This is a genomic window from Corallococcus sp. CA047B, assembly GCF_003612065.1.
GTDB classification, from domain to species: domain Bacteria; phylum Myxococcota; class Myxococcia; order Myxococcales; family Myxococcaceae; genus Corallococcus; species Corallococcus praedator.
Genome location: NZ_RAWD01000035.1, coordinates 1 through 42,943, shown reverse-complemented (window position 1 = coordinate 42,943; position 42,943 = coordinate 1). Strand labels below are relative to the sequence as shown.

At 69.7% G+C, this 42,943-nt stretch carries 31 protein-coding genes and 1 pseudogene; 9 read left to right on the top strand and 23 right to left on the bottom strand.

Annotated features, from left to right (window positions below; translation table 11 throughout):
• The 6 genes and pseudogenes from D7X74_RS45230 to aspD all read right to left on the bottom strand — a co-directional run.
• Nucleotides 1-749 (bottom strand): annotated as a pseudogene (locus D7X74_RS45230) (DUF853 domain-containing protein); the annotation flags it as partial.
• 17 nt (nt 750-766) lie between these two features.
• Nucleotides 767-1,960: a hypothetical protein gene (locus D7X74_RS08965; RefSeq protein WP_120532510.1), complete on the bottom strand. Its 1,194-nt coding sequence runs from the start codon at nt 1,958-1,960 to the stop codon at nt 767-769.
• 2 nt (nt 1,961-1,962) lie between these two features.
• Entirely contained in the window at nt 1,963-2,685 is a 723-nt protein-coding gene (locus D7X74_RS08960; RefSeq protein ID WP_120532507.1) for an ImmA/IrrE family metallo-endopeptidase, read from the bottom strand.
• Nucleotides 2,682-3,062, bottom strand: coding sequence for a hypothetical protein (locus tag D7X74_RS08955; protein ID WP_120532506.1), 381 nt, complete (start codon nt 3,060-3,062; stop codon nt 2,682-2,684). The genes D7X74_RS08960 and D7X74_RS08955 overlap by 4 nt, the downstream gene beginning before the upstream one ends.
• Nucleotides 3,049-3,651: an RNA polymerase sigma factor gene (locus D7X74_RS08950; RefSeq protein WP_120532505.1), complete on the bottom strand. Its 603-nt coding sequence runs from the start codon at nt 3,649-3,651 to the stop codon at nt 3,049-3,051. The genes D7X74_RS08955 and D7X74_RS08950 overlap by 14 nt, the downstream gene beginning before the upstream one ends.
• A 383-nt stretch (nt 3,652-4,034) precedes the next feature.
• A complete protein-coding gene (gene aspD, locus D7X74_RS08945; protein ID WP_120532504.1) occupies nt 4,035-5,717 on the bottom strand; it encodes an aspartate 4-decarboxylase in 1,683 nt (560 codons plus the stop codon).
• Between the two features lie 237 nt (nt 5,718-5,954).
• Here aspD and D7X74_RS08940 point away from each other — a divergent pair, with 237 nt between their 5' ends.
• The 3 genes from D7X74_RS08940 (at nt 5,955) to D7X74_RS08930 (ending at nt 8,244) form a co-directional block, all read left to right on the top strand.
• Nucleotides 5,955-6,749: a GNAT family N-acetyltransferase gene (locus D7X74_RS08940; RefSeq protein WP_120532503.1), complete on the top strand. Its 795-nt coding sequence runs from the start codon at nt 5,955-5,957 to the stop codon at nt 6,747-6,749.
• A gap of 87 nt (nt 6,750-6,836) precedes the next feature.
• Nucleotides 6,837-7,529: an iron-containing redox enzyme family protein gene (locus D7X74_RS08935; RefSeq protein WP_120532502.1), complete on the top strand. Its 693-nt coding sequence runs from the start codon at nt 6,837-6,839 to the stop codon at nt 7,527-7,529.
• Between the two features lie 118 nt (nt 7,530-7,647).
• Nucleotides 7,648-8,244 carry a hypothetical protein gene (locus D7X74_RS08930; RefSeq protein ID WP_233602031.1) on the top strand — a complete coding sequence of 199 codons (597 nt, stop codon included), beginning with the start codon at nt 7,648-7,650 and terminating at the stop codon, nt 8,242-8,244.
• Nucleotides 8,245-8,311: 67 nt separating this feature from the next.
• Here the strand turns inward: D7X74_RS08930 and D7X74_RS08925 are convergent, their stop codons facing one another.
• The 10 genes from D7X74_RS08925 to D7X74_RS08880 all read right to left on the bottom strand — a co-directional run bounded on the left by D7X74_RS08925 (nt 8,312) and on the right by D7X74_RS08880 (nt 29,291).
• Entirely contained in the window at nt 8,312-9,394 is a 1,083-nt protein-coding gene (locus tag D7X74_RS08925) for a helix-turn-helix transcriptional regulator (protein WP_120532500.1), read from the bottom strand.
• 128 nt (nt 9,395-9,522) lie between these two features.
• A complete protein-coding gene (locus tag D7X74_RS08920; protein ID WP_120532499.1) occupies nt 9,523-9,966 on the bottom strand; it encodes a hypothetical protein in 444 nt (147 codons plus the stop codon).
• 125 nt (nt 9,967-10,091) lie between these two features.
• On the bottom strand, nt 10,092-10,934 hold the full coding sequence (locus D7X74_RS08915) for an alpha/beta fold hydrolase (RefSeq protein ID WP_120532498.1): 843 nt from the start codon (nt 10,932-10,934) through the stop codon (nt 10,092-10,094).
• Nucleotides 10,931-11,713 (bottom strand): alpha/beta fold hydrolase, encoded by a 783-nt coding sequence (locus tag D7X74_RS08910; RefSeq protein WP_120532497.1) that lies wholly within the window; start codon nt 11,711-11,713, stop codon nt 10,931-10,933. The genes D7X74_RS08915 and D7X74_RS08910 overlap by 4 nt, the downstream gene beginning before the upstream one ends.
• Before the next feature lie 28 nt (nt 11,714-11,741).
• Nucleotides 11,742-18,197 carry a non-ribosomal peptide synthetase gene (locus D7X74_RS08905; protein ID WP_120532496.1) on the bottom strand — a complete coding sequence of 2,152 codons (6,456 nt, stop codon included), beginning with the start codon at nt 18,195-18,197 and terminating at the stop codon, nt 11,742-11,744.
• Nucleotides 18,194-24,940, bottom strand: a complete 6,747-nt coding sequence (locus D7X74_RS08900) for a polyketide synthase (protein ID WP_120532495.1) — start codon at nt 24,938-24,940, stop codon at nt 18,194-18,196. The genes D7X74_RS08905 and D7X74_RS08900 overlap by 4 nt, the downstream gene beginning before the upstream one ends.
• 165 nt (nt 24,941-25,105) lie before the next feature.
• Nucleotides 25,106-25,984 carry an alpha/beta hydrolase gene (locus tag D7X74_RS08895; protein WP_120532494.1) on the bottom strand — a complete coding sequence of 293 codons (879 nt, stop codon included), beginning with the start codon at nt 25,982-25,984 and terminating at the stop codon, nt 25,106-25,108.
• Nucleotides 25,981-27,738, bottom strand: coding sequence for a DUF885 family protein (locus tag D7X74_RS08890; protein WP_120532493.1), 1,758 nt, complete (start codon nt 27,736-27,738; stop codon nt 25,981-25,983). Before D7X74_RS08890 ends, D7X74_RS08895 begins: the two co-directional genes overlap by 4 nt.
• Nucleotides 27,739-27,777: 39 nt before the next feature.
• Nucleotides 27,778-28,365, bottom strand: a complete 588-nt coding sequence (locus D7X74_RS08885) for an NYN domain-containing protein (RefSeq protein ID WP_120532492.1) — start codon at nt 28,363-28,365, stop codon at nt 27,778-27,780.
• Between the two features lie 41 nt (nt 28,366-28,406).
• Nucleotides 28,407-29,291 carry a LysR family transcriptional regulator gene (locus D7X74_RS08880; RefSeq protein ID WP_120532491.1) on the bottom strand — a complete coding sequence of 295 codons (885 nt, stop codon included), beginning with the start codon at nt 29,289-29,291 and terminating at the stop codon, nt 28,407-28,409.
• A gap of 106 nt (nt 29,292-29,397) precedes the next feature.
• On the opposite strand from D7X74_RS08880, the gene D7X74_RS08875 reads away from it, so the two are divergent.
• A complete protein-coding gene (locus D7X74_RS08875) occupies nt 29,398-30,324 on the top strand; it encodes an MBL fold metallo-hydrolase (RefSeq protein ID WP_120532490.1) in 927 nt (308 codons plus the stop codon).
• A 3-nt stretch (nt 30,325-30,327) separates the two neighbouring features.
• Here D7X74_RS08875 and D7X74_RS08870 read toward each other — a convergent pair whose 3' ends face one another.
• Entirely contained in the window at nt 30,328-31,287 is a 960-nt protein-coding gene (locus tag D7X74_RS08870) for a GlxA family transcriptional regulator (protein ID WP_120532489.1), read from the bottom strand.
• Nucleotides 31,288-31,412: 125 nt separating this feature from the next.
• Between D7X74_RS08870 and D7X74_RS08865 the strand changes: the two genes are divergently transcribed.
• Complete coding sequence (locus D7X74_RS08865) at nt 31,413-31,811, top strand: hypothetical protein (RefSeq protein WP_233602032.1); 399 nt, start codon at nt 31,413-31,415, stop codon at nt 31,809-31,811.
• Nucleotides 31,808-32,110, top strand: a complete 303-nt coding sequence (locus D7X74_RS08860; RefSeq protein WP_120532488.1) for a DUF3817 domain-containing protein — start codon at nt 31,808-31,810, stop codon at nt 32,108-32,110. Before D7X74_RS08865 ends, D7X74_RS08860 begins: the two co-directional genes overlap by 4 nt.
• Nucleotides 32,111-32,117: 7 nt before the next feature.
• On the opposite strand, the gene D7X74_RS08855 is transcribed toward D7X74_RS08860, so the two are convergent.
• Nucleotides 32,118-33,494 (bottom strand): hypothetical protein, encoded by a 1,377-nt coding sequence (locus D7X74_RS08855; RefSeq protein ID WP_147446511.1) that lies wholly within the window; start codon nt 33,492-33,494, stop codon nt 32,118-32,120.
• Nucleotides 33,495-33,568: 74 nt separating this feature from the next.
• Nucleotides 33,569-34,531 carry a LysR family transcriptional regulator gene (locus tag D7X74_RS08850; protein WP_120532486.1) on the bottom strand — a complete coding sequence of 321 codons (963 nt, stop codon included), beginning with the start codon at nt 34,529-34,531 and terminating at the stop codon, nt 33,569-33,571.
• Nucleotides 34,532-34,625: 94 nt separating this feature from the next.
• Here D7X74_RS08850 and D7X74_RS08845 point away from each other — a divergent pair, with 94 nt between their 5' ends.
• Nucleotides 34,626-35,510 (top strand): NAD-dependent epimerase/dehydratase family protein, encoded by an 885-nt coding sequence (locus D7X74_RS08845; protein ID WP_120532485.1) that lies wholly within the window; start codon nt 34,626-34,628, stop codon nt 35,508-35,510.
• Between the two features lie 44 nt (nt 35,511-35,554).
• Nucleotides 35,555-36,793, top strand: a complete 1,239-nt coding sequence (locus D7X74_RS08840) for a hypothetical protein (protein ID WP_120532484.1) — start codon at nt 35,555-35,557, stop codon at nt 36,791-36,793.
• A 62-nt stretch (nt 36,794-36,855) separates the two neighbouring features.
• Here D7X74_RS08840 and D7X74_RS08835 read toward each other — a convergent pair whose 3' ends face one another.
• The 3 genes from D7X74_RS08835 to D7X74_RS08825 form a co-directional block, all read right to left on the bottom strand.
• Nucleotides 36,856-38,388, bottom strand: a complete 1,533-nt coding sequence (locus D7X74_RS08835; RefSeq protein ID WP_120532483.1) for a DUF1501 domain-containing protein — start codon at nt 38,386-38,388, stop codon at nt 36,856-36,858.
• Nucleotides 38,389-38,392: 4 nt separating this feature from the next.
• On the bottom strand, nt 38,393-40,063 hold the full coding sequence (locus D7X74_RS08830; RefSeq protein WP_120532482.1) for a DUF1800 family protein: 1,671 nt from the start codon (nt 40,061-40,063) through the stop codon (nt 38,393-38,395).
• Nucleotides 40,064-40,229: 166 nt separating this feature from the next.
• Complete coding sequence (locus D7X74_RS08825) at nt 40,230-40,865, bottom strand: TetR/AcrR family transcriptional regulator (RefSeq protein WP_120532481.1); 636 nt, start codon at nt 40,863-40,865, stop codon at nt 40,230-40,232.
• A gap of 106 nt (nt 40,866-40,971) precedes the next feature.
• Between D7X74_RS08825 and D7X74_RS08820 the strand changes: the two genes are divergently transcribed.
• On the top strand, nt 40,972-41,961 hold the full coding sequence (locus D7X74_RS08820; RefSeq protein WP_120532508.1) for an NAD-dependent epimerase/dehydratase family protein: 990 nt from the start codon (nt 40,972-40,974) through the stop codon (nt 41,959-41,961).
• 30 nt (nt 41,962-41,991) lie between these two features.
• Here D7X74_RS08820 and D7X74_RS08815 read toward each other — a convergent pair.
• Nucleotides 41,992-42,943 (bottom strand): chloride channel protein (locus D7X74_RS08815; RefSeq protein ID WP_147446510.1); only part of this gene is annotated, 952 nt, incomplete at its 5' end.

Below are 42,943 nucleotides of genomic sequence, written 5' to 3'. Positions count from 1 at the left end.
CCCGACAGCTCCTCGCCCAGCAATTCCACCTCCGCGCGCCCGTGGTATTCGAACGTGTAGGTGAGCTTCTTGCCATGCGTCACCACGCCAATGGCCATGGTGGAGTTCGCCGGCACAGCGTTGGGCTCCGCGAAGGGGCCTCGCACCACGACCCCCAGATAGGAACGCTTGTCCTCCCGCGACTTGATGCGCACGAGCGTCTGGGACGCAAGCCGATGCAGCTCCTCCTTCGTGGACAGGACCGTGATGAGGTTGTCGTTGCTCGCGGAGGTGTCGAAGTGGGTAAACCCCACCGCGTGCTCCAACTCGGGATTGATCTGGGTCGTCGCCGCCTTCTTGCGGAGGGCTTCCAGCTCGTTCCGGGCCGCTTCGGGCATAGGGATGGCGACTTCGCTCTTCACGATTGCGGGACCTGGCGGACCCGCAGGGGCAGGGGGACGACCCGCTGGCGCGGCGGGAGGCCGCGCGCCGTTGGGCGGAACCGTTGGCTTGGAGGGGGCGCCCGGGGCAGCAGTCGGTGGTGGCGGCCGTGCCCCCGGTGCACCCGGTGGGGCCGCGCCAGGGCCGTTGGGTCTCTGGGGAGGTGCTCCCGCTGGAGGCGCTCCCACGGGCCGGGCCGATGGTGCCGTACGCTGCGGGCCAGCACTTGCGTTGGGCGCCGGAGTCGCACTGCCAGCGACCGTCGGGTGGGCCACTCCGTTGCGTGGCGCGGCCGGTCCCTGGGTTGTGTTCTTGGTGTTGTCAGACATGGTGGTGATTCCCCCCACTAGCGGTGCGGCTTGCGTCCGTTGAAGTACTGAAGGCTTCTGTCCGCCTGTGCGTAGGCGTCGTGGATAAGGCCCTGGAAAGAGTCTGCGCCAAAGGCATTGCGACAGTGCGTCTCCGCGACATCCAGCAGCATGGGAAACCCCAACTCCGGGCGCACGATGCTGTCCGCGATGGCGACCGCCGCGGCCACGTGTACGTGGTCGACATGCGCATAGAAGATGTGCGGCGGTGCGCTGTTGGAGGCACGGAACAACCCCATCACCACCTTGGGGCAATACTTTTTCACGAAGTGGGTCGCCTGCCCGAGGCCCTCAGTGTCGTACTTCCACACCCGGAGGATGTCGTCGCCGAAGCGCTCCAGGGTTTCGAGGATGGCGAACTCACCCGCGTCGAGGGCGTGCCCCAGAGTGAGGAGACCCCGGTTGTCCATCTCCGACGGAACAAAGACGAACCTGGACTGCTCCTCCATGAGACGGGTAAGCATCTTCAGGGAGAAGTCCAGCAGCCCCGCATAGCCAGAGCCCGTGATCAGCTCATAGGCAAAGGGATTGCCGTGGCCCATGCGCCACTCCGTCTCCAACTTCTCCACGAGGATGGCGCGTTCGGCGTATGTGCGGATGCCTCGCCGTGCCAGTCGGGACAGGCTGTCCGGGCCGTTGCGACCGGGATGCGAGCGGTCCTCCCGCATGTTGATGTAGGCCTCCGCCTCCGCGTACGGATTCTCCACATCGATGGCCACTTCCCGGCGGAAGAGCCGCTGCGAGAACATTCCTGAGGTTCCTCTGTAACTAACCGCGCCAATGCCAATCTGGGTGATGTCCAGGGGCAGGGTCTCATGGGAGACCGAGATGCCATTGACGCCTCCCACCTGACCCGCGAACAGCAGGCCGTCGTGGACTGCAGCCAATTGCTCGGCGCTCACCTGATACACGCCCGCGCCAATCGACGCGTGAGGGCCGTTCTTCAACTTCGGCAGGAGATCCCGACGGATGGTGGACCGGAGTTCGTCCTCCTTCCGCATGGCGCCACCGATTTCGGCTTGGTAGCGCTCCATGATGGCCTGGATGTCGAATCCTTCAGCCCAGGTTTCCAGATTGAGCGTTCGACCCAACTCTTCTCGAAATGAGGCCTGGAAGTCATCGTCCCCCGACAGTTCGTCGTCGTCGTCATCCGGCGGAATGCTGCCGCTCATGATCACCCTTGTTCGTCACCGAGTAATGAAGCGATGGAGAAGCGGGGCCGGCCTTCCTCGCGCCGCAGCGCCCGTGCATAGCTCTGTGCCTCGACCGCAGGCAGTCCGAAGAAGCGCTCGAGCCGCGCTTCTCCTTCCTCCGCCGGGCCGTCCTTCAACACCTCGCGGGCGAGCTTCGTCGGCGCAAGCCATTCCAACGCCAGCCGGTCCGCGCGCTGCTCTGCCCTGGCCACCCGTCCGGTCGCGACGGCCCCGGACTCACTCCGGTCCATGAGATGGACCTGCACTCCGATGGGCACCCCATTCAGCGCTGCCGCCAGGGATTCCTCGCGCGTGGCCGAGCGCTTCTGGTCCAGGACGTCCCGGATGTCTTCACCAAAGAAGTCCAGGGCCCGGCGCCGGGGCTGGAGATGATCCAGAACGAAGTGCCCCAACTCATGTGCCAGGGTGAAGCGCTGAACGTTGGGGGGTTCGTTCTTGTCGAAGAAGAGGATGCCCTTGCCCGCGAAGGCCACCATGCACCCGTACATGGAGCGATAGGCGATCTCCTGGTCCCTTCCACGCTGGGCCAGCCACTGACGCACGCGTTCCGACGTCAGCCCCCGGAGCCCCACCGGTGTGACGGGCAGGGCCAGGAGTGCGTCGGACGCGAGGTCGCGGGGAAAGGACTCCGGCGGAGGCAGGCCGCTTACACGAAGGGCCTCACTCAACCAGGGGAGGGTCATGGCTTGCGGCCGCCGTCCCGGGGACGATCCTTCGCGGCGAGCAGGAGAGGCCCCCTGTCCCTGCTGGTTTCTCCGTTCGAGGCGTCCGTGTCCAGGGCGTCCATGACCTCGACCCGGCGGAGCACCGAGACCAGGGCGGAGGGCGTCACGTCGAACCGCCGGCAGATGTCCTTCACCTGTTCGATGAACGCGTCGCCTTCGGGCCGGCGGCACAGGGCGAGCAGGTTCAAGGTATCCAGTGTGCAACCGAGCTCTTCAGCGAGCGCCTCCGCGGTGCAGTCTTCCAGCACCTGGTAGGTGCCGAACACGTTGCCGAGCATGCCGGGCTCCACCGTGCTGCGCTCCGCCGCTCGCTTCAGCCAATCAGGATTCTTCATCGGGGTCCTCCTTGCAGAGGCTCTTCAGACGCTTCATCAGCCGGTCGTAATGGCGCTTCACGACCTGCCGCATCTGGTCCTGGGGGAGGTGCGTCAGGCCCAGGACCTCCGCCCATGACTCCGTGGAGCGTGAGTCCGTGATGATGAGCCGGATGCAGGCCTGGTCCCGGTCGTCCAGGCCCAAGGCTTCAATCTTCCGCACCAGTCTCTCCACCAGCTGCTTCATTTCCACGTACTCCTCCAAGGAGACATTCGGAGGTGGCGGTTCGACTTCGACCTGCACCCGCATTTTTTCTTCCCGCTGGGCTCTCGCGGAGGAGGAGCGGTAGCGGTCCCAGGCCTTGTAGCGGGCAATCTGGACCAGGTAGGCACTCATGCTGCCCTTGCCCGGGTCGAACTTGTCGGGTTCCTTCAGGTAGGCGAACAGCGCGTCGATGGCGGAGTCATGGGCGTCATCGTCCGAGCACTTCGTCTGCCGTTTCAGCATCCGGAACAGCGGGTCCATGAACGTCAGGAAGAGGTCCACGGAAGCCGTCGGTTCCTTGCCCAGAATTCGCTCGTGAAGGTCCCACTCCTTCTCGCGTTTCATCCCCCACTCCTCACCGGCATGCGTTTGCCCGCTTTCAGGTTTGGCTACGGTCCCGTCTGGACTTTCGCTACAGCCCTGTTGAGTTCGACGGCGGAGCGTCTGGGCCCGAGCCGGGAGGTTGGCGAAGTGGAGGATCGGTGTCTGTACCCCAGAGGGGGTAGTGCCCGACGGGACAATGGGTCCGCGGCGATCCCCTGGATCGACAAGGACCCTGGCCTCCGTGTTGGAGATCAGGGTCCCTGGATTCGCCGGTATCACCGGAATGAGATGTCTCAGTATTCGTCGAACAATCGCTGGATACGCTCCGACCTTCAGGTCTTCGTCAGCGCCCGCTGCAACAACACGTGGGATCAGGGTGGGTTGAATCCACCCTTCCTTCCCGCTCAGTGCAGCTCTGGAGGAAGCACGCCCCCGGCCTTCATCCACTCATCAATGGTCCTTCGCACCTCGTCCTGGAGGTCCCTCCCGATGCGCGCGTACGCGTCGTCCTCCAGGTTCGCCAGGGACACCCGGGCCGACCAGGGCGGGCCGCCGAAGCCGCTGCCATTGAGCAGCACCACGCCGTGGCGCCGCGCCAGCGTGAAGATGATGTCCAGCGGGTCGTGGTGCTCCTCGACGAAACGCACGAAGTCCTCGCCAATGTGCTCCCGGCACCAGGCCTCCAGGTCGAGCGTCTGGTAGTAGGCCGTGCGCAGCGGGTCCTCTGGCAGGGGGACGCCCAGGCCCTCGAAGAGGGCCTTCAGCCGGTCCTGGCAGATGCGCTGACAGCGCTTCTTGTAGAAGTCGCCCGGGTCCAGGAGCGAGAACAGCGAGAAGAGCGTCATCTGGAGCTGCTGCGGCAGCGACAGGCCCGCGGTGTGGTTCAGCGCCACCGCGCGGCTGTCCGCCACCATCCGGTCGATGAACTTCAGCTTCCCCGGGTTCAACGTGATGGAGCCATACCGCTCCTCCATCCGCGCCCGCCGCGCCGGGGGCTGACGCGCGAGCGCCTCGTCGAGGATGTTGTCCTCGTGCAGCGCCACGACGCCCAACCGCCAGCCCGTGCAGCCGAAGTGCTTGGAGTAGGAGTAGACGAGCAGCGTGTTGCGCGGCAGGTCCGCCGCCAGGGAGCGGAAGCCGTTGACGAAGGTGCCGTAGACGTCGTCGGTGAGGATGAGCAGGTCCGGCCGGCGCGTGCGCACCAGCTCCACCAACCGGTCGACGGACTCCTGCTGGATGGCCACCGCGCCCGGGTTGGAGGGATTGACGACGAAGAACGCCTTGATGCGCGGGTCCTCCAGCTTGCGCAGCTCCGCGTCCGGGTATTGCCACGTTCGGACGCCGTCCTTCGTCTGGGCGCTCTGCTGGATGTCCACCGTGTGGAGCGAGAACTCCTCCAGGTGGGGAATCCCCAGGTACGGCGTGAAGATGGGCGCGCCCAGGGCGATGGTGTCTCCCTTCTGGAGCAGGCCGTTCACCATCAGCGAGCGGAAGATGTAGGTCATCGCGGCGGTGCCACCTTCGACCGCGAAGAGGTCGAAGCGCCCGGGCGGCGGACGGTCCGCGAACAGCTCCCGCGCCAGGTACTCCTGCACGATGCGCTCCGCGTGCACGAGCATCCGGTCGGGCACCGGGTAGTTGTCTCCGATGACGGCGTCGGTGAGCTCCCAGACGAAGCGGTCCGGGTTGAAGCGGAGCGTGGACTCGCCGTAATCCAACGCGTCGCGCAGCAGTTGCACGGCGGCGTCATCGTCGCTCGCGTTCAGGAAGTCATGCAGGCGGCGCGCGATGCCCGGGGACCTGGGCATGCCCGAAAGCCCCACGCCGGGCTCATTCCAGACGCGCCGGCTCTCCGCGAGCGCGAACTGACCCAGCAGGAAGAAGGCCTCGCGGGGCGTGGTGGCGATCCAGTTGGGATTGCCCCGCCCCGCATTGAGCATCACCGCCGCGCGGGTCTTCACGGCCTCGTCGGCGACCTGGATGAGCTCGTCCTTCAGCTCGAATGGACTGAGTCTGCGCAGCTCGCTGTCGGACGGGGACTCCTGTTCTCCCGCGGACACGCTGTCCTGGGACGTGTGCTCGGTCATGTCGCCCTCCTTCCGCCTCCGTCCAACGGTGACTCGCCCCCGGGACGCAGGCCATGTGCCTGGAGGGCAGGGGGAGCGGCACCAGCGGGCGTTGCCCTGGTGGCGCGCTGGACGCGGCGGGTGGGCCTGTCTCGATGAAAAAACACGACCGGTGAGCGCACTCAGGCAGGCGGCGACGAAAGAAGGGGCAAGGTCGGACAGACAGTCCGCCGCAGACCGCCGGAGTGGATACCCGCCATGCCCTCTTTGAATTGCCGTGTCGCTGATACCCAGCGCGAGCTGGATGACGCGCTCCGCGTCCGCTGGGAAGTGTTCGGGGTGGAGCTGCGGATGCTGGGGGACAAGAAGCCGCAGGCGCCGCGTGAGGCCAACTGCTTCGACACGCTGCCGACCACCGCGCACGTCGTCGTCTACTCGGGCGAGGAGGCGGTGGCGACCGCGCGCCTGCTGCTGCCCAACGCCGAGGTGGCGGCTTCGGCGGGCAGCCTGCTGGGGCTCGACATCGAGCGGAAGCTGGACCTGTCGGAGATCGCCGCGCCGGGGCGGGTGTTCGCGGAGACGACGCGCTACTGCGTGCGCCGCGACTGGCGCAACTCCGCGGTGCTGCGCCTCCAGGCGTGCCTCTACCGCGAGAGCCGTCGGCGGGGCGTCACCCATTGGATCGCCGCCGCGAACATGGAGACCGACAGCGTCGAGGAGGCGAGTCTCATCTACCGCGCCGCCGCGCGCCGGGGCTGGGTGAGCGACCGCTTCCACGTGCGGACCCGCGAGTTTCCCCCGCCGCCGCGCGAGCCCGTGGCGATGCGACTTGGCCCCACGGAGCTCGAGCGCGCCAGGCACGGCGCGTTGGACGGACTGAAGATGCCGCCGGTGCTGTCGCTCTTCGCGGACAAGATGGGCGCGCGCTTCATCGGGCCGCCCCACTACGACACGGCGTTCCACCGGTTCACGGTGCCGCTCGTCGCCGCCCTGGATGAGATTCCGCGCCGCACGCTGAGCCTCTTCGACTCGCTGGACGCTGACGCCGCCTGAAGCCGGGCCGGTTCGCTCCTTTCTTCCCCTTCACCCTTCAACCCACCCAACACCGGACCCTCGCGGGGCCCGGAGCAGGAGACGTGTATGTGCAAGCAGCCGAAGCAGGATGAGACGCTGAAAGCGACGGACTGGATGGCTTCCCTGCGGCATGAGGCGCGGATGCTCGTGCGGGAGCTGGATGCGAAGCCCGGCGCCCGGCGCCTCTTCGAGGGCCGCATCCGCCAGGACGACTACGTCCACTACCTGGTGCAGACGTACCAGTACGTGCGCTGGAGCACGGGGTTCCTCCAGGACTCGGGTGAGCGCATGAAGAAGGAGGGCCAGCACACCGCGCTCGCGGACCTGCTGATCCAGAAGGCCGGGGAGGAGAGCGGCCATGAGAGGTGGCTGCTGGCGGACCTGAAGAACCTGGGGTGGTCGGCGGAGCGGGTGGAGAGTGAGCCGGCCTGCTCCGCGGTGCGTGCCTACGTGGAGTGGAACCGCTTCACCACGCTGTCGGGCGTGCCCACCGCGTTCCTGGGCACGGCCTACGTGCTGGAATACCTCTCCGTGGAGCGCGCCCCGGGGGCGGTGGACCGGCTCATCGCGGACAGCGGCATCCCGAACATCCACAAGGCCGTCACCTTCCTGCGCGGCCACGGCAACGCGGACGGCGACCACGTGGCCGAGCTGGAGGCGGTGCTGAGCCAGCTCACGTCCCCGGAGGAGCAGGCCGCGCTGCTCCTGTCGGCCCGCACCACGCGCGCCCTGTTTCCGAGCTTCTTCCGGGAACCCTGACGGCGCCATCCCCCGGAAGAGGTAAAGACAGTCAACGCCCGTCTGGACATCCTGCGCCCCGAACATCGACCTCGTGGGGCGTCACACAAGCATGAAGACTCATCGGATGTTGGCAGTGGTGGCTGGACTGGTTTTCGCGGGCTGTGGCGGTGACGAGGACCCGGGGGACAACACTCCCCCGGTGACGTGCTCTGCGTCGAATTGCACGGGCTGCTGTTTCAACAACACCTGCCAGACGGGGAACACCGCTTCCGCGTGTGGCAAGGCCGGGGCCACGTGCAAGGTCTGCAACGCGGCCCAGGTGTGCAAGACGGACCAGAGCTGTGGCGTGGATCCGGCGGGTGTCTGGTTCGTCCAGCCGGTGTCCGCGCAAATCACGGCCAGCAACAATGGCACGGCATGGGATGCGGACGGCTCTGCTCCGGATGTCTTCGTGGAGATGCTCTGTCCGGGGTCGACCGTGGGCACCTTCACTCCGGAGGTGCAGAGCTACACGCCCGCCTGGACCTCGGGGGGATGCACCGCGACAGCCGGCCGTCTGCTCGCGGAGCCGTGGGCATTCCGCGTCTGGGACAGTGATGTCAGCGTCAACGACACCATCACCGGAGTCCTCCTGTACCAGTTCAAGGAGGAGAACTTCTCCGCGGGCAGTGTCACGCTCCAGCCTGCCGGGGGGATGACGTCGATCACCCTGGGCGTGCGGAAGCAGCCGTAAGGCGTTGTCTCGTGATGAGAAGGGGCCCGGGGCAAACAGCCTCCGGGCCCTTGTTTCGTCCCGCCGCTCACCCTGGCTTCTGCCTCCAGGCCGCGTGGTAGAGCAGGTCCGTGCGGCTCTCCATGCCCAGCTTGGGGAAGATGTTGCGCAGGTGGGTCTTCACCGTGTTGAGCGTCAGCCCCAACTCGTGGGCGATGGTCTCGTTCGCCCAGTTGCTGAGCACGCCCTGGACGACGTCCGCCTCCCGCTTGGAGATCTTCTGCCGCCACTGCTCCGGCATGGGGATCGCCCGGGAGTGCTCCTGGAACACCAGCGCCCAGGGCCTGCTGCCCCGCTGCTCGGGCAACTCCACGAACGTCACCTTCAGGTCGCGCTGCTGCCCCGAGCGCACCCACGTGTCCACGCCCAGTTTCCGCTCCGCGCCCGGGGCCCTGAGCTTGCGCAGGTGCTCCCTCACGTCCGACGGAAGTTGGGCGTCGTGGCCCTTCATCTCCGGATACCAGCGCTTCAGCAGCTCCGTCGCGCCCGGCGTCCTCAACCGCTCGTGCTCCGGTGGATCCAGCACGACGCACTCGGCGCCCTGGTAGCGGAAGAGCGCGTCCAGCAGGTCGCCGCGCATCGCCTCGCTTCCGAACATCCGGCAGTTGCGCACGGTGTTCACCAGGTAGGGCGTCAGCCAGTCGAGGAGCGCCTGCTCGTGCGCGGAGAAGGGCTGGGTGTGCTCCCGGTACAGCGTGAAGCCTCCGTGCCAGTCCTGCCGCAAGTCCAACAGCACCGCCATCACGTGCTCCAGCGGCAGCCCCAGCTCCCGGCAGCGCAGGTACAGGAGGCTGCGCTTCAACTCCCGGCGCGACAGCATGTCCGAATCCCGCAGCGCCACGTTGGGTCGCTTCATCACCGCCTCGCGCACGAAGTCCACCGCCGCCAGCTCCGGGTAGTGCGCGAAGAGGACCCCGGGGGCCCCCAGGCCCAACCACTCATAGTCGCCGGGGCGCTCCGGCCGTGACACGCACAGCGCCGCGTAGTCGGCGGGCAGCAACTGCGTGATGGTGCCCTGCGCGCGCGCCAGCACCTCCGTCAGGTCCAGGGAACTGGAGAGCGCCTGGGTCAATTCGGAGATGAGCGCCTGCTCGCGCGCGTTGAGGTTCATCGGGCCTCCCAGCCGGTACATGCAATGACATACCGGTGGGAGCCGCCTGGGTCTGTAACCCGCAAGGGGTATGGACGGGCCCCGGAGTGGGAAGCCCGTCCATGCCTGTCATTGCGGGGCGCGTGAAGCTAGTTGCCCGCGCTGCCCTGGGCGGGCGGCGTGCCCGTGGTGGGGCTGGCGGAGCTGCCCATCTGCTTGTTCTTGTCCCAGGCCGGCGGCGTCACTTCCATCTGCGCGCCCTTGTTGCCCGGGGTGCCGGTGTTCGGGACGCTCGGCTGTAGGACGGACCCTTCGCCCGTGGTGTTGCTGCCCTGCTCCGGGGTGCCGGAGCCGCCCACACCCTCGTCGATGCGGTCCGGATCCGCGACGCTGTCCGCGCCGTCGTCATCCGGCTGGAGGACGCCCGAGCTACCGGAGCCTCCCGTGGCCCGGTCCCAGCGCTCCGCGCTGTCCTGTGGCGCGTCGGTGCTCGGCTGCTCCAACGGCGGGGTGGTGTGGTCGGTGTGGCTCTGCGCGAACGCCTGTCCGGAGACGGCGAGGGTGGCCAGTGCTGCAAACAGGGGGAGCTTCATCGGTGACGCTCCTTCGGAAGAACGGGTTGGTTCTCCCAAGGTGGCGACCGTTGGGTGGGAAACAAGCGCTTGACGCACACCCGGCCCCGGGCCGCATTCCCGCTGGCAGGGCGGGCAGGCAGCCTTCAGCCGGCGAGCGCCTTGGGCGGCACGATGCCCACCGCCCACGCGGTGAGCTTGCGCAGCAGCGCCGCGCGGTCCTCCGGGACGGAGAAGAGGTGGTCCGCGCGCGGATAGAAGGCGTACGTGACGCGGTTCTCCAGCTTCAGCGGGGAGAACATCTCGTAGAACTGGCGCTCGTAGTTGAAGGAGAGCCCCATGCCTCCGGAGAACACGAAGCAGAGGCTCACGCCCCGCTCCAGCAGCTTCGCGTAGTCCTCCGTCAGTCGCGCCTGCTCCGGGTACTCGCGCGTGTAGACCTCGTCCGCCTCGCCGGCTTCACGCAACTGGGAGGGCAGCTTTCGCTTGCGCAGGAAGCGGGTCCAGCGGCGGGGGCTCAGGTAGCGCAACTGGAAGCGCAGGTGGTAGCCCACCGTGCGGTACGTGTAGCCGTCGATGAAGGCCGCGCCCACCACGCGCGGATCCTGCACCGTCACCGAGTGCACGCTGTCCACGCCGGAGCACAGGCCGACGAGCGCGAAGTGGCGCTGGCCCTTCTTCTGCTCCAGGTAGTCGAGCGCGGCGCGCGTCTCCTCCCGGGCTCGCGCGAACTCGTCCGGCCCGCCCTCGCGGCGCGGGCGGCTGTCGCCCAGGCCGGACAGGTCGAATCTCAGCGTGGTGAAGCCGCGCGCCGCCAGTTGCCGCGCCAGCTCCACCCACAGCCGGTACGGCCCCACGTGGTGGTTCAATCCCACGTTGGAGAGCACCACCGCGGGCGCTCCCGGCAGCACCTTCGCCGGATCCGGCTCCGTCAGCACGCCCACGAGGCTCTGCTCGGGGCCGAAGGAACAGATGCGTTCGCGGATCACGCGGCCTCCTTCAGGAGCGAGGTGATGGTCTGCAGGACGCGGTTGGACAGGAGCGCGGACTCCTGACCGCCTCCCGCGCCCGCCTCTTCCTGCACGAGGTGGTTCTGGAAGGGCAGGCCGCTCGCCTCCAGGCGCATTTGGAGGCGCTGGTACTCCGGCTTGGGCCCGGCGGCCACCAGGTGCGTGCGCGTCGAGGGCCACGCGGGCATCGCGGCCAGGTCCAGCGCGAGGATGTCGTCGCGCAGGGCCCGGGGGAAGGCGAAGCCGAGCAGCTCCTCGCGCACCTCCAGCGGACTGTCCAACTGGGGGAACAGGGTGCGGGTGGCGCGGCGGGCCTGGAGCAGCTCCAGCTCCTTCAGGTAGGCGGCCCCCTCCACCAGCGGCTCCCAGAGCACGAGCCCCGCGGTGGACAGGCCCTCCGCCGCGGCGCGCACGGCGAGCGCCGCGCCCAGGCGCATGCCCACGAGCGCCACGCGCTGCACGCCCGTCATGTCCTGAAGTTCGGCGACGGCGAGCCGGATGTCCTGGATCCAGGAGGCCACGCGGCCCTCGTGGACCTCTCCGGCGGAGTCTCCGGTGCCGTAGTAGTCGAAGCGGAAGACGTGGAAGCCTTCCCGCGCGAGCATCCCGGCCAGTTTCCGGAAGGCCCAATGCGTCAGCATGTACTCCTGGGCGGCCGGATAGCAGAGCACCACCCCGGTGGCGCGTTCAGCGCCCTGGGCGGGGTGGTGGATGCCGAAGAGCTGTCTTTCGGAGCTGCCGAAGAAGCAGGGCGTCACGGTGGGACCATTCTCCTCGAAGGGTCGCTCAGTCCGAGCGCCCCGGAAGTTTCCCCTTCAGCTTATTGAACAAGCGTTGCGCCAGGGGAACAGAAGTCTCCGGGGTGGCAATCTTTGTCGGGGTGGCCGGCTGCGTCGGGCGGGCCACCGGCGCCACGGGCGTGAACTGGGACGCCACCTGCTCCAGGGTGTTGAGCAGCAGGGTGCGCGGGTGCAGGACCTGTCCCAGCTCCTTCTGCACGCGCATCACCACCTGGAACGACAGCAGCGAGTGGCCGCCGATGTTGAAGAAGTTGTCGTGCACGCCCACCTGCGCGATGCCGAGCACCTCCCGCCAGATGCGCGCCAGCTGCTTCTCCATCTCCGTGCGGGGCGCGACGAAGGCGTCCTCGGTGGGACGCGCGGCGCCGGCCGGGGGCGGCAGGGCCTTGCGGTCCACCTTGCCGTTGGGCGTGAGCGGCAGCGCTTCCAGCTCCACGAAGTGCTGCGGGACCATGTACTGCGGAAGCTGCGAGCGCAGGTGCTTGCGCAGCTCCGTGTCCGTGTACGCCTGTCCCGGCTTCGACACGAGGTACGCGACGAGGCGGCGGTCACCGGGCCGGTCCTCGCGCACGAGGGCGACGGCCTGGGCCAGCGAGGGGTGCGAGGCGAGCGCCGCCTCGACTTCACCCAGCTCGATGCGGAAGCCACGCAGCTTCACCTGCGAGTCATTGCGTCCCAGGTACTCGACGGTGCCGTCGGCCAGCCAGCGAGCGAGGTCGCCGGTGCGGTACATGCGCTCGCCCTGGCGGAAGGGATTGGGCAGGAAGCGCTCCTGCGTCAGCTCCGGGCGGTGGAGGTAGCCCAGGGTGACGCCGTCGCCGCCGATGTAGAGCTCGCCGGCGACGCCGACGGGCACGGGGGCCAGGTGGGCGTCGAGCAGGTAGAGCTGGGTGTTGGCGATGGGGCGGCCGATGCGGATGGAGGAGAGGGGAGGCTGCACGCGCCAGGTGGTGGACCAGACGGTGGTCTCGGTGGGGCCGTACATGTTCCAGAGGCTGCCGACGCGGGCGAGCAGGGCCTCGGCCAGTTCGCGAGGCAGGGCCTCACCGCCGCAGAGGGCCTTGAAGCCCGGGCGGGGCTGCCAGCCGGCCTCCAACAGCAGACGCCAGGTGGAGGGCGTGGCCTGCATGACGGTGACGCCGTTGGACTCCAGCGCGGCCTTCAACAGGGGCCCGTCGGACGCGGTGTCACGCGAGGCGAGGACGACCTGGGCGCCCGTGGTGAGCGGGAGGAAGAGCTCCAGGACGGCGATGTCGAAGGAGAGCGTGGTGACGGCGAGCAGGACGTCCTGGGCGGTGAGGCCCGGGGCCTCCTGCATGGTGCCGAGGAAGTTCACCACCGCGCGGTGCGGGACGCGCACGCCTTTGGGCTTGCCCGTCGAACCCGACGTGTAGATGACGTACGCCACCTCCTCCGGCGAGACGGAGAGCGGCTCGGGGGCCGTGTCCGCCTGCGAGGTCGTGTCCTCGACGAAGAGAGCCTTCGCGGTGGTGGAGGGCAGCGTGCCCTGGAGCGCGCGCTGGGTGAGGACGAGCGAGAGCTGCGCGTCCTCGACCATGAAGGCGAGGCGCTCGGGCGGGAAGCCTGGATCCAACGGGACGTAGCCGGCGCCGGCCTGGAGGATGCCCAGCAGGCCGACGACCATTTCGGGGCCGCGCTCGGTGAAGAGGCCGACGAGGCTGCCGGGGGTGACACCCGCCTGCTTGAGGGCGTGGGCCACCTGATGGCCGCGCTGGATGAGCTGACGGTAGGTGAGCGTCGTGGCGCCGGAGCGCAGGGCGACCGCGTCAGGCGTGGCTTCGGCCTGGGCGGCGACGAGGGTGTGGACGAAGGCCTCGCGGTTGAAGGGCCAGGTGGTGGCGTTCCAGTCCACCAGCACGCGCTGCTTCTCCGCCTCCGGCAAGAGCGGCAGGCGCGCGACGGGCACCTCCGCGTCCGACACCGCGGCGCGCAGCAGCGTGCGGATCTGCTCGAGCATGCGGACGACGGTGTCCCGCTCGAACAGGTCGGTGTTGTAGTCCATGCCGCCGACGATGCCGTGGGCCGTCTCCTTCACCCAGAAGCTCAGGTCCAGCGGCGTCGCGTGCGCGTGCACGTGCACCTGGCCGTAGGTGAGGGCGCCCAGGGTGGAGTTGCGGTTGCGCACGTCCTGGAAGGTGAAGAACGTCTGGAACAGCGGCGTGCGGCTCAGGTCGCGCTGCACACCCAACTGCTGGAGCAGCAGCTCGATGGGCATGTCCTGGTGGCCGAAGGCCTCCATGCACGTGGTGCGGACGCGCTCCAGCAACTGCCGGAACGTCAGCTCCGGTCCCATCTGCGTGCGCAGGACGAGCGTGTTGACGAAGAAGCCGAGCAGGTCCTCCACCTCGGGGTGCGAGCGACCCCGGATGGGCGTGCCCACCACCAGGTCCTCCTGGCCCGAGTAGCGGTGCAGCAGCGTCTTGAAGGCCGTGAGCAGCACCATGTACAGCGTGGCGTTCGACTCACGCCCCAGCTTCGTGAGCGCGTCCACTTCCGCCCCGGTGAGGACGAAGGGCTCGGTGCCGCCCTTGAGGCTCATCTGCGCGGGACGCGGCTTGTCGGTGGGCAGCTCCAGCGCGGGCAGGTTCCCGGAGAGCTTCTGCCGCCAGTAGCGGGCCTGGCGCTCCAGCTCCTCGCCCTGGAGCCAGTTGCGGTGCCACTCGGTGAAGTCCGCGTATTGGATGGGCAGGGCCGGCAGCTTCGGCTCCTTGCCCTGCGTCAACGCGGCGTAGAACACGTCCAGGTCGCGCAGGAACACGTCGAACGACCACCCATCCCAGATGAGGTGATGGGGCATGAAGAAGAGGACGTGCTCGTGCGCACCCAGCCGGAACAGGGTGAGCCGGAACAGCGGGGGCGCGGTGATGGGGATGGACTCGTCCGCCAGCGCCTGGAGGCGGCGCAGCAGGTCCTCCTCGCGCTGGTTCGCGGGCACCGGCTCCAGATCCACCGGCTCCAACTCCACCTTCAGCGACGGTTCAACGTGCTGCACCGGCGTGCCTTCATCCCAGCGGACGAAGGTGCGCAGGGCGGAGTGACGCTCCAGCAGCATGTTGAAGCTGCCCGTCAGCGCGCCCACATCCAGTTCCCCGAAGATGCGGAACGCCGCAGGCAGGTTGTAGACAGCGGTGCCCTGGTTGAGCTGCTCCAGGAACCACAGCCGCTGCTGCATCAACGAGAGCGGGGCGGGCGCCGTGCCCGAGCGCGGCGTGATGCGCTGCGCGGGGCTCGTGGCCCCATCGTCACCGCGCACCAGCCGGGCCAGCTTCTCCACGGTGGGCGCTTCGAACATCCGGCGCAGCGTGAGGCTGACGTCCAGGTCCCGGCTCGCGCGCGTGAGGGCCTGCGAGGCCAGCAGCGAGTGTCCGCCGAGCCGGAAGAAGTCGGCCGTGACGCTCACCCGGCGAAGGCCCAGCACGTCGGCGAAGATGTCCGCCAGCTTCTGCTCCGTCTCATCACGGGGCGCGACGTACGCGTCCTCGTGCGAGCCCACCTGCGGCGAAGGCAGGGCCTTGCGGTCCACCTTGCCGTTGGGCGTGAGCGGCAGCGCGGGCAGCGCCACGAAGTGCTGCGGCACCATGTACTCCGGCAGCCCCTGCTTGAGGTGCGCGCGGAGGGCTTCGTCCGGGGGCGTCGTCTGACCGGGGCGCGCGATGAGGTACGCGACGAGGCGGCGGTCGCCGGGCCGGTCCTCACGCACGAGGGCGACGGCCTGGGCCAGCGAGGGGTGCGAGGCGAGCGCCGCCTCGACTTCACCCAGCTCGATGCGGAAGCCACGCAGCTTCACCTGCGAGTCATTGCGTCCCAGGTACTCGACGGTGCCGTCGGCCAGCCAGCGAGCGAGGTCGCCGGTGCGGTACATGCGCTCGCCCTGGCGGAAGGGATTGGGCAGGAAGCGCTCCTGCGTCAGCTCCGGGCGGTGGAGGTAGCCCAGGGTGACGCCGTCGCCGCCGATGTAGAGCTCGCCGGCGACGCCGACGGGCACGGGGGCCAGGTGGGCGTCGAGCAGGTAGAGCTGGGTGTTGGCGATGGGGCGGCCGATGCGGATGGAGGAGAGGGGAGGCTGCACGCGCCAGGTGGTGGACCAGACGGTGGTCTCGGTGGGGCCGTACATGTTCCAGAGGCTGCCGACGCGGGCGAGCAGGGCCTCGGCCAGTTCGCGAGGCAGGGCCTCACCGCCGCAGAGGGCCTTGAAGCCCGGGCGGGGCTGCCAGCCGGCTTCCAACAGCAGACGCCAGGTGGAGGGCGTGGCCTGCATGACAGTGACGCCGTTGGACTCCAGCGCGGCCTTGAGGAGCGCACCATCGGACGCGGTCTCGCGCGAGGCGAGGACGACCTGGGCGCCGGTGGTGAGCGGGAGGAAGAGCTCCAGGACGGCGATGTCGAAGGAGAGGGTGGTGACGGCGAGCAGGACGTCCTGGGCGGTGAGGCCCGGGGCCTCCTGCATGGTGCCGAGGAAGTTCACCACCGCGCGGTGCGGGACGCGCACGCCCTTGGGCTTGCCCGTCGAACCTGACGTGTAGATGACGTACGCCACTTCCTCCGGGGAGACGTCCAGGGCTGGGGGCGCGGACTCGGGCTGCGAGGCCGTGTCCTCCAGCACGAGTGGCTTCACGGTGGTGGAGGGCAGGGACGCCACCAACGACTGCTGCGTGAGGATGGTGGAGAGCTTCGCGTCCTCGACCATGAAGGCGAGGCGCTCGGGCGGGAAGCCCGGATCCAGGGGGACGTAGCCGGCACCGGCCTGGAGGATGCCCAGGAGACCGACGACCATGTCGGGGCCGCGCTCGGTGAAGAGACCGACGAGGCTGCCAGGGGTGACACCGGCCTGCTTGAGCGCGTGGGCCACCTGATGGCCGCGCTGGACGAGCTGGCGGTAGGTGAGCGTCGTGGCGCCGGAGCGCAGGGCGACGGCGTCGGGGGTGGCCTCGGCCTGGGCGGCGACGAGGGTGTGGACGAAGGCTTCGCGGTTGAAGGACCGGGTGGTGGCGTTCCAGTCCACCAGCACGCGCTGCTTCTCCGCCTCCGGCAAGAGCGGCAGGCGCGCCACCGGGGTCTCCGCGTCGGCGATCACGCCCCTCAGCAATTCTTCGTAACACGCCATCCAGCGGCGAACCGTGGAGCCCTCGAAGAGGTCGGTGTTGTACTGGCACTCCAGCACCACGCGGCCATGGGCCTCGGCCGCGTTGATGAAGAGGTCGAAGTTCTCGAAGTGGCGCGGGTTGCTCGCCAGGGTGCAGGTGAGGCCCTGGAACGCAAGCTGCTCACCCGTGACGGCCTGATCCACGTTGAACAGCACGTTGACCAGCGGCAGGCGGCTGGGGTCTCGCGGCAGCGCGAGCTGCTTGAGCAGCGTGCCGAAGGTGTACTCCTGGTGCTCGTAGGCATCGAGCATCGTGGTGCGCAGCTGCTTGAGCACCTGGGTGAAGGGCGCCTCCGCGGACACGTTGCTGCGCAGGGGCAGCGCGTTCACGCAATGGCCGACCAGGTTCTTCAGCCCGGCCACGGACTGGCCCGCGGCGGGGATGGCGACCACCACGTCCTCCAGCCCGGTGAGCCGGTGCAGCAGCGCCTTGAAGCCCGCGAGCAGCGTGGTGAAGAAGCTGCCGCCGTGGCGCGCGCCCACGCGCTTGAGCTGTTCGACGAGCGCGGGCTCCAGGACGTAGTCCTCGCGCCGGGAGCTGTACGTCTTCGACGGCGGACGGCGCTTGTCCAGCGGCAGCTCCAGCACCGGCAGCGTGCCGGAGAACTTCTGGAGCCAGTAGCGCTCGTGCGCCGCGTACTCCGCCGTCGTGGCCAGCTGCTGCTGCGCCAGCGCGTAGTCGCTGAACAGGGGCGCGGGCGTGATGTCCGGCTGCACCCGACGCACCTGCGCCGAGTAGAACGTCGCCAGGTCGCGCAACATCACCGCCATGGACCAGCCGTCGCACACGATGTGATGCGCGGTCAGCGTCAGCAGGTGCTGGTCCGCGGCGAGCTTCACGAGCCTCGGGCGCATCAGGGGACCGGACTCCAGGGGCAGCGGCGTCTCCACCTCGTGGGACACCAGCTCCCGGACCCGGGCCTCGCGCTCGGAGGAAGGCAGCGCGTCCAGCTCCAGCACGTCCAGCATGACGGGCATCGTGGCCGCCACGCACAACGTGAGGCCATCCGCGCTGAACGTGCTGCGCAGCGCTTCGTGCTGCTCCACCAGGTCCTGGAGCGCCGAGCGCAGGCTCTCGACGTCCAGCGGGCCCTGGAGCCGGACGGACATGGACTCGTTGAAGGCACACGACGCGTCGGGGCCCATCTGAACGCCGGTCCACACCTCGCGCTGGGGCTCGGTGGACGGGACGGTGAGCTGAAGAACAGGCCCGGCGAACGGATCGAAGTCGTCGGGAAGGTCCTGCGTCTCGGGCGTGGAAGGGTTCGGGGTCTTCATCGGGTCTCGCTCAACTTGACGAACTTGCCGGGCTGCGACGGGTGCGGGACGAACCAGGCGGGGTTGCCCTGCGGATCACGTCCCAGACGTGCACCGGGCACCGGAGGCTGGTTGGCGTCGAAGGCCACGGCCGCGGGGGCCTGCGTCTGACGGGCCTTGCCCGGCAGGAAGCCCGCGTCCTGCAGCTCCGTGACGCTGTCCTGGAACGCGTTGATGAGGCGCTGGAGGTCCGCGTCCGTGTGGGCGGTGGTGAAGAAGCAGGGGAAGCCGTCCCAGATGTGGATGCCCTTGTCACGGAGCAGGCAGAACAGCAGGTCCCCGTGGGAAATGTCCGCCGTGACGAACGTCTTCCACAGCGAGCCGAAGTGCTTGATGCGCAGGGGCGCGCCCACCTCGTCGAAGAATGCGTTGAGCGTGTTCGCGAGCTTGTCCGCCTTCGCGCTCACGCTGCGCTGAAGCTCCGGACCCGCGGCCTTCATGTGCTCCAGCGCGGCCTTCGCGGCGGCGAGCGCCAGCGGGTGGCGCACGAACGTGCCGGCGAAGTACGTCACGCCCACCGTGGGCACGGAGTCGTCGCCGAACTGCCAGTGGCCGCCGTCCAGCGCGTCCATGAACGGGCGCTTGCCCGCGATGACGCCAATGGGCATCCCGCCGCCCACGACCTTGCCGTAGGTCGCCACGTCCGCCTGCACGCCGAACACCGCCTGGGCGCCGCCCGGGTGCATGCGGAAGCCGGTGATGACCTCGTCGAAGATGTAGACGGAGCCGGACTTCTGGGTGAGGTCGCGCAGCTGGTGCAGGAACTCGCGCGGCTGGAAGTCGGGGCGCCGGCTCTGCACCGGCTCCACCATGATGGCCGCCAGCGAGTCCGCGCGCTGACGCAGGATTTCGAGCGACTCCGGCGTGCCGTAGTCCAGCACCAGCACGTCCTGCACCGCGCCCGCCATGATGCCCGGGGCGGCCGGCACGGTGCGCAGGCTCTTGGTGCCGCGCACCAGCACCTCGTCGAAGATGCCGTGGTAGCTGCCGGCGAAGATGGCCACCGTGCTGCGGCCGGTGACGGTGCGCGCGATGCGCAGCGCTCCCATCACGGCCTCGGAACCGGTGTTGCACAGGGCCGCGCGGTCCGCGCCGGTGAACTCACAGACGAGCTTCGCCACCTCACCCGCGAGCGGGTGCATGGGCCCCAGCTCGTAGCCGTCGTCCACCTGCTTGTGCACCGCCTGGGTGATGAAGTCCGGCGCGTGGCCGAACATCACCGAGCCGAAGCCGTTGAGCGCGTCCAGGTACTGGTTGCCGTCCACGTCCCAGAGCTGCGAGCCCTTGGAGCGGTTCACCGCCAGCGGGTAGATGAGCTCCTTGAGCAGCGGCCGGAAACCCGTCACCACGCGCGGGTCGGACAGCTGGCTCCGGTTCTCCTGGGCCGCGCGCTTGGAGCCCTGCGTCTTCGCGTTGTAGCGGCGGGTGAAGTCCTCCAGGAATGTCTGCTGCCGGGGCGTGAGCGCGTCCTTCGGCGCGAGGCTGATGCGCGCGATGGCGCCGAAGGCCTTCTTCACGTCGTACTTCACCGGGCCCTTCAGGTCGGCCTCGTCCGCCGGGGCGGCGACGGGCGCGGCGGCGGCGGGAGCCTCCGGGGCCACGGCCACCGGAGCGGCCTGGACCTGCACGGGCGCGGCCTGGACCGGCGCGGGCGCGGAGACCGCGGCCGGCTGACCGGACAGGATGGCCAGCTGCTGGGTCATCAGCCGCAATTGCTGCTCGATGACCGCCTGGAGCGTGCCGGCGGGCGCGGACGGAGCCTGCGCCTGGAACTGGAACGCGGGCGCGCTGGCGACCGGCGCGGCGGCGACGTGCTGTTGCGCGAGGATGTTCGCGGCGAGCTGCGCGGGGGCGCTCGGACCAGCGGCCACGGGAGCGGGCGCGGCCTCCGGAGGCATCCGACCGTCGAGGAACGCGGCGAGGTCGCCCAGCGACGGCACCTCTTCGAGGAGCTGCCGGAAGGTGACCTTCACGCCGAACTGCTTCTGCACCGCGAGCGCCGCCTGCGTGAGCACCAGCGAGTCGAGCCCCAGCTCCAGGAAGCTCGCGCTTGCGTCGGCATCGCCGAGCTCCAGGCCGCTGAGTTCCTCGAACAGGTTGCGCAGGGTGGGGATGAGACGTTCAGCGCGGGGGGCAGGGGCGGTGCTCACGGCGACTCCGGTGGAGGGTGTGGAGGCGGGCACGGGCGCCCGCTCAAGGTCGATCCAGTGGCGCTGCCGCTGGAAGGGATACGTGGGAAGGGTGACGCGCTGGCGCTGCTCGTCGGCATGGAACGCCGACCCGTCCAGGGGAACGCCCCGGCGCCAGAGCTGGCCCGCGGCATTCAAGAGGGCGCTCCAGTCGGCCGTGTCGCCGCTGGACTCGCCCAGGGAGGTGAACACGCGGGCGCGCTGTTCGGCGGTGGCCTGCTGCCGCGCCAGCGTGGCGAGCGTCACGCGCGGGCCCACTTCCAACAGCAAGTGGTCGCCTTTGTCCCAGAGCGTGCGCAGCGCGGGCGCGAAGCGGACCGTGTCGCGCAGGTGTCGCGCCCAGTAGTCGGGGGACGTCGCCTCGGCGGGCGTGAGCCACGTGCCCGTCGCGGTGGAGACGATGGGGATGCGCGGCTCCGACAGGCGCATGCCCTTCACCGTCTCGAGGAAGGGCGCCACCGCGGCGTCCATCATCGGCGAGTGGAAGGCGTGCGACGTCTGGAGCAGCCGGCTCGCCGCGCCTTCCGCCTCCAGCGTGGTCTGCAGCCGCAGCACCGCGTCCGTGGGACCGGAGACCACGCACAGGCGCGGCCCGTTGTCCGACGCGATGGCCAGCCCGTCCGTCAGCCGGGGCGCGAGCGCTTCGGCGGGCAGGCGCACCGACAGCATGCTGCCCGGCGCCTGCGCCTGCATGAGCTGCCCGCGCTTCGCGACCAGGTGCAGCGCGTCCTCCAGCGTGAAGACACCCGCGAGGCACGCGGCGACGAACTCGCCCACGCTGTGGCCCACGAGCGCGCCCGGCCGCACGCCCCAGCTCCACCAGAGCTGCGCGAGCGCGTACTCCACGGTGAAGAGGGCCGCCTGCGCGAACGATGTCTGGCGCAGGGCCTCGGCGGCTTCAGGGGACTCGGGGTCCTTCGGAAAGAGCACCTCGCGCAGGTCGCGCCCGAGCAGCGGCTTCAGCACCTCCGCGCACGCATCCACCGTGGCGCGGAAGGCGGGCGCGTGGCGGTACAGTCCGTGCGCCATGTCCGGGTGCTGCGAACCCTGACCGGGGAAGAGGAACGCGAGGGGCGGGGTGGACTCCAGCGCGGTGGCTTCCGCCCCGGCCGCCGTCAGCGCCTTCACGGCCTCTTGCGCACTGCCCGCGACCACGGCCTTGCGGAACGGGAACGCCCGCCGGCCGGTGGACAGCGTGTGCGCCACGTCCGCGAGCGGAAGCTCCGGGTTCGCCTGGAGGTGCGCGGCCAGTCGCTCCGCCGCCTGCGTCACGGCCGCGGGCGTCTTCGCCGACAGCAGGAGCAGGTGGACGGGCTTCGACGGGCCGGAGGCAGGGCGCGCGGGAGCCTCCTCCACCACGACGTGCGCGTTGGTGCCGCCCACGCCGAAGGAGCTGACGCCGGCGCGCAGGGGCTCCGTGCCTTCGGGCCACGCGGAGCGCTTCGTCTGGACGAAGAAGGGGCTCTTGCCGAAGTCGATCTTCGGGTTGGGCGTCTGGAAGTGCAGCGTCGGAGGCAGCTCGCGGTGCTTCAGCGCGAGCACCGTCTTGAGCAAGCCCGCCACGCCCGCCGCGGCGGTGAGGTGGCCGAAGTTGCTCTTCACCGAACCGATGGCGCAGAAGCCGGTGTCGGTGGTGTGCGCGCGGAAGGCCTGCGACAGCGCCTCCACTTCGATGGGGTCACCCAGCGGCGTCGCCGTGCCGTGCGCTTCCACATAGCGGATGGTGCGCGGATCCACTCCCGCGTTCGCATGCGCCGTCGCGATGACGGTGGCCTGTCCCTCCACGCCCGGCGCCGCGAAGCTCATCTTGGCCGCGCCGTCGTTGTTGACGGCCACGCCGCGCAGCACCGCGTGGATGACGTCGCCGTCCGCCTGCGCGTCCGACAGGCGCTTGAGCACCACCGCGCCCACGCCGTCGCTGAAGAGCGTTCCGGTGGCGCTCGCGTCGAAGGGCCGGCAGTGCCCGTCCTGGGAGAGCATGCCGCCCTCCTGGTACAGGTGGCCGGACAACTGCGGCACCGTCACCGCCGCGCCGCCCGCCAGCGCCACGTCGCACTGGTGCGTCTGCAGGGCCCAGAACGCCTGCGCCACCGCGACGAGCGACGTGGAGCACGCGGTGTTGAGCGACAGGGCGGGCCCGCGCAGGTCCAGCTTGTGCGCGACGCGCGTCGCCACGTAGTCCTTCTCGTTGGCGACCATCGCCTGGAAGGCGCCCACCCGGCCCACGATGTCCTGACGGGGCTGGACGTGCAGCGGCTGGTAGCTGTTGTTGTGCGTGCCCGCGAAGACGCCGATGAGGCCCGGGTACGTCTCCGGCACGCAGCCGGCGGACTCCAGCGCGGACCAGGCCGTCTCCAGGAAGAGGCGCTGCTGCGGATCCATCACCTGCGCCTCCTTCGGCATGATGCCGAAGAAGCCCGCGTCGAACAGCTCCACGCCCTCCAGGATGCCACGCGCGCGCACGTACTCGGGTGCGTCCCGTTCGGCGGTGGCCACCGACGGATCCACTTCGTCACGCGTGAAGGTCGTGACGGATTCCACCCCGCCGACCAGGTTCTTCCAGAACGTCTCCACGTCGGGAGCGCCCGGGAAGCGGCCCGCCATGCCGATGATTGCCACCGGCTCCGAAGCCCCCGTCCCACCGGCCGCCTGCTGACGCTTCGCCTGCCGAGCCTCCACCTGCTGCTTGAGCGAAGGCCGCGACGCGTCCCCGGAGAGCACCGCCGCCAGCTGCGCCACCGTGGGCGACTGGAAGAGCTGGACGATGGGGATCTCCAGCCCGTGCTCCTGCCGCAGCCGCGCCACGCACTGGAGCGCGAGCAGCGAGTTGCCGCCCAGCTCGAAGAAGCTGTCGTGGATGCCCACCCGGTCGATGCGCAGCAACTGCGCCCACGACTCCGAAATCGTCCGCTCCAGCGGCGAGCGGGGCGCGACGTAGGCCTGCTGCAATTCCGGGCGCGTGGGCAGCGGGGCGGGCAGGGCGCGCCGGTCGATCTTCCCACTGGGCGTCCGGGGCAGGGTCTCCAGTACGACGAACGCGGAGGGCACCATGTAGTCCGGCACCCGCGTCCCCAGGTGACGCCGCAGCGTCCCGGCCGCGTGCTCCAGCGTGCCGTCCGGGACGACGTACGCCACCAGCCGCTTGTCGCCGGGCACGTCCTCGCGCGCCACCACCGCTACCTGCTTCACCGCCGGGTGGCTGCCGAGCGCGACTTCAATCTCGCCCAGCTCGATGCGGTAGCCGCGCACCTTCACCTGACCGTCGATGCGGCCCAGGAACTCCACGTTGCCGTCGGGCAGCACGCGCGCCAGGTCGCCGGTGCGGTACGCGCGCTCGCCGGTACCGGGGCGCAGCGGGTGCGCCACGAAGCGCTCCGCCGTCAAGGCCTCGCGGTGCAGGTAGCCGCGCGCCAGGCACACGCCCGCGAGGAACAGCTCGCCGGACTCGCCGTGCGGCACGGGCCGCTTCTGCTCGTCCAGGACCACCAGCTCGCAGCCGTCGATGGCCTTTCCGATGGGCGGCAGCGCGGGCCATGCATCCGGGGATCCCCGGAGCACGTAACTGGAGACGACATGCGTCTCCGACGGGCCATAGTGATTGTGCAGCGCGCAGCCCGGCAGCGCGGCGAAGAAGGCGCGCAGGTGGTGCGTCACCTGGAGCTGCTCGCCCGCGGTCACCACCTCACGCAGGGACGGCGGCACCTTCTGGTGGGAGGTGGCGATCTCCGACAGGCTCTGCAGCGCGATGAAGGGCAGGAACAGCCGCTCCACGCGCTCGTCCGCCAGCAGCTTCAGGAGCAGCACGGCGTCCAGCCGCAGCTCGTCCCGCACCAGCACCAGCGTTCCGCCCGAGCACCAGGTGCCGAACAGCTCCTGGAACGACACGTCGAACGACAGGGGCGAGAACTGCAACGTGCGCGTGCCCGGGCCGGCGATCGACTGGCCCAACTGCCACGTGATGAGGTTCGCGAGCGGCCCGTGCCCCATCGCCACGCCCTTGGGCGTGCCCGTGGAGCCGGAGGTGTAGATGGCGTACGCCAGCCCCTCCAGGCTCGACGCGTCCACCGGGGAGGCCGGAGCCTCCGGGGCGAAGAGGGCGGGGGACTCGTCCAGGCACAGCACCGGCCCGGCGAAGGCCGGCAGCCCCGCGCGCAGCTTCGCCTGGGTCAGCAGGACCGGCGCCTTCGCGTCCTCCAACATGAATGACAGACGCGGAGCGGGATAGGCAGGGTCCAGCGGAAGGTACGCGCCGCCGGCCTTGAGCACGGCCAGCACCGCCACCACCATCTCCACCGAGCGCTCCAGGCACACGCCGACGAGCACGTCCGTGGTGACGCCCAGTCCCTGGAGGTGGCGGGCAAGTTGGTTGGAGCGGCGGTCCAGCGCGGCGTACGTCAGCCCCACGCCCTCGAAGCGGACGGCCTCGGCCTCGGGGGTCCGAGCCGCCTGGGCCGTGAAACGCCCCACCACTGTCTGTCTGACCGCTTCATCCACGGACATATCCCCCAGGGCCATCCCGACTTTCTGTTTCTGAGCGTTCAAAGAGTAGAGGATGGGAAAGACAGGCCAAGCCGGTCCCCAAGCATGCCATGCCTGTACAGGATTCAACGGTCCCGGACCGATTCCTTGCGGGCAGGCGAGCCCTGGACCGCCCTGGTGCCTTCGGCCCTGCGTACGTATTCAGAGAAAGCGCGAAAAGAACCCGAGCACGCGGCGGGGGTACTCCTCGGGAGAAGCCAGGAGGTAGTCCCCATGGCCCGCGCCCGGCACCCGCCACTTCTCCCAGGGCCCGCGGCCCTGACCCAGCAGGTGGTCCAGGGCGGAGTCGGGCACCCACGGGTCCTCGGTGCCGGCCACCAGCAGGACGGGGCGGCCGGTCAGCGTGGCCATGTCCCGGGCGGGTTGCACGGCGTTCACGTCCACGCCCGCGCGCTTCATCACGCCCAGCGCCGGCCACAGGCCCAGAGGGCCATAGTGACCCAGCTCGTCCTGGAGCGCCTGCGCGGGCGCGACGGCCGCGGCCTCCACCACCACGGCCTTGAGGCGCGGATCACCCGCCGCCGCCTTCAGCACCGAGTAGCCGCCCAGGGAGAACCCGAGCGCGCCCATGCGCCGGGCGTCCACCTCCGGCTGGCGCGCCGCGAAGTCCACCGCCGCCCGCACCTGATCCGCCTCGCGGTCGCCGTAGGTGGACACCGTCCCGTCGCTTTCGCCGTGCGCGCCCAGGTCGAACAGCACCAGCCCGTATCCTTCCCGGGCGAGGAAGCGGGCCTCCGGCAACAGTTGTGTACGGTTGCCTGAGAGGCCATGCACCAGGATGACGAGCGCTCCATTGCGCGGCGGCAGATACCAGCCCTTGAGCCCCAGCCCTTCACCGGCCTGGAACGCCACGGCGCGCAGTCCGGCGAACACGGCGTCTTCCGGGAGCGGTCCCACCGGATTGCGCGGGGGATGCACCTCCGAGTCGATGTAGCGCGCGCTGCGCACCGCGACCCAGGCCGCCAGCCCCAGCAGCACCACCCCGCCCAGCAGCAGCCCGGTGACGAGCCCGCGCTTCATGCCGGGCCCCGGGCCTCTTGCTCCATCCACGCGTCCAGCTTCGCCTCCAGGACGTCCAGTGGCAGCGAGCCGGTCAGCAGCACCTGATCATGGAAGGCCTTCACGTCGAAGCGTGAGCCCAGCGTGGCCTCCGCCTTCGCGCGCAGGGCGCTGATCCGCAGCTGGCCGACCTTGTACGCCAGCGCCTGCGCCGGCCACGCGATGTAGCGGTCCACCTCGTTGGTGACGTCCAGCTCCTGGCGCGGGGCGTTCTCCATGAAGAAGTCCAGGGCCTGTCGCCGCGTCCACTGCTTCGCGTGCAGGCCGGTGTCCACCACCAGCCGCACCGCGCGCCACATCTCGAAGGCGAGCTGGCCGAACTTGTCGTGCGGGTCTTCGTACAGGCCCAGCTCGTCGCCCAGGGACTCGCAGTACAGCGCCCAGCCCTCGTCGAAGGCGACGTAGGACGTGAAGCGGCGGAACTCCGGAAGCTGCGTCTGTTCGGAGGCGAGGGAGATCTGGAAGTGGTGGCCCGGCACGGCCTCGTGCAGCGTCAGGGGCACCATCTCCCAGACGGGCCGCGTCTCCGGCCGGTAGAGGTTCACCTGGAAGAGGCCCGGGCGCGAGCCGTCCGAGGCGGCGGGGAAGTAGAAGCCCGTCGTCACGTCCGGGGCCATCGCCTCCGGAACGGGTTCGACGACGTAGGGCTTCTTGGGCATCGTGCGGAACAGCCGCTCCAGCAGCGGGTCGATGCGCTTCGCCAGCGCCTGGTAGCGCGCGAGCAGCGCTTCGCCCGTGGGCTCGTAGAAGCGTGTCTGTGTGCGCAGCGCTTCGAAGAACTCCTGGAGCGTGCCGGTGAAGCCCGTGCGCGCCATCACCTGGAGCATCTCCGCGCGCAGCCGCTTCACCTCTTCCAGGCCCACCGCGTGGATCTCCTCGGGGGACAGGCGCGTCGTCGTGTGCCGGCGCGCGAGGACCGAGTACAGTGCTTCACCATCCGGGAACTGCCACACGCCCACGGTCTCCGGGGCGGCGGGCAGGTACTCCGTCAGGAGGAAGTCCCGGGTGCGCCGGAGCGCGGGCACCACCGCGTTCACGATGGCGTCGCGGCCTGCCTGCGCCAGCCGTCGCGCGTCCGCTTCCGGCACGTCCTTGGGGATGCGGGTGAAGGGGCCGTAGAAGCCGCTCTGGGTAGCGTCCGAGACGAGCTGCCGCTCCAGTTGCGGCGGGATGCGCTGGAGCACGATGCGCGGGTGGATGCGGTGCTGGCGCAGGCCCTCGCGCATCAGGGCCACCACCTGATCCGCGTAGGTCCCGAAGCGCTCCAGGCGCTTCACCCAGTCCTCGTAGTCCCGCACCGTCTCGAAGCGCAGGGTGTCCGCCAACTGGTACGCCGTCTGGAGTCCCGGCGGTTGCTTGAGCCCCTCCGGCAGGCCGCCCAGCTGGTTGAGGGGCAGCAGGTGCCACTTCACCCCGTACTCCTCCACCCACGTCTCGTGCATCCGGCGGAAGAGGTCCAGGTGGAGCCGGTCCGCGTCGTCGTCCAGGGCCTCGCGGTCCACGCGGGCAAGCTTCGCCAGCACGTCATGGCTGTGCCGGTGGTCCGCCTCCAGCCCGGCGAGGCTCAGGTCGTCCCACCGGTCGTTCCACCGGCGGTCCCCCAGCAGCGAGGCATAGGTGGGGTACTGCTGGAGCGAGTACTGCCACTCCGCGTCCAGCAGGGCGTGCAGCGCGGCGGAGGCGCCGCCGCGCTGGGAGGTGGATTCGGGAGACATGGACGGACTCCGGAAGGGGAGCGCTGCGACGGACCGCGACTACACGAACATCGACGGATCGAACTCGTCCACGTTGACCGGCAGGATGCGCGGCAGGGGACGCTGGAAGACCTTGGCGTTGAGCTCCAGGTCGACGATCTTCAAACCGGACGGCACCAGTTCACGGAAGCGCTGGCTGACGTATTCGCGCAGGCCCAGCACTGCCACCTGGCGCTTCTCCTCCAGCAGCGGCTTGAGGGCCTCCGCGAAGTCCGCGCCGTCGTGGCTGGCGAGTCCCACCGCCGCGCCGGGGCGCTGGGTGCGGATGTTCTCCAGCAGCTTCAGGATGCCCAGGTCCACGACCTTCTGATCCGGCCGGCCGTGCAGCAGCGCGACCTCGCAGCCCGCGGACTTCAGGGCGCGCACGAAGCCGATCATCGCGTCCGGGAGCTGCTCCCCGCGCGCGTTGAGCACCACCACGCAGCGCACCGGCTTGGGGAAATATGTTTCACAGAAGCCGATGAGCCGGTCGAACTGCACCCGATCCTGGGGTTCGGGTTTGCGGCCCACGATGTTGGAGACGGCCCAGTCGACGTTCTCGGCGTCGATGAGCACGTAGGAGGCGGCGGCTGGACGGACGGGTTGCATGGCGGTGACAATACGCGCCCCGCTGGCGATTGGGGGCATCTTCAGCGCGCGCGGATCCGCTGGAACTCAGCAAGCAACAATTCCGAGACCCTCCGCACACGCGGAATATCCAAGGCGGACTTCGCGCACACCAGGTGTGTCTGGCTCCGGGCGAAGGGCCCCAGGTCCAGCTCCAGGGGCACGAGCTGCGTCGGCCGTTGGAAGCGGTGCGCCATGCGCCCCAGCACCATGGCGCCCAGCCCGGCCTCCGCCGCCGCGACCAGCAGCAGGTAGTTGTCCGCGGTGAACGACGGCGCGAAGCCGGGGATGAGCGACTCCAACTGGGGGTTGGGCGGCACCGTGTCGAACGGGGGCGCCCAGGCCACCCACGGAAGTTGTTGGAGCGTCACCTTCTTCGGCAGCCGCGCCTTGAGCGCCTTGGAGACGAAGACGGCGTTGGTGAACTCCAGCGTGTCCACGAGCTTGAGGTCCGGACTGGTGGGAGGCCGGCTGCGCAGCGCGAGGTCCGCCTCTCCGCGCGCCAGGTCCAGGTACTGCACCTGTGACTGAACCTCCAGCCGGAGGCCCGGGTGCTTCTGGGCGACGAAGGCCGCGAAGGGGGCCAGGAAGTCGAAGCCCAGGTAGGGCGTGCTCGTCACCCGCACGAGGCCCCGGGGTGAGCTGTCCGCGGACTCCGCCGCGCGGTGCAGCTCGCCGGCCCACTCCGCCATCTTCTTCGCCGGCACCACCAGCCGCTCGCCGGCCGCCGTCAGCGCCGCGCCGTCCACGCTCCGGCGGAACAGCGCCGCGCCCACCGCGTACTCCAGCGCGGCCAGCCGGCGGCTCACGGTGGGCTGTCCAAGGCGCAGCCGCCGCGCGGCGGCACTGAAGCTGCCTGTCTCCGCGATGGCCAGGAACAGCCGGGCGTCGTCCCAGGAGATATCCATAAAGGGATGGCATCATGCCCATTTCATGGATTCCCATCCATGGGTGGATCCTCCATGGTGCGGTTCGTATCGAACGCCCGGGCCCGTCCCGGAAGGAGTTCTCGCCATGAAGTCCACGCTGCTCGCGCTCTGCCTCGCGGTGGTCGGCACCGGTTGCGCCACGTCCTCCCACGACTTCCAGAAGTCCGCGCTGGGGGTGACGAAGCCCGCGTCCGCGCTGCTCGCGGAGCTGGATGCGCCGGGGCCGGTGGAACTGGAGACCATCACGTCCTGCGACTGGGCGGTGGAGCGCGGCGGTCTCATCAACCTGGACCACCCCACGGCGAAGGCGGCGCAGTTGAAGGATGACGACGAGCCCATCCAGGTCTTCTTCCATGCGCTGCGGCATCCGTCGCAGGGTCTGTACATCGTGGACACCGGAATGGAGACGGCCCTGCGGGACGCGCCGGACCGGTCCGCGATGCGCGGCATCGTGGCGAGCCAGATGCACATGGAGAAGATGAAGGTGCTCATGCCGCTGGGTGAGTGGCTGGCGAAGCAGCCGAAGCCGGTGGCGGGTGTCTTCCTCACGCACCTGCACCCGGACCACATCACCGGCATGGCGGATGTTCCGGCGGGGACGCCCGTCTTCACCGGCCCGGGAGAGGCCGCCAAGCGCAACTTCGTGAACCTGTTCGTGCAGGGCGCCGTCGACCGCGCGCTGGAGGGCAAGCCGGCGCTGTCGGAGTGGAACTACACCGCGGATCCGCAGGGCCTCTTCGAGGGCGCGGTGGACATCTTCGGGGATGGGTCCGTGTGGGCGCTCTGGGTGCCCGGTCACACGCCGGGGAGCACCGCGTACCTGGTGCGCTCGACCAAGGGGCCGGTGCTGCTGCTGGGGGATGCCAGCCACACGCGCTGGGGGTGGGAGCACGACGTGGAGCCGGGCACGTTCACCCAGGATGGGCCGCGCAGCGTGGAGAGCTTCCGCAAGCTGCGCGCGTTCGTCGCGGCGCATCCCGGGGTGGAGGTGCGCTTCGGTCACCAGCACTGAGCTTCAGTGCGAGGCACCCGCGCCGCCGCCGCGAAACGCGCGGCGGTAGGCCAGGGGGCTGGTGGTGACGATGCGTTGAAAGTGTTCGCGGAAGGCCGTCGTCGAGCCGAAGCCCACCTTCTCCGCGACGGCTTCCACGGACTGGCCGGTGGTCTCCAGCAGGTGTTGGGCGCGGCGCACGCGGGCGCGGAGCAGCCACTGGAGGGGCGTGGTGCCGGTCTGTTCCCGGAAGCGGCGGCTCAGGGTGCGCTCGCTCAGCGCCGCCTTGCGAGCGAGGGAGGGCAGGGTGAGGGGCTTGTGGAGGTGGTCCTCCATCCACCGCAGCAGGGGTTGCAGCGATGCGCCTTCCGGGGTGGGCGGTGCGTGGGTGATGAACTGGGATTGGCCGCCGTCGCGCTCCAGGGGCATCACCGACCGCCGTGCCGCTTCCGCCGCCACCGCGGAGCCGTAGTCCCGCCGCACCAGGTGCAGGCACAGGTCGAGCCCCGCGGCAGCGCCGGCTGAAGTCAGGAGTTGGCCGTTGTCGACATAGAGGACGTTCGGATCCACCTGGATCTCCGGGTGGCGCCGGGTCAGCTCCTCCGTGGCCAGCCAGTGGGTCGTCGCGCGAAGCCCATCGAGCAGCCCTGTCGCGGCGAGCAGGAAGGCCCCCGAACAGATGGACGCGATGCGCGTGCCCCGGGTGGCCGCGGCGCGGACCGCGCTCACCAGCCGGGGTGGCACTGGCGCGGAGATGTCCGAGACGCCGGGCAGGATGAGGGTGTCCGCCCGGGCCAGCTCCGCCAGTCCGTAGCGGGTCTTCAGTTGGAAGGGGCCCGCGTTGACTTCGGGTGTCACCCCGCAGACGCGGACCTGATAGCCGGGGGCGCCACCAGGGAGGCGGACGCAGCCGAACACCTCGCACGGTGTCGAGAGATCGAACGACACCACTCCATCCAGCGCGACGATGGCGACGACGTGCATGGCGGGAAGATACCAGTCCGACGGGTTCCCGCCAGGTGGCTGTGCCTGGCGGGAAGTCGTTGAAGATTGGCGTTTCCGCCACTCACGTCTCCGGAAGGGCGCATGCCATACGGGGCTTCGTGGCGATGGACGCCATCGGGTCCCCGAGGCTGTTGGTGCTGATCTACCGCTTCCTGCTCCTGCTCAAGTTCTCTGGCGTGGTGCTCTACGGAGGGGGGCTCATCGGGGCGCTGGTGGCCACGAGCCCGGTGGACCGCAAGCGAGCGGTGCATGCCATCGCGTCACCGGGGCTGCTGGTGACGTGGACGGCGGGCTACTTCCTCACGCTCCAACTCAATCTGGCGCTGACGGAGCCGTGGATCCTGGGTGGGCTGTCGTTGTCGTTGCTGTCACAGCTCGCGCTGGTGGCCATGGCGACACGCGAGCGCCGCACGGTGGCGGGGGCGTTGATGGCCGTGGTGCCGTTCTTCTTCGTGCTGGTGCTGATGATCTTCCGGCCGCGCTGGCCCGGGGTGGACTCATGAACGCGCTGCGACAGTTGCGGCTCATCGCCTTCCTGGAAGGGATGTCCTTCCTGGGGTTGCTCTTCGTGGCGATGCCGGTGAAGTACCTGCTCGGACAGCCGCTGGCGGTGCGCATCGCGGGCAGCGTCCACGGACTCCTGTTCCTGCTCTTCGTGTCCTCGCTGTTCCGAGCGGCCTCCGAGCACGGATGGCCCGCGCGGCGCTCGTTCGCGGCATTCGGCGCGTCGCTGGTGCCGTTCGGGAACTTCGTGCTGGACCGCGCCCTCAAGCGTGAGGAGGAGGAGGGGGCGCCAGGGTGAGCCTTGCTTACCCCCCGCGGAACGCACCCGCGGAGATGACCAATAGCTCCGCGCCCGACGCTGCCTTCGCGCCAAAGGGGTCGAGGCGGGTGCTGGCCTGGATCCTCAAGGCCGCGTCATAGGTGGAGTAGGCGTTGACGATGGCATCGGAGAGGAACGTGCTGCTGGCTTCGCCGGCTTGTGCCGCGATGACACCCAGCGCCGCGTCGAGCGTGAGGAGCGCCTCGATGCTGGCATTCACCGCGTCCTGGAAGTGAAGCTGCGTGTCGGCGGTCACCCCGAGATGCGTGCCCAGCACCGACGTGCGTCCGCTGAAGGCGAGCTGCGTGGAGTAGTTCGCCCAGGACTGACCAGCCGCACTGGCGGAAGGGGCGCCGGCCAGCCCGGTGCGAAGGGTGGTGGCGGCGGTGTCCGCCTGGGCCGTCAGCGCTTCGGTCGCGCTGGCTGCCTGGAGGAGGGCCTGTACGGAGGCCTCGGTGGCGCGACCTTCCAGCGCGGCGGCCGACCGCACCGATGCGTCGGCGATGCCGGAGCCCGCTGGCGCCTTCGCCTTCACCACGAAGCGGAACGCCACGCTGGCTTCGCGCTCCGCCTGCTGTTCCTGCTGCGCGTTCGCCTCTTTCGTGGCTTCGCGCACCGCCGCGAAGAACGCGTCGTACGCCTCCGTGGAGGACTCCCCACCCGCATCCAGCCCGGCGTCGAGCTTCGCTGCCGCATCCAACGACGCCGCGAAGAGATACTCCTGCGTGACGAGGGAGCCCGCCCGGGCGTACGCCTTGAGCCGCGTGGCCTGCGCTGCACGCATCGCCGCCGCGAGCGCCTTCACGGAACCCGCCGCTGCTTCGTCGCTCGAATCGCCGCGCACCGCCGCCGCCTGCTCCAGGTTGATCCGGGTGCGCAGGTCCACCGTGTCCACGCTTGTAGGCGAGGCTCCGTCCTTCACCATCCGCACGAACACCTCCGCCTCCAACGAGGACTCCGTGTTGATGGGGGGCGCGATGCGCGCGTCCTCTCTCTCCGCCGGCTGCGTGGAGTCCAGCAGCGCGGAGGCCACCGTGAGACCCTTTGAATCCACCGCCTCGATGACCACCCGGTCGTGCGCCTCGTCCAGCTCCAGGCTGTAGCCTCCGCCTGACTCGACGTCCGCCTCGGCCAGTCGCTTCAACGCACCGTCCGAACCCACGCTGCTGGCACGCACCTTCACCGTGGCCGACACCGCCCCGTCGCCGCCCAGCGCGGGCTTGCCGTCGGTGAGCCCCTGGGGCTGCTGGCCGATGCCCTGGGTGACGTGGCCCCGGACCTTCACGTCGCCGCCGCCACAGCCCACCAGCAGCCAACACGCCGCCGCACCCAGAATCCCTCGAGCCGTGAGACACATCCGCATGTGTGGACAACCCCTGGCCGGACGGGTTCGCCACGGCGCTCGGAGGACTCTAACAAGGCGCGGACACCCGGCCCCTACCGCTTCGCCGCTCCGCCCCCGGGAGGCGCTGCCCCCTTCCTCGTTCGCCCCCGCGCAGGTGTGGGCGTCCGCGAATCCATCTCCTGGAAGGCTTCGGACACGAAGTCGACGAAGACGCGGACGCGCGGCGACAGGTGCCGGCGCTCCGGATAGACGATGTACACGTCGGGCCCAGGCGTGTGCACGGAGGTCAGCAGGGACTGGAGCCGTCCGTCGGCCAGGGCCTGCTCCGCCACGAACTCCGGGATGCGCGCGATGCCCACGCCCTCCAACGCCAGCGCCAGCAGCGCTTCGTTGTTGTCGGATGCGAAGGGACCGGGCACGTCCACCGCGACGCCATCCAGCCTCCACGGGACGCGCTGCCCGTCACGCAGATAGGCCAGACACGCATGGCGCTGGAGGTCGGCCACCTTCCGGGGCGTGCCGCGCCGGCGCAGGTACGCGGGCGACGCGCAGATGACCGCGCGCGAGTCTCCCAGCCGCTTGCGGATCAGCCGCGCATCCGCGCTCTCCCCCATGCGCAGTCCCACGTCCATCCGCTCCTCCACCAGGTCGATGAAGCGGTCGGTGAGCCCCAGCTCGCACTCGACCTGCGGATACGCGGCCAGGAACGCGGGCAGCCTGGGCACCAGCCAGTAGCGGCCCAGGTCCATGGGCGCGGTGATGCGCAGCGGCCCCCGGGGGCCTTTCGATTCGCGCAGCTCCCCCTGCGCCGCTTCCAGCTCCGCCACGATGCGCTGGCCCCGCTCGAACAGGGCCAGCCCCTCCGGGGTCGGCTGGAGCGTCCGGGTGCCGCGTTGCAGAAGCAACACCCCCAGGCGGCCCTCCAGCCGGGCCACCGTCTTGCTGACCGCGGACGGGGACACGCCGAGCGATCGCGCCGCCGCGCTGAAGCTGCCGGACTCAATCGTGCGCACGAACGCGCCCAGCCCGGCGAGCGGCTCCTGGAGGAGGGTCATTCGCGAACTCTAGGAACAGGACATGTGCCCGACAAGCCACTACCCGTCCACCTGGGAACAATGCAGGTTGTGATTCCTCTCACAGGAGCAGGTCATGAAAGTCTTCGTGCTGGGCGCGACGGGGTACATCGGTGGGTCGGTGGCGGTTCGGCTGATGGCGGCGGGACACCAGGTGGTGGGCACCGCCCGGACGCAGGACAAGGCCCGCGAGCTGGAGGCGCGTGGCATCCAGGCCACCGTCGCCTCGTTCGACGACGTGGACGTGCTGACGCGGCTGGCGAAGGAAGCGGATGCCGTTATCAACGCGGCGTCCGCGGATGATCGCAAGACCGTGGAGGTGTTGCTCGCCGCGCTCAAGGGGTCGAACAAGCACTTCATCCACACCAGCGGCTCCAGCATCGTCGCCACCGACACCGGCGGCACGCTGACGACGCAGGTGCATGACGAGGACATGCCCATCGACCCCGTCCCGGAGAAGGTGGCCCGCATCGCGCTGGACACGCTCGTGCTGGAGGCGAAGAAGGAGGGCATCCACACCAACGTCATCTGCCCGTGCCTCATCTACGGCAAGGGCCTGGGCCTCAACCCGGACAGCGTCCAGTTGCCACCGCTCATCAAGTACGCGCGGGAGACGGGCACCGCCCGCTACATCGGGAAGGGCGAGAACGTCTGGTCCAACGTGCACATCGAGGACCTGGCGGACCTGTACCTGATGGTGCTGGAGCGCGCGCCGGCCGGAACGTTCTATTTCGCGGAGAATGGCGAGGCGAACTTCCGCGACGTGGTGACCGCCATCGGCAAGCGCTACAGCCTGCCCGTCGGCAGTATGCCGGTGCCGGAGGCGGAGAAGCTCTGGGGCGTGGAGCTGGGACGTCTGGCGCTCGCGTCCAACAGCCGCATCCACGCGAAGCGGGCCCGGGCGCTGGGCTGGAAACCCCACCGGCCCTCGGTGTTCGACGTCATCGCGCAGATGAAGTAGGCGCCCACCCGCAACCATCCAGGGTGGGAGGGGTTGAGGAGGGCATGACCCGACGCCCCCTGCTCCTGGCCTCGCTGCTGTTCACGACCCCCGTCTTCGCCTTCGGCGAGGACCTCTGCTACGCGGCGAATGGCACCGCCCCGCTCAACTGTCAGCCGCTGCCCGCCGGCTGCGCGTCCGGAGACGCCTCCGCGGCATGCAAGTCGGCGGCGCTGACGGCCGCGGCGAACGCCAAGGAGCAGTCCAGCGGGGGACGCAGCCTCATCCACGTCGACGCCACCTACCTCCTGGCGCAGGCCGTGGGCTTCACCGCCACCAGCGCGTACTGGATCGCCGCCTACGACGAAGCGACGGACCTGGGGACGTTCGCGCCGCGCACGCTCACGGGGGCTCCCGCGACGAACGCGACGGCCCTCACCACGAAGTCCATCACCGGCGTCACCCGGGGCGACTTCGAGCACGGTGGCGTGCTCTTCCACTTCGTCGCCCCGCGCAACGGCGGCGCCGCGTACCCCGACCCCGCGGTGGACGGCCTGCACCCGGACGCCAGCGACCCGGACGAGGTGCTGCTCACCAACCTCCGCGCCTGGGCGCTCCAGGGGCAGGGCGCGGGGCGCGGCTGCACCGGCGGCTTGACGGTGCCGGTGTCCGGGGCCAACTACGCGCAGGGGCCCCTGTGCTACCAGTGGAACAGCCAGCCCGGCGTCGTCAGCGGCAGCCTCGCTGCGGTGGGGCCCTTCTCGGTGCCGTTCAGCGCGCCCACCGGGCCGCAGGTCATCGACGTGGGCACCGGCGTGCTGTCCACCGGCTTCGACGCGTACATCGGGACGTACGCCGCCGACGCTCGGGCCGGCATCTACCTGCACACGCTGGCGGATCGCATCTCGCACCACGTCTGCACGGACGCGTCCACGAACACCGGCCCCGTGGGTCTGCCGCGCACCTTCACCATCGACATGTCCAACGCCGAATGCGTCCAGACGCTGCACGTGCTCCGCCATGTCTGGGAGACGGGCACCGACTTCTCCGCGCTCCCGGCGCGCGAGCGCACCACGGAGGCCGCGCTGGGCGAGGTGTTCGACGCGCTCCTGGAGCTGGCCACCGCGCGCGGACTGGCCTCTGGCCCCTCGTCCCAGACGCAGACGCTGAAGACCCAGCTCGTCGCGGAGCTGGCCGCCGCGCTTCAGACCTACAACGCCCAGGACCGCGCGCTCGCGGTGCGCGACGTGGGCTGCGACCGGGGCTACGCCGTGCTGCCCGGCATGCCCGCCTGCGTGCCCTGACGCCTTGGAACAGGGAGGCCGCGAGCCGAACAGGCCCGCGGCCTTCCCGTGCCGCACGGACCTCAGTCCGGAAGCATGAAGCTCAGCTTGTGCCGCTGCGCCAGCGCCGGGAAGCCGCGCGTGATGGCGTCCTGCACGTAGCCGGCGAGGTTGGGGAACACGTAGTCCCGTTCCTCGGCGGTGTTCAGCCCCAGCCACGAGGCGAGCGTGAAGCCGTACTGCTCCACCGTCACCGAGGGAAGCCAGCGGCCCTTGTCGTCCGTGGAGCCGTCGAGCGAGCCGCTCAGGTCCAGGTTCGGGAAGGCGCCATAGAGCTTGTTGCCCGCCACGCGGTTGCCCATCACCAGCACGTGGCCGCCCCAGGCGTGGTCGGTGCCCCGCTCCACGTTCTCCTGCAGCGTGCGGTTGAAGTCGCTCATGGTGAAGAGCGTGGACTGCGGCGCGTTGCCTCCGAAAGCCGGGTCCGCCTCCAACAGGTTCATGGCCTGCTGGAACGCGTCCAGCGCGAAGTCCAGCTGCGCGAGCAGCTCCGGCTGATCGACATCCTGGTTCTGGTGCGTGTCGAAGCCGCCGAAGCCCACGGAGAACACCTGGCGCTTCAAGCCCAACCCTCCACTGGCGGCGGGAATGGCCCCCGCGACCAGGTCGCGCACCACCTGGTAGAGCTGGGTGTGCAGCGTCCACCGGTCCTTGCCCACGGGCGTCGCGAACAGCGTATCGATGGTCGCGCGAGTCCCCACGGCGACCTGCGTCCACGCGGCGTCACGCGCGGCCGCTCTCGCGGTGGCGAACGTCTGCGCGGTGCCGAAGACGCCCGCGTAGGAGCCCTCCAGCGCCACGCTGTCCTGAAAGGCCATCACGTCCTTGAGCGCCTGCTGCTGGAGCGCGTCGAAGGGCGCGTCCCCCACGGTGCGGAACGCGAGCGTGCCATCGGCGGCGACCATCAACGGCTTGCGCTCGGCGCCGACGGTGAAGCGCGGCTTGCCGCCGAAGGACGTCACCTCCGGATAGTCCGGCGGGGTGCTGCTGTTGAGGATGTGCAGCTTGTCCGCTGCGCGCCCGCCCCAGCCCGTCACCTTGAGGTCGGACGTCACCGTGCTGGTGGTGGGGTTCGCCAGCGCGCTGGCCCAGGCGTCCTGCTGGTCGCTGTGGGAGAAGAGGTTCTCCGGCACGTCCAGGCTGGCCGTGTAGTCCGCCTTGGTCAGCGGCTTGACGAGCGGGCCCACGTTGCACACGAAGGCGGCGCGGCCCGCGTTGAAGTGGTCGCGCACCTTGAGCAGCGACGGGTGCAGACCGTAGGCGTTCGTCTGCGCCTGTCCCGTCGGGTTGATGATGAGCAGGTCGCCCAGCGGGATGCCCACGTTGGGGCGGGCCGCCAGGTAGTTCGCGTTCTGGGCGCCCAGGCGCGGCACGAGCACGTTGTTGCTGTCACTGCCTCCCAGCAGGAAGACACAGACGGCGACACGGGAGCCGGCGTAGCCCGCGGGCGTGGCGGCGTAGGCGTTGCCCATCCAGCGGGGCAGGGAAGAGGCGGCGGCGAGGAAGCCCAGGCTGCTCGTGGCCCCTCGGAGGAACTGGCGTCGGGTGGTGCTCATGAAGTCACCGCTGGACCTGGAAGGAGGGAGAAAGCGAGGTGAGGTAGAGGGCGAGCTTCTTCTTGCGCAGCACCGTGCCTGCGTTCGGATCCGCGAGCGCGCTCAAGAGGCGCGTCCTCAGCGCCGGATCCATCGTGCCGTGCAGCCAGTACTGGCCCAGCCAGTCGACCAGCGCCGTGGGGTCGGACGGCACCAGGTTGTAGTCCACGGTGATGCCCGAGTTGACCGCCATGTTCGAGTAGAGGAACTCGTGCACGAAGTTGGCGCGCGCGGTGACGGTCGCCGTGTCGAGGATGGCGAACTCGGGGCCGAGCAGGCCGTCGGTGTCGGGAGCGGGGGCGTTGGGCGGGTAGTAGCTGAAGACAGACGGCGAGCGCGTCACCCACTGGCCCAGGCTCTTGCTCCAATTGCTCAGCCGGAGGCCCGGATCCTTGTTCACATCCAACGTGGGCTCCAGCCAGCGCACCGTGTTGGTGATGAACAGCGCGGGCGAGCGCAGGTGGCCGAAGCCGGGCCGCAGCGCCAGGGGCGGCTGGGCGCCGCGCGCCTCGGTGTCCTCCAGGATGGCGCGCACCACCTCCTTCAGGTTGCCGCGATCCCCCTCCTTCGCGAAGACGGTGGCCACGCGCTTCACGTAGGCCGGCGTCGGGTTGCTGGTGACCAGGTGCTGGATGAGCTGCTTGCTGATGAAGGGCGGGACGTTGGGGTCGTTGAAGACGTTGTCCAGCGCCTCCTGCAGGTGCACTTCCGGGGACGCGCCCTCCGTGGTGGAGAAGCCTCGCAGGAGCTGCTTCGAGCCCTTGTCGTGGTTCACACCGCACGCCATCATCGGCTGCGTGTAGTCCGGCGTGGTGATGGTGCCGCCCTTGGCGGGACACGCGGCGGCCTTCCAGGTCCACCCCGACAGCGTGCTGGCGAAGGCCTGCACCTGGGCCTCCGTATACGCGGGCTTGGGCTGACCGGTGTTGGTGTCGAGCTGCACCGAGCCGTTCATGTTCAGCTTGTGCAGGCCGAGCGTGAAGAGCTGGAGCATCTCCCGCGCGTAGTTCTCGTTCGGATCAATGGGATTGCCCGCCGAGTTGAACGCGCGGTTGTTGACCATGTCCAGGTAGCGGCCCATGGCGGGGCTCTTCGTCACCGCCTCCATCAGGTCGCGGAAGTTCCCGAAGGCATGCGTCGACAGCAGGTTCATGTACCCGGCCATCGCCGTCTTCGGATCCGAGTACGCCGTCCGGGTCGACTCCGGGATGCCCAACTGCGAGGCGACCATGATCTGGCTGAGCGCGAACGCCACGCGCAGCCGCAACTGGTCCTCTCCGGCGACGGCGCGCAGGAAGAACTGCGAGCCCAGGTCCGGGGCGGTGTCCGCTCCGCTGAACTGCGCGGCGGGCTGGAGCGCGAACTGCTCCGTGAGCGACGCGGGGATGCCCACCGCCATCACGTGCTCCACGGTGCCCACGGGCGGCGTGGTCACGGTGCGCGCCAGACGCGGGCCGAAGGACGACTGCTCCAGGAAGCGGATGCTGTTCGCCTCACCGGGGGTTTCGAGCGAATCCACGGCCTGCTGGGCTTCGCCCAGGACCTGCTCGGCGGGAGGTGACTGTTCGGGGGGGCCATCGGCCCCTGTGCAGGATACGGCGCACAGGGCGAAGGCCAGGGCGGTGCGACGAAGCATCCGGATACCTCCTGGAACTGCGGGGGACGACCCCGGGAACGTCGGGGCCGCGACGTCGCAGCGGATTCTAGGAGGTTGGTGAATTCCGTGAAATCGGTTTTTTCTGGTAGTGCGGGAACCCTATGACTCGGGAGGTTTCGGGCCGTCCCGGGCGTGGGGCGGCCGCCTACCGGGAGCGTCGGGCCGGTCGCGCGGAGCGGGCGGGCTCACGCACGAGGGAGGTGACCAGGGTCTGTCCCAGCACCTCCGCGGGGGCGCCCTGGAAGCCGGAGCAGGTGAGCTTGAGGCTGATGATGCCGTGCAGCCCCGCCCAGAACACCTCCGCGAGCCGCGCGGGAGGGGTGCCTTCCGGGGTACGGCCGGCGGCCTCCAGGTCCTCGAACACGCGCACCAGCACGGCGAAGGACTGGGGACCCGCGCCTTCTTTCGCGTCCTGGAACAGGGCCTCGGACAGCCGGGCATCCTCCATGAAGATGAGGCGGTAGGTCTCCGGCTGCTTCAGGCCAAACCCGAGGTAGGCCTCCGTCAGGCGTGACAGCCGCTCCACCGGCTCCTTCACGCGAGCGGCGGGCTCCAGCGCCGCGAACAGCTCCTGGAAGCCGCGCACGCACAGCTCGCGCGCGATGGCGTCCCGGTTCTCGAAGTGCAGGTAGAGCGTCGCGGGGGCGTACTCCACGGCTTCCGCGAGCTTGCGCATGGACAGGGCGTCGAAGCCCTCCTTCATCACCATGTCGCGCGCGACCTGGAGGATGTGTTCGCGCAGCTCCGCCCTCTGCCGCTCCTTGCGTTCCGTGATGCCCATGTTTCAAGCGTAGGACTTGACGACGCGAACGGCCAGCAATAAATGAACGGTGTTTACAGAACGGTGTTCAGTGTTTTGGGCGCCGTTCATTCCCCGGGAGAGCGACATGGACACGGACACGGTGGCGTTGTTCGGTGCATCAGGCGTCATTGGTCAGGGTGTGGTGCGAGCGCTCCAGGCGCAGGGGCGGAGCTACCGGGTGGTCGGGCGCTCGATGGAGGGCCTGCGGCGGGAATACGGGGCGGACCCGAAGGCGCAGATCGTCACCTGGAACCCGGAGGACCCGGCGTCCATCCGCGCGGCGGCGCGCGGTGTGCGCACGCTCATCTACATGGTGGGGGTGAACTACTGGCAGTTCCACCTGCACCCGGTGCTGATGCGCCGCACGCTGGACGCGGCCATCGCGGAAGGGGTGGAGCGGGTGGTGCTCATCGGCACGGTGTATCCCTACGGCCTGCCGCGCACCGAACGCGTGACGGAGGCGCACGCGCGCGAGCCGAACACCTTCAAGGGCCGCATGCGCAAGGAGCAGGAGGACCTGCTGCTCGCCGCCGACGCTGCTGGCTCCATCAAGGGCACCATCCTGCGGCTGCCGGACTTCTACGGGCCGGGCACCGAGCGCAGCTTCCTGTACCGGGCCTTCGACGGCGCGCTGAAGGGCAAGCGCGCTGGGCTCGTGGGCCCGCTGGATGCGCCGCACGAGTTCGTCTTCGTGAAGGACGTGGGCCCCGTCGTCGCCGCGCTGATGGACGAGCCGCGCGCGTACGGACACTTCTGGAACCTGGCGGGCGCGGGCGTCACCACGCAGCGCAAGATGGTGGAGGACATCTACGCGCAGGCGGGCCGCCCCGCGAAGATGATGACGATGGGCAAGGGGATGGTGCGGTTCGCGGGCCTGTTCGACCCCTTCATGCGGGAGCTGGTGGAGATGTATTACCTGCTCACCAACCCCGTGCTGATGGACGACTCCGCGCTCAAGGCGCTCCTGGGCACCGTGCACAAGACGTCCTACGCGGAGGGCATCCGCCAGACGCTGGTGGAAATGCGCGAGCAGCAGGCGAAGGCGCACCCGGCGGCGGTCCTCGCGACGACGTGACGGCCGACGTCGCGCGGGGCCGAAGAGGCGTCAGGCCGGGTGGGGTGTCGGGGGGCGTGGAGCGCGCAGGCCCCGCTCCCGCCGGTGGGCGTTCTCCAGGCGCTGCCGGTGGCCCGCGAGCAGGTCGCTGCGGGTGATGATGCCCACGAGGTGACCGGGCTGTTCGCGGGACATCACGGGCAGGCGGCCCACGCCTTCGTCCATCATCAGGTCCGCCGCCTCGCGCAGGGAGCTGTCGTCGAACACGACCGCGGGAGGGCGCTTCACCAGGTCCTTCATCCTCCGGACGCCAGCGTCCTGCCCGTCCAGCAGATCCCTGCGCGTCAGGACGCCCAGGAGCGTGCCTTCGGCGGAGACGACGGGAAAGCCCTGGTGGCGTGAGCCCGCGGCGTCGGATGAAAGCCATGCGCGCACGGCCTCCAGGGGCTGCTCCGCCTGGAGGGTCACCACGGGCTTCAGGCCGTGGTCGCGCACGAGCGCCTGGCCCAGGGCATCCGCGCCCAGCTCCGTGGGGATGCGGCCTCCGCGCCGGGCCAGCTTCTCCGTCATGATGGAGTGCCGCATGAGCAGCGCGGACACGAGGTAGGACACCGAGCAGCCGGCGAGCAGTGGCAGCAGGCCCAGGGGCTGCCGCGTGGTTTCAAAGGCAAACACCACCGACGTCAGCAGCGCGCGAGAGGCCCCCGCGAAGAGGGCGGCCATGCCCACCAGCGCCGCCACGCGCACGTCCACGCCCAGGGCCGGGAACAGGTGCGAGGCGAGCAGGCCCAGGGCGGAGCCCAGACCTCCGCCCAGCGTGAACAGGGGCGCCAGCGTTCCGCCGGACGTCCCGCTTCCCAGCGCCACGGACCAGGAGATGAACTTCAACGCGCAGAAGGCAATCATGGCCATGCCCACGAAGCGGCCCGACAGGATGTCCTCGATGTTGGTGTAGCCCACGCCCAGCGTGCGCGGGGACAGCCACCCCACCACCCCCACCACG

Excerpts from the sequence above, each read along its gene's own strand:
- aspD (WP_120532504.1), bottom strand. The coding sequence starts at position 5,717 with ATGACCGAGCACACGTCCCAGGACAGCGTGTCCGCGGGAGAACAGGAG.
- D7X74_RS08875 (WP_120532490.1), top strand. The coding sequence starts at position 29,398 with ATGAAGTCCACGCTGCTCGCGCTCTGCCTCGCGGTGGTCGGCACCGGT.
- D7X74_RS08855 (WP_147446511.1), bottom strand. The coding sequence starts at position 33,494 with ATGCGGATGTGTCTCACGGCTCGAGGGATTCTGGGTGCGGCGGCGTGT.
- D7X74_RS08905 (WP_120532496.1), bottom strand. The coding sequence starts at position 18,197 with ATGAAGACCCCGAACCCTTCCACGCCCGAGACGCAGGACCTTCCCGAC.
- D7X74_RS08820 (WP_120532508.1), top strand. The coding sequence starts at position 40,972 with ATGGACACGGACACGGTGGCGTTGTTCGGTGCATCAGGCGTCATTGGT.
- D7X74_RS08890 (WP_120532493.1), bottom strand. The coding sequence starts at position 27,738 with ATGTCTCCCGAATCCACCTCCCAGCGCGGCGGCGCCTCCGCCGCGCTG.
- D7X74_RS08895 (WP_120532494.1), bottom strand. The coding sequence starts at position 25,984 with ATGAAGCGCGGGCTCGTCACCGGGCTGCTGCTGGGCGGGGTGGTGCTG.
- D7X74_RS08840 (WP_120532484.1), top strand. The coding sequence starts at position 35,555 with ATGACCCGACGCCCCCTGCTCCTGGCCTCGCTGCTGTTCACGACCCCC.
- D7X74_RS08835 (WP_120532483.1), bottom strand. The coding sequence starts at position 38,388 with ATGAGCACCACCCGACGCCAGTTCCTCCGAGGGGCCACGAGCAGCCTG.
- D7X74_RS08925 (WP_120532500.1), bottom strand. The coding sequence starts at position 9,394 with ATGAACCTCAACGCGCGCGAGCAGGCGCTCATCTCCGAATTGACCCAG.
- D7X74_RS08940 (WP_120532503.1), top strand. The coding sequence starts at position 5,955 with ATGCCCTCTTTGAATTGCCGTGTCGCTGATACCCAGCGCGAGCTGGAT.
- D7X74_RS08960 (WP_120532507.1), bottom strand. The coding sequence starts at position 2,685 with ATGACCCTCCCCTGGTTGAGTGAGGCCCTTCGTGTAAGCGGCCTGCCT.
- D7X74_RS08880 (WP_120532491.1), bottom strand. The coding sequence starts at position 29,291 with ATGGATATCTCCTGGGACGACGCCCGGCTGTTCCTGGCCATCGCGGAG.
- D7X74_RS08955 (WP_120532506.1), bottom strand. The coding sequence starts at position 3,062 with ATGAAGAATCCTGATTGGCTGAAGCGAGCGGCGGAGCGCAGCACGGTG.
- D7X74_RS08920 (WP_120532499.1), bottom strand. The coding sequence starts at position 9,966 with ATGAAGCTCCCCCTGTTTGCAGCACTGGCCACCCTCGCCGTCTCCGGA.
- D7X74_RS08865 (WP_233602032.1), top strand. The coding sequence starts at position 31,413 with ATGGACGCCATCGGGTCCCCGAGGCTGTTGGTGCTGATCTACCGCTTC.
- D7X74_RS08950 (WP_120532505.1), bottom strand. The coding sequence starts at position 3,651 with ATGAAACGCGAGAAGGAGTGGGACCTTCACGAGCGAATTCTGGGCAAG.
- D7X74_RS08965 (WP_120532510.1), bottom strand. The coding sequence starts at position 1,960 with ATGAGCGGCAGCATTCCGCCGGATGACGACGACGACGAACTGTCGGGG.
- D7X74_RS08845 (WP_120532485.1), top strand. The coding sequence starts at position 34,626 with ATGAAAGTCTTCGTGCTGGGCGCGACGGGGTACATCGGTGGGTCGGTG.
- D7X74_RS08825 (WP_120532481.1), bottom strand. The coding sequence starts at position 40,865 with ATGGGCATCACGGAACGCAAGGAGCGGCAGAGGGCGGAGCTGCGCGAA.
- D7X74_RS08935 (WP_120532502.1), top strand. The coding sequence starts at position 6,837 with ATGTGCAAGCAGCCGAAGCAGGATGAGACGCTGAAAGCGACGGACTGG.
- D7X74_RS08885 (WP_120532492.1), bottom strand. The coding sequence starts at position 28,365 with ATGCAACCCGTCCGTCCAGCCGCCGCCTCCTACGTGCTCATCGACGCC.
- D7X74_RS08900 (WP_120532495.1), bottom strand. The coding sequence starts at position 24,940 with ATGGCCCTGGGGGATATGTCCGTGGATGAAGCGGTCAGACAGACAGTG.
- D7X74_RS08850 (WP_120532486.1), bottom strand. The coding sequence starts at position 34,531 with ATGACCCTCCTCCAGGAGCCGCTCGCCGGGCTGGGCGCGTTCGTGCGC.
- D7X74_RS08830 (WP_120532482.1), bottom strand. The coding sequence starts at position 40,063 with ATGCTTCGTCGCACCGCCCTGGCCTTCGCCCTGTGCGCCGTATCCTGC.
- D7X74_RS08870 (WP_120532489.1), bottom strand. The coding sequence starts at position 31,287 with ATGCACGTCGTCGCCATCGTCGCGCTGGATGGAGTGGTGTCGTTCGAT.
- D7X74_RS08860 (WP_120532488.1), top strand. The coding sequence starts at position 31,808 with ATGAACGCGCTGCGACAGTTGCGGCTCATCGCCTTCCTGGAAGGGATG.